This is a genomic window from Frankia sp. AgB1.9, from assembly GCF_016786355.1.
GTDB lineage: Bacteria > Actinomycetota > Actinomycetes > Frankiales > Frankiaceae > Pseudofrankia.
The window spans coordinates 1-48,407 of record NZ_JADWYX010000068.1; the positions used below are offsets into that span (position 1 = coordinate 1).

Genomic DNA, 48,407 nt, shown 5'->3' on the forward strand with positions numbered 1-48,407 from the left:
GCTGCCTCGCCTGCTCGCTCTGGACTCTCGCGGGCAACGCCGTACCGCGCTGGCCGCTGCCGCGCTGGGCCGCGGCCCGCCCCGCCCGCCCGTGGGGGCCCCCCCCCGGAGCCGCCTGCCTTCGCCCACCGGATTCGGCGGACGTTTCACCCATCACCGAGCTACTGGGTGAGCGACACCGTCTTGCCCTCCAGCAGTTCCCCACACAGCGGTGAGGCGCCCTTGACCGGCACGAACTTGCCGCTCTCGAACTGGGTGAACCACATGCAGTTCGCCGGGCCGTTCACGACGTGGGTCCGGTCGTTGACGTCGAAGCTGTGGTCCCCGGTCAGCCCATAGGCGGTGAAGTTGTGGACGGTGCTCAACGTGCTGATAATCTTGGCCGCGCTCGGCGTCGGGCCTGACCCCTTCAGCCCCGCCTCCAGCAGGTCCACGCCCGCGTAGCCGAAGTACTCGGCGTAGCTGGGGAGGCCGGCCAGCCCGACCGCCTTGCGCGCCGCCTGGAACCTCTGCGTCGCCGGGGTGTTCAGCTCGATCGGCTCGTAGGAGATCGGGAAGTACACGCCCTGGGCGTCTCGCTGAGCCGTCGCGCCGGCATTGATCAGCTCGGCGCCGTACCCCGTGAAGAGCACGACCGTCTTCGGCAGGCCGTTGATGTCCCGCATCGCCCTGAGCAGGGTGAAGTTGGCCGAGATGGCCGTCGTGGTCTGGAAGCCGTCGACGTGGGCGTCCTTCACCGCCAGCGCGACCGGACCGACGTCCGTGCCACCGAACGCGAAGTTCGGGTTCATGTAGCCGATCTTCAGGCCCTCGGCGGGACCGGAGACGCCCAGGGCCTTCGCGGACAGTGCCGAGTTGGGCGCGATGCCGTAGCCGAGGGAGCCGAGGATCGTGGCGCCCTGCTGCTTGAAGAACTTCGCGAAGGTGGTCGACACCAGCTCCTGGTGAGCCGGGCCGAACACCGAGAACATGTTGTGGTCCGAGATCCACTCGGGGCCGTCCTGCGCGACGCCGACGACCGGGACGTTGTGCGCCGTCAGGTAGGGCGCGGCGGCGAACAGCACGGAGGAGTACGCCATGACCACCGTGACGCGATCCTGCTGAACGAGGCGCGTCGCGGCGGTGAGGGCCGTCGCCGGGTTCGTACCCGTGTCGGCCACGACGTACTGGATGTCGATGCCGTCTTTCTTGGCGTTGTAGATACCCGCCTTGATCCCGTCGACGGCCGCCGCGGTGGCGTTACCCGGACCGGTCGCGTCCGTCAGGATTCCCACCTTGATCGAGACCCTGGCGCCTGCTGTCGGCGACGATAAAGCTCCTCCGCCGCCGCCACTTCCACTACTGCCACAGGCGGCCGCGACGAGTGTGGTGGCCGCGATCGCCGCCACTACACCAGATACTCGACGAAACACTGGTTCCTCCTTGGTCGGGTGAGCTATCGGTCGACAGCGGAACGAGCGTCGCGGCGTCGCATGGCGACGACAGAGGCGTTCATGAAGACTCAGCTAAGGAGCTTAATTTACGGAGGTTGAAACGTCCATGGCTTCGAGGTGCCGAAGAGGGGTGTCTGCCCTGCTCGCGGCGCAGGTCAGGCCGCGCGGGGTGCGCCACCGACCGCCCGCGCGCGTACGGCGATCCGTGGGCAGACCTGGCGCGCCGACGGCCGGGGCGCGAGACGAAACCTTGGTCAACGGCCAGGCCTCGTGAACAGTGCGGGAAGCAGCCCCGCGGTGCGGACCGTGCGGCCCGGGGCGGTCAGCCCGCCTCGACGCCCGCTTCGATCCCCGCGGGAGGCGCTTCGAGCGCCGCCGCGAAGAGAACCACGAGATCGGCGACCAGACGAGGGAGCGGCGCCGGCAGGCCACCCGCCCGCAAGGACGTCTGATAGCGGGCGAGCGTGTGGACCGCGCTGGTCATCATGACCATCCAGCGCTCTTCGAGGATGGTCCCCGGATGGGTCGGCAGGAGCCGGCGCAGCATCGAGGTGAACGTGTAGATCGTGTTGCTGATCTCCATGCCTTCGAGGCCCACGTAGCCGCCGCGTTCAATGACGTAGCGCGACAGGAACGCCAGGTAGAAGTTGTCCGCTTCCAGATGGCACGACAGTGCCCTGATCCAGGCCCGAACCAGATCGGTGACCCGTGGTGAACTTCCCGTGGCGAACAGGTCCGCGAGCAGCTCCACCCGCACCTGCTCGCTCAGCCGGCCCCGGTACGAGGCTATCTCCCGGATCAGGCTCTCACGATCACCGAAATGGTACTGGACCACGACGTTGTTCTTCTGACCCGCAGCCGTACCGATGTCGCGCAATGGCACCGCCGAGATTCCTCGATGCGCAAAGAGCTCCTCCGCCTTCTCCAGCAACAGGAGGCGGGTCGCCTCACCCCGGGAGTTCGACCGGTCTCGACCGCCCGCCTTCGGCGTCGGTTCCGGCGCTTGGCCGCGCGTCGAGGAAGACACCGCTTTAGTATGCCCTAGGTGCAGTGCGTGGCCGGATGAACGGCGCCGGATTCGCCGGGTGGCCCCCATCCACCCGGCGAACAGATTCCTACAGACGGTACCTGTCCGGGGTGTTTTTCAAAATGACCGTCTTCGTCTCGAGGAACGGGAGAAGACCTTCGGTGCCGCCTTCCCGGCCGATGCCGGACTGCTTGAAGCCACCGAACGCGATGCCGAAGTCGGTCGCCATCGTGTTGTGCCCGACCGTGCCCGACCTCAGCTGTCCGGCAACGGCCTGAGCCCGCTCGAGGTCGTTGGTGAAGACCGAAGCGTTCAGGCCGAAATTCGACTCGTTCGCGATCCGTACCGCGTCTTCCTCGTTTTCGGCTCGGATGACGCTGAGGACGGGTCCGAAAATCTCCTCCTGGGCGATCGTCGAACCGTTGTCGACGTCCCCGAAAACCGTCGGCTCGACGTACCAGCCACGGTCGAGGTCCCGCGGGCGGCCACCACCCGCGGCGAGCTTCGCGCCGTCCGAGATGCCCTTGGCGATGTAGCCCTCGACCCGGTCGCGCTGCCGCCGCGACACGAGCGGGCCCATCCCGGTGTCCGCCTCGAACGGATCTCCGACCTTCACCCGCGAGAACAGGTCCGCGAGCGCCTCGACCATCGCGTCGTGCCGGTCCTTGGTGACCACGATCCTGGTGAGCGACGAGCAGACCTGCCCCGTGTTGATGCACTCGAAGAAGGTCAGCGTCGCGGCTGCCTCGGCGATGTCGAAGTCGTCGAGGATGACGGCCGCCGACTTGCCGCCGAGCTCCAGCGTGCAGCGGGCGATCCGCTCGCCACAGATCGAGGCGATGCGCCGACCGGCAGCCGTGGAGCCAGTGAACGTGATCTTGTCGACCCGGGGGTCCCTGACCAGGGCCTCCGACGCTTGCCGGTCCGCGGTCACGAAGTTGATGACGCCGGGCGGCAGCCCGACCGACTCCATGATCTCGGCGAGCAGGAGCCCCTCGACCGGGGACTCGGGCGCGGACTTCACGATCACCGTGCAACCGGCCAGCAGCGCCGGCGCGGTCTTCTGGACGATGGTCGACAGCGGCCCGTTCCAGGGCACGATCGCGCCCACGACGCCGACGGGCTCCCGCACGATCAGACCGAAGCCGCCGTAGCTGGCCTTCGCCGGCTCCTCGAACGGGAAGGTGTCGGCCATCCCGGCGAAGAGCTCGTAGAAGCCCGCCTCCATGTGCGGAGCACCCCGCGCGATGGCGTGAATCATTCCGCTCTCGCGGGGAAGGGCGAGGCCGAAGTCCTCGGCCCGGTCCCTGATCCCCTTCGCGACCGCTCGCAGGTACTCGGCCCGCTCGGCGTGCGAGAGCCTGGGCCACGGACCGTGGTTGAACGCCTCGTACGCGGCGTCGACCGCACGCCTGACGTCCGCTTCCTGCGCCTCGGCCACCGTGAGGAAGACTTCCTCGGTATGCGAGTCGACGACCCCGAAGCGCGCCTCGCTGGAAGGCTCGACCCACGCCCCGCCGATGAAGAACTTGTCCGGGTGCCGCAGTGTCAACACGGTGTCTCGGGGCTGCGTCATTGCTTCACTCCCTCCTAAGAGCGGAACAGGGGTATGACCTCTTCGGCGAATCGGCGCAGGGGGTCGAGGTCGAACGGGGCACGAATGTTGAGGATGATCCACTGCACGCCGGCGTCGACGTATTCCTTGACCCGGTCGGCCACGCGGGACATGTCGTCGGCGACGAGCATGTTGTCCGTCAGCTGCGACTGGGTCGGGTCGTAAAGCCGCTTGCGCAGTTCCGCCTCGAGGCCGTTCTCCCCGACGCCGACGTAGACGAGGTTCACGCCCGTCGCGAGCCGGTCGGGGTCGGGCGCGTTCTGGCGCACGATCTCGTACTTCTGCTCGAACTCCTTCGGCGACACCGCCGCGACGTTCCAGGCGTCGCCGAGCCGGCCGGCCAGGGCAAGCGCCCTGGGCTGGGTACCGCCCACCCAGATCCGCGCCGACGGCTGGACCGGCTTGGGAACGCAGCGAGCACCGCGCAGTGTGTAGAACTCGCCGTCGTAGTCGACCACGTCGGTCGTCCAGAGCGCCCTGATGATCTCGATGGACTCGGCGAGCCGACGCAGCCGCACGCCGGGCGTCTCGAACGGAATGCCGTAGCCCTCGTATTCGGGTTTGTGCCAGCCGGCCCCGACGCCGAGTTCGAGGCGGCCGTTCGAGATGTGGTCGATCGTCACGGCCGCGTTCGCCAGGACGGCCGGATGCCGGTACCCCGCCGAGTAGACCAGCGAGCCGACCCGGACCCGCGAGGTCGTCGCCGCGAGCGCGGCCTGGCTGGCCACCGCCTCGAAGCAGGACTCGTCGAAAGCCCGTGGGTTGGCGTAGAAGTGGTCCCAGATGCTGACCCAGTCGAAGCCCAGGTCCTCGGACGCCCGCCACACCTGGTGCAGCTCGTCCATGGTGCACATCTGCGGACCGGCGTGCACACCGAAGAAAGTCACTGCTGCCCCTTGATGGTCGTCACCGGCCGACCGAGATCTTCAGATAGTCGAGCCCCCGGGTGAGGAACACGCCCCGGTACTGCCAGTCCCCCAGCTCGTAGGTGGGGTAGCGGTTCAGGAAGGCCGACAGCGCCAGCCGAGCTTCCATCCGGGCGAGCTGGTTGCCCAGGCAGAGGTGGATACCGTGCCCGAACGCCACATGCCTGTTCGAGGTGTGCCGGGAGATGTCGAACCTGTTCGGGTCCTCGAAGGCCTCGGGGTCGCGGTTGGCCGCGCCGAGCAGCGCCATCACGATCGATCCCGCGGGCAGATCCACGCCTGCCAGGGTCGTGTCCTGGGTGAGGTTGCGGGGAACGATGGTGGTGACGCCCTCGTACCGCAGGATCTCCTCGACGGCATTCGCGGTGAGGCTCGGGTCCTCGACGAGGGAGCGCCGGACATCGGGATTGCTGCCCAGCAGCCGCAGCGACGTTCCGATGAGCTTGGTGGTGGTCTCGTTTCCCGCGATCATCAGCAGGACGCAGGTGGCGAGCAGCTCCTTGTCGTCCAGGATGCCGTTCTCGTTGGCGACCAGCAGGTCGTTGATGAGGTCGTCGTGCTCCTCGCGGCGGTGCCGGTTGATCTGGTCGGTCAGGTAGGCCTTCATCTCCACGCCGGAGTCGGCGCCGCGCTGCCAGCGCACCTCGAACTCGGGTGTCCCCCGCTGCCCCGAGTCCATGAGCGCGGAGAGGTCGTCCGACCAGCGGACGAAGTCCGGCAGGTCGCTCAGCGGCACGCCGAGCAGGCGCGCGATGACCTGGGCGGGCAGCGGCCGGCAGTAGGCGTTCACCAGCTCGGCCTCACCGCCGCCCGCCAGCTGGTCGGCCAGCGCGGGGTCGTCCAGCAGATCCGTGACGACCTGCTGGATCGTGTCCTCCATCTTGCGGAGGCTGCGCCGGACGAACGCGTTCAGCGCCACCTTGCGCAGCGGCTGGTGCTTCGGCGGATCCGCGTTGATCATGATCTCGGCGCCGTCAAGAATCGGCGGCAGCTCGCCCATGCCGTACGCGGCGTTCGAGAAGATCGCCGGGGTGTGCAGCACGGTGAGCACGTCCTCGTACCCGGGCACCATCCACACGCCTAACCGCTTGTTGAGCACGACGCGGCCGGCGGAACGAATCAGGTCGTAGGTGGGGACCGGATCGGTGACGATCTCTGGGAGATCGAAATTGATGTCGACTTCCTGTGTGATCACGTTCAGCTTCCTTGTCTGCTTCGGTCCGGTACCCGGGTTGGGCATTCCGGCGGCGGCGTTCACCGGATTGCCGGCGCCCACCTCAGACGATCAGTAACCGCCGCTGTGCACCGGCGTCTTGAGCAGCGACCCGGCGTCCACGCAGATGTTCTGGCCGGTGATGTACCGGGCCTCGTCGGACGCGAGGAAGAGCGCCAGGTTGGCCACGTCCAGCGGCTGGATGTACGGAATGGGCATGCCCTGCGTCGCCTGGAAGACCGGCTCGACGTCCTCGCGGGTGGGGTTCTCGAGGTCCGGCCGGTGCAGCTTGTAGATGAGCTCGTTGTGGAGCAGGCTCGTGTTGACGTTCGTCGGGTGAATGCAGTTGACCCGGACCGGCTGCGCCATGAGGTGCGTGGCCATCTGGCGGGTGTACTCCATCAGCATCGTCTTGGCGTAGCCGTAGCCGGAGCCGCCCGGGTCGCCCTGCACCGTGTGCTCCATCTGGGCCGCGGTCGAGCCGGTGATGATGATCGAGGACCAGTCGCCCAGGTGCGGCAGGCTCACCGCGACGGCGTTCATCACCCCGAGGAGGTCGACGTCGACGGCGTCGACGAAGTCCATCGGGTTCGGCTTCTCGGGGTGCATCGGCAGGATGCCGGCCTGGGCCACCAGGATGTCCAGCCTGCCGAACTCGCGCAGACCGTCGTCCAGCGCGGACCGCAGCTCGGGCCGCTCGCGCACGTCGCCCTGGCGGGCCACGATCCGCCGGCCCGTCTCCTTCACGAGGCGCTCGGTCTCCGCGAGGTCCTCGGGCCGGGACATCGGGTACGGGTTCGACGCGATGTCGCGACAGATGTCGACCGCGATGATGTCGGCGCCCTCCTGCGCCATCCGGAGGGCGTGCGCGCGTCCCTGGCCCCGCGCGGCGCCCGTGATGAATGCGACCTTGCCTTCAAGCCGGCCTGTCACGATGCTCTCCTTGAGTTCTGATCCGCCCGCCGGTGACACGCACCGCCGGGCACTGTACGGGTCCGCTGACCAGGGCGGACGCGTCGCGGTGCCGGCCAGGCCGGGAAGCCGGGCCGACCCCGACAGCCACGGCCGCCGGGTGCGCGACGACCGGTCAACTGGCCTAGGCGAACGGCCCGAACTCCCGGAAGGCCAGCCCCAGATGAGCGGGATGCTCGTCGGGCGGCAGCGGTCGGTCGAGTTCGGCCGCGGTCGGTCCGATGCGGTCCGCGACCGGCCGCAGGACGCTTTCATCGAGCCCGTACACCCGCAGGGCGTTGTCCCCGAGGATGGCCCGGACGTCGGCTCGGGGCAGCCCCGCGAACGTCTTGCGAAGAGCCTGCGGAGTGCGCCGCCAGGTGCCTTCGACGTGCGGATAGTCCGAGCCCCACAGCAGGGTGTTCAGCCCGATGTCGTGGCGGAGCTCGGCCTCGTAGCGGGCCATGAAGCTGCACCCGACGAAGCAGTTCTCACGCCAGTACTCGCCCGGCGACCTGTCCGGCTTGTCGCTGTAGTCACGGCGCGGGTCCACGTAACAGGAGTCGAGCTCCTTGATGTGCTCGGCGACCCAGCCCGCGCGCTGCTCCACGAACCCGAGCCGCAGCCGGGGGTGCCGGTCGAAGACGCCTCCGAAGGCCATCTGCCCGAACGCCCGCCGGCTGTAGAACTGCAGCTCGGTCGCGAAGATCATCAAGGCGCCGCGGCCGGAGATCGTCGGGCGCAGGCCGCTCGCGACGTGGCAGACCAGCGGGAGGTCGATCTCCTCGACCGCCGACCAGAACGGCTCGTAGACCGGGTCGTTGTACGCGGGGTAGTCCGGCCTGGGCGCAGGGAAGTTGATCGCCCGCAGCCCGTGCTCCTTGCCCCAGACGATCTCGTCGATGGCAGCTGGAATGTCCCAGATCGGGATCTGCATGACGCCCAGGAGGCGCTCCGGGCCCACGGACGCGAAGTCCGCCAGCCACTGGTTCCAGATGTGGCCGCCCGCGGCGCGCAGCGCCGGGTCGGTGCTCGGGTCGCCCGCGTTGAAGCCGTCCGACCAGGGCAGCGGTTCCTTGTTCCCACCCCCGGCGAAGATCACCTGCGTGGCGATTCCCTCGGCGTCCATGTCACGAAGGAACGCATGCGGATCGTGGAGGCCGTCGCAGGCCAGCAGCGCCGCGTAGGCGTCGAGGGCCGGCTGGGTCGCGTCCTCGATCATCGGGTCCGGCATCGTCGACAATGCCTGGCGATAACGGTCGGCGTAGCTGTCGAAGTCGGCGAGATACCTCGGTGGGCAATACGGCCGGAGGTCCCTTTCCAGCGCCGGGCCGGCATGCGAGTCGCTGGAGACGATCAGATAGCGGTCCGTATCACTGATGACGGCGCCGGCCGCGGGCGTGCTTACGGTCAGACTCACGATAACTCCCCCAGCATGGTGCGCCGCGACGCGACGGTGCGGGTTCTGAACGAGCGAGGATCTCGACGCGGTCCCACAGTTCGCCCCATGAGCGCCTCCTCGCCTCGATGCCCGCCCGCCGACCGGCGGGCCCGGCCGTCGAACCATTGATCGACTACTAGACCCTGATGTTTAAGTTATCTGGATTACATATGAGGTGCAAGGGTGAGCCGGCAGGAACCTCTCGCCGCCGGCGCCCGGCTGGAGGCCGCGCCGCGGCCGACCTCCCGACGGGCCGATCAGTACGGCCGGTTGAGAGTGAAGGGGACCTCCGCCAGGCGCGGCGCCGCCGTCTGCAGCGCCTCCACCGTCCACCGACCCTCGGTCTCGATCCCGTCGACGATGGCGAAGGGCTGGAACAGGAGCACCTTCCCGCCCGACACGAAGAAGATCCGCCCCTCGATCGGGCAGGTCTCCGTGGCCAGGTAGGCGACGAAGGGCGACACGTTCGCCGGGTCCAGCCGCGCCACGACCTCGTCCGCCAGCGTCGCGTCGCCCGCGGGCGCGGTCATCCGGGTCAGCGCGGACGGCGCGATGGCGTTCACCCGCACGCCGTAGCGCCCGAGCTCCGAATGGCTGATCATCGTCAGGCAGGCGATCGCCGTCTTCGCGGCCCCGTAGTTTCCCTGGCCGGCGTGATTGAACAGCCCCGACGTGGAGGTCGTGTTGACCACGGCTGGATTGAGGACCTGTCCTGCCTTGTGCTGCTCGCGCCAATACTGCGCGGCGGCGCGAGTCGGCAGGAAGTGACCGCGAAGATGTACGCGGATCACGTCATCCCATTCGTCGTCGCCCATGTTGACGATCATGCGGTCCCGCAGGATTCCGGCGTTGTTGACCAGGATGTGCAGGGCGCCGAACTCGTCGATTGCCTGGCGGACCAGTCGCTGCGCGCCGGCCGCGTCGCTGACGTCGTCACCGTTCACGACGGCCCGGCCGCCGAGCGCCTCGATCTCCCGTACGACCTCGGCCGCGGGCGTGTCGTCCGCACCCGAACCGTCGCGCGCGCCGCCGACGTCGTTCACGACGACTGAGGCCCCCTCGCGGGCGAACAGCAGCGCATGCTCCCGGCCCAGCCCACGGCCGGCTCCGGTGATCACGGCGACCCGGCCCTCAAGCGCTCCCACAGGAACTCCTCACCCGTTTTCTCGTCATCGACTTCTCGGCCACTTCACTGCCCGGATCACCGACTGCCCGCGGCCACGGCCGGTACACAAGCGCCCCGGCGCTACCGGGGGACGACGAACGTCGCGGTGCCGGTCAGGTGCTCCTCACCGTTCTGGCGCGCACAGCGCAGCGCGACGTCGACGAGGCGCTGACCGTCCACCTCGCGGCGCGCGACCACCTCGGCCGAGTACGTCAGCACGTCGCCCGGCCAGGCCTGGCGGGCGAAACGCACGCCGAAGGCGCGGACGTTGCGTGGCCCGAGCCAGTCCGTCACGTACGTGGCGAGCACACCGGCCTGGCGCATGCCGACGGCGAAGGGGCCCGGATAACCCGCCGCGGTGGCGAACGCCGTGTCGTGGTGGATCGGGTTCAGGTCGCCCGAAGCGCCCTGGTAACGAACGAAGTCAGTCACGGTGAGGGGCCGTTCGACCCGTGGCGGCTGCTGGGTACCGACCTGCAGGTCGTCCCAGGTCACCACGCCGGCTGAGTCGGGCGCGCTCATGCGCCGGCCGGGCGCGAGGTCGCGATTGAGGTACCTGTGACCTCGGCGACGAGTCGGCCGGTCTCGTCCCGGTACTCGGTCACCACCTCGGTGAAGGTCATCTCGCCGCCGCGCCGGCCCTGCTTGGCGTAGGTCCGGCCAAACCTTGACCGGCCGACGAGCCGGGTGCCCGCCACGGGTGGGCCGTCCGGGAAGGAGAAGTCCTGCGCACCGTGCAGCATCCGGCTCATATCCAGCGGCTCGACCTCGTCGTACGGGCTCGACCCCGGCACCTGCGCCTGCCAGAAGGCCGCCGACATCAGGAAGGTCACCGGCGACACCACGTCCGGCTCGGTCCGCAGGTACTCCTCGTGCGACGACCCGGTCGCGCGCGCGAACTCACGGATCTTGCCCAGCTCCACGAGCATCGGGAAGGGCTCTGCCACGCTGACCTCCGGGCTGCGGGAAGGGTGCGAGACCGGCCCCTGGATCGATGGGCTCAGCCGGAGTTCCCTGATTCGGGAGACTCCGCGCAGGGATCGGGCAGGGCCGCCGCTGGCCAAAGTCTAAGTACATTGACTCAATTTGGTCAACCGCCACAGCTGGGCGCCGCGCCTGCGGTCGCCGCGGTCAGGGGCGGGAGTAGCGAGTTCCCAGGCCGCCCGCCGGCTGGCCCGCGCTCAGCGGGCGGTCAGCCCGCCGTCGACGACGATGGCCTGGCCGGTGATGAACGAGGCGTCGTCGGAGGCGAGGAAGGCCGCCACCCTGCCGATCTCGTCCGGCTCGCCCCACCGGCCCATCGGGACCCGCAGCTGCTCGAGGAGCCCGGCGCCACCGTCGTGCGCGCCGTGCATCGGCTCGGTCACCCTGGTTCGGACGTAGCCCGGGCAGATCGCGTTCACCCGGATGCCCTGCTTCGCGTGGGCGAGCGCGAGCGTCTTGGTCATCCCGATGACGCCGTGTTTCGCGCTGGGGTAGCCGGTCTGCTCGATCCCGCCGATGAGCGAGCCCGTGATGCCCGCGACGGACGAGATGTTGATGATCACGCCGCGGCCGGCCCGTTCCAGCTCAGGAATCGCGTACTTGCAGGCGTAGTAGGTGCCGGTCAGGTAAAGCTCGACGGACTTCTTCCAGTCGCTCACCCGGCCCCCGGCGCTGGTGATGAGTGTGTCCAGGCCCCCGAACTCCTCGACCGTCGCCGCGACCGCGCGGGCGACGGACTGCTCGTCGGTCACGTCGGTGACGACCGACGAGGCGGTACCGCCCGTCCCTTGGAACTCCGCCACGGCGTCACGGGCGGCGGTCTCCTCCAGGTCGGCGACCATCACCGACGCGCCTTCCGTCGCGCACGCTCGCGCGCAGGCCCGGCCGATGCCGGATCCGCCACCGATGACCAGAACCGGTCGTCCCTTGAGTCTCACTGCTTATTTCCTCCTCGGGTGGCCGCCGGCGGGACCAACCGAAACGCGGGTCACCGGCCGCCGACAGGCCGCGGTCCCTGCTGGAACGGGTGTGGGCCGGGCCCGGTCAGCCGCAGCTGTTCCCGGCCGGTGCGCAGGTCGTGAATCACGACCTCGAATCCCCCGGTGCCGATGTCGAGGATTCCGACCGTGCCGACCAGGCCGAGGTAGCCGTACGGCATGGTCGGGCTGCCCGGGTTGACCAGCGCGGTCCCGTCGTCCAGGCCCCACACCGCCGGGACGTGCGAGTGCCCCGACACCGCGAAATCGACTGGGCCGTCGAAGGTCCGCACCAGGATCTCCCGGACCGCGTCGTCGGGACGGCCCTCGGTGTGGCCCAGGTCGTGGGTCATGCCGATCCGGAGGCCACCCGCGTCGAGGACGACGACGTCGCGGACACGCGGGTCCGGGGCGACGCCGGGGCGGCGGCGCCGCGGCCGGTACGGGTCGCCGTTGCCACGGCTGGCCAGCGTCGGAGCCAGCCGCTCCAGCCGGTCGACGATCTCGATCGTGTGCAGGTCGCCGCAGTGCAGGATCTGGTCGCAGCCGGCCAGCGCCGCGTAGGCCGCGGCCGGCAGGTCGTCGCCCGCCTCGGGAATGTGGGTGTCCGCGAGCAGGCCGATCCGGTACCCGGTCATCGGGGTACCGGCCCGGCCCATCGCGCGGGACCGGCCACGGGCGAGGCGTACGTCCGTGTGTCAAGCATCCGCTGGCCGGACCTACTGCGCGGCGTCGCCCGCGGGGTACTCGATCCCGAAGTGGTCGTCGCGCCAGTCCACCGCGGACCGAAGCCCGCCTTCCGCGGAACGCTTCCAGAACTCGTCGGCGTTCGAGCCGTAGCTGCCGCGCACACCCGCCGAGTGGACGTCCATGCTCCAGCGCATGCCGGTCCGGAAGCCCTGCAGCTCCAGCTGGCGGTTGACGGCGGCCTTGGTCGACATGAGCAGGACGGGATCGGTCTTCGCGATGCTCCGCGCCAGCTTGTCCGTCTCCTCGTCCAGCCGGTCCGCCGGGTGCACGTCCGAGGCCCAGCCCCAGTCGTAGGCCTTCCTGCCGTCCATCGGGTCGCCGGTGAAGAGGAAGTGCTTGGCTCGGCTCGCGCCCATCAGCCAGACCTCGTACTGGTAGCCCTCGATCGTGAGCTGCCGGATCGTGGGGAAGCCGATCTGGGCGTCCTCGGCGACGATCCGCAGGTCGCAGAAGCCAGCCAGGTGGGTGCCGCCGGCCAGGCAGTAGCCGTGGACCTGCGCGATGACCGGCTTGTGCAGGTCGAAGATCCGGAAGTAGAGCTCCCTGGCGAAGAACTCGTACTTCGCGAAGGTCGGGTGGTCCTTCTTCGGGTCGTAGTAGACGCCGCCGGGCGGGTCGCCGACGTCCGCCCACGCGATCGACCGCCGGTAGTCGTCGGGGTTGGGGTTGTTGGCCTCCGCCTTGCCCGGCGTGAGGTCGTACCCGGAGCAGAAGGCCGAGCCCGCGCCCTTGATGATGACCACCCGGATGTCCGGGTCCATGTCCATTTCGTGCAGGCCCATGGCCAGCTCGCAGATCCTGGCGTAGCTGAGTGGGTTCCGCTTCTCGGGACCATTCAGGATAAGGCGGCCGATCGGCCCGTCCTTTTCATAAATGATCTCCTCGAAGTCGTCGGTCGGAATGCGCTCCTCATATTTCCAGGGCGGCAACCCTATCTTCTTCTTCGTCACTACGCCTCCTCAGGCCGCGTCTAAGCCGGGCAGGTGAGCCACGGCTGGGCCCGGAACGCGCAGCCCAGCCGGGCCGACGCCCGCGCGGCGTCCCGCCCTCGTCCTCACTACCACCGGCCGGCACGCGCGGGCCGCCGAGCACCCCTTGTCTCGCGGCGGCGGACGCCGGCGAATGATCCCGCTCCAAGGGCGCGCCCCCATCGCTCGGCGACGCTATCTTAAGGACAGAGACTTATCAATAGGTCGGTGGCGTGGCCTCGACGCCCGCCACACAAGGAACTGTCATCCGTGCGTCAAGCACGGGTCGAGACTCCGCGCACGGTCCTAGCGAAGGAAGTGTGTCGTGCCGATCGCCATCTCCGAAGACCACCGGGCCCTGGCGGATGCCGCGTCAGACCTGCTGACCAAGCGCGACGCGCGCGCGGCGGCCCGGGCCCTGCTGGAGGCGCCGGACGAGTCGTTACCGGCCTGCTGGCGCGAGACCGCCGACCTGGGCTGGCTCGGCCTGCACCTGCCCGAGCAGTACGGCGGATCGGGCTTCGGGATCGAGGAGCTCGTGATCGTGGTCGAGCAGCTGGGCCGAGCCGTGGCACCCGGCCCGTTCGTCCCGACGATGATCGTCAGCGCGGTCGTCGCCGCCGGAGCCGACGAGGCGACCCGGGCCCGTCTGCTGCCCGGCCTGGCGAGCGGCGAGCGCACCGGCGGCGTGGCGTTGACCAGCGAAGTCACCGTGGCCGACGGCAGGGTCTCCGGCGAGGCCGGTCCCGTTCTCGGAGCGGCGCTGGCGACGGTCCTCGTCCTGCCCGTCGGCGAGGACGTCGCCGTCCTCGAGATGGGCGACGGCGTCACGGTGGAAGCGCCACCGAACCTGGACCCGACCCGTCGTTCCGGCCGGGTCACGCTCGACGGCGCGGCCGCCACCGTCATCCCCGGTGGCCGCCGCCTGCTGGTCGACCTGGCCCGGACGATCCTGGCCGCGGAGGCGGTCGGCGTCGCGGGAGCCTGCACGGACGCCGCCGCCGAGTACGCCAGGGTCCGAGTCCAGTTCGGCCGCCAGATCGGCATGTTCCAGGCCGTCAAGCATCACTGCGCCAACATGTGCGTCGCGAGCGAGAAGGCGACGGCGGCGGCGTGGGACGCGGCCAGGGCCGCCGCCAGCGGTGGTGACCAGCTGACCTACGCCGCCGCGGCGGCGGCCGCGCTCGCCGGCCCTGCCGCGTACCTGTGCGCGAACCTCAGCACCCAGGTGCACGGCGGCATCGGCTTCACCTGGGAGCACGACGCCCACCTGTACCTGCGGCGAGCCACCGTCCTGCAGGCACTGCTCGCGCCAGAGACGGCGGCGGCGGACCTGGTGGAGCTCTCCCGCCGGGGGGTCAGCCGGGACAAGACCATCGAGCTGCCACCCGAGGCCGAGGCGTTCCGCGCCGAGATCCGCGCCCTCGCCGGCGAGCTGGCCGGGCTGGAGAGGACGGCGCGGCGACGACGACTGATCGACACGGGCTACCTCATGCCGCACTGGCCCAGGCCGTGGGGACGGGAGGCGGGGGCGGTCGAGCAGGTCGTCATCGAGCAGGAGCTGATGGCCGCCGGCATCGACCGCAAGATGGACCCGATCACCGGCTACCAGATGGTCACCCTCATCCAGCACGCCACCGCCGAGCAGGTCGCCCGCTGGGTGCCGCCGGCGCTCGCGCAGGAGACCATCTGGTGCCAGCTGTTCAGCGAGCCCGAGGCCGGTTCCGACGCGGCAGGCATCAGGACCCGCGCCACCCGCGCCGAGGGAGGCTGGCTGCTCAACGGCCAGAAGGTCTGGACCAGCGGAGCGCAGTTCGCCGCGAAGGGGCTCGTCACGGCGCGGACGAACCCCGACGCGCCGAAGCACAGGGGCATCACGACGATGGTCGTCGACATGTCGGCGCCCGGCATCGAGATCAGGCCGCTGCGCCAGCCCGACGGCAGTGCCCACTTCAACGAGGTGTTCCTGACCGACGTGTTCGTGCCCGACGCCGACGTCGTCGGAGCCGTCGACGACGGGTGGAACGTGGCCCGCGCGAACCTCGGCAACGAGAGCATCAGCGTCGGGCGCGACGACTCGAACATGTCCACGCCGGCGACGACGCTCCTCGACGCCTACGACGCGCACCCCGACCGAATGCCAGGCGGGGCCGTCCGGATCGGCTACTACATCGCGGGGCTGCAGGTGCTGCGGCTGCTGAACCTGCGGCGGGCCAGCCGGGCGCTGGCCGGCGCCGGGCCCGGGCCGGAGGGCGCGATCACGAAGCTCGTCATGTCAGAGCTCGCGCACGAGGTCGCGGCGATCCTGGCGGTCGCCGGAGCGCCGGACCTCGTCTTCGTCGACGGCGACGGGCTGCGGCCCGCGATGCTGAACCTGACGCACCGGATCTGGTCGATCGGGGGCGGCACCTCCGAGATCAAGCGCAACCAGATCGGCGAGCGGATCCTGGGCCTGCCCCGCGACCCGCTGTTGAAGTAGGACAGCGTGTGCGCCGCGCCGTGGCGGCACGGCGCTGCGCACGTTCGTCCTGTCCCGGCAGGTGCGCCCGGTCAGCGGACGTCCGTCAGCGGCCGGTCCAGACCGGGCGGCGCTTCTCCAGGAACGCCTGGATTCCTTCCTGCCCGTCCGCCGAGTCGGCGAGGTGCGCCATCGCCCTGGTGGTGGCCGCCCAGCCCTCGTCGTCGGCGGCCCGCGCCGCCTCGTTCACCGCGGCCAGGGACGCCTGGACCGAGACGGGGGCGTTCGCGCAGATGCGCTCCGCCAGTGTGACCGCCCCCTCGAGCGCCTGGCCCGGTTCCGTGAGCACGTTGACGAATCCGGCCGAGTAGGCGCGCTCGGCGTGCAGCGGGGCGCCGGTCAGGATGAGTTCCCGGGCCAGGTTCAGCGGAAGGCTTTGCGGCGCCCGGAACAGCCCGGCACAGGTGGGAACGACGCCGATGGCGACTTCCGGCAGGCCGAAACGCGCGGTCGTCGACGCCACGACGAGGTCGCAGGCCAGCACGATCTCCATGCCGCCGCCGAGCGCCGGGCCCTCGACGGCGGCGATGAGTGGCTTGCGGCGGTCGCGGCGGATGATGCCGTACTCACCGCCTCGCTCGGTGACGTAGTCCCCCCTCGAGCGCAGGTCGCTGCCGGCGCTGAACACCGAGGTCGTTCCGGTGAGCACGCCGGCCCAGAGGTCGGTCTCGTCGTCGAGCCGGTTCAGCGCGCCATCGATCGCGTCGGCCAGCGCGCGGTCCACCGCGTTGCGTTTCTCCTCCCGGCACATCGAGATGACGAGCACCCGCCCACGCCGCTCGGTCTGGACAAGCTCGCGCATCGCGGTCCCCATCTGTCGGTCAGAGCTCGTAGGCGATCCGGACGCTCTTGAGATAGCTCATCTCGTGGAAGCCGGCAAGACCGCACTCCCGGCCGTAGCCGCTCTCCTTGACGCCGCCGAACGGGAACGACGGGTCGCCCACCCGGTAGGTGTTGACCCAGACCGTCCCGGCGTAGAGCTCGCGGGTCATCCGCTGCGCCCGGTGGATGTCCTTCGTCCACACGCTGGCGCCGAGGCCGTAGTCGGTGTCGTTGGCCAGCGCGAGCGCCTCCTTCTCGTCCGCGAACGGCACCACGCACGTCACCGGCCCGAACACCTCCTCGCGGAAGATCCGCATGGACGGGTCGACGTTCGTGAAGACGGTCGGCTCGAAGAAGTACGGGTGGTCGGCCAGCTCCGGGCTGGTCGGCCGGCCGCCACCGCACGCCGCGGTCGCGCCCTCGTCGAGGCCCATCTGGACCATCCGGCCGACCCGCTCGACCTGCTGCCGGGAGGTCAGCGGACCGATCGCGGTCTGCGGGTCGGACGGGTCGCCCAGCGGGAAGGCTTTCACCGCCGCGACCAGGCGCTCGACGAACTCGTCGTAGATGGAGGCCTGCACCAGCACCCGGGACGCGGCCGTGCAGGACTGCCCGGTGCTGCCGGTGAACCCGCCGGAGATCGACCGCACGGCGTTGTCGAGGTTGGCGTCCTCGAAGATGACGCTCGGCGACTTCCCGCCGAGCTCCAGCACCATCGGCACGAAACGCTTCGCCGCCGCCTCGGCGATGAGCTGGGCCGCCGCGCCGCCGCCGGTGAAAATGATCTTACGTACGAGCGGGTGGTCGCAGAGCGCGGCACCGGTGACCGGGCCGAGCCCGGAGACGATGTTGATGATGCCGGGCGGGATGTCGGCCTGGCGGGCGACCTCACCCAGCGCCAGGATCGAGCACGGGGCGAACTCCGACGGCTTCACCACGATGGCGTTGCCCGCCGCGAGGGCCAGCGCCGCCTCCTGGACCATGACGCCGAGCGGGTTGTTCCACGGCACCTGCACCGCGATGACGCCGTACGGCTGGCGAACGGTGTGGCACATCAGCGCCGGCGAGGGGCCCTGCTGGATCTCGCCGACCGTCGCGGACATGCACAGGCCGGCGCCGTAGCGGAAGAAGTTCGCGATCTGCCCGGTGACCCCGAGCGCCTCCCGGATCGGCTTGCCGCAGTCGCGCATCTCCAGCCGGGCCAACGCCGGTCCGGCGGCCTCCAGGGCGTCGGCGAACCGGTCCATCGCCTGCGCGCGGCGGCGCGCGTCGTGGCGCCACCAGCCCTCGGTGAACGCCTTGTGCGCCGAGCGGACGGCCCGGTCGACGTCCGCGGCCGTGGCGGCCGGGATCTCCGCCCAGTCCTGCTGCTCGTAGGGAGCGAGGCAGCGCAGCGTCTCCCCCGACTCCGACTCGCAGTCCTCGTTGTCGATCGTCATGTAGAAACTCTCGAGCGCGGTCACCGCGTCTCCTCAACTCTCGTCGCTGTGAACCGAACTGGCTGTGCACCGGGCCGACGGCGGCCGCAGCCTTCCGGTCGCGCCGGCCGTCCGTCCGGTGAAGGCAGGGCTAGTCGCGAGTTACCGCCGAGACGGCCCATTCGATCTGGCTCTTGGTGGCCGACGAGGGCGGGCTCTGGCAGTCGGGCGTCGGCACGGCACGGCCGCGCTCGACGTCGGCCGACCACGTGACGGTCGCGCCGCCGTCGGCCACGCAGGTCAGGTCGGCGCGCGAGCCGTCGAACGAGCCGGAGCGCGGGGAGTCCAGCAGGCTCCAGCCGACCCGGCGCAGGACCTCCAGTTCGAGCGCCTGCACCTGCGGGCCGCCCAGGCCGCAGCAACCGCGGTAGTGGCCGGCGACGTCGGCGAAGTCGCCCTCGCGGCGCAGCACCGTGGCGACCAGGTCCTCGTCGCCGTAGGCCCAGGCCGTGCCCTCCGGCAGGACCAGGAAGGTTGCGGCGAAGCGGTGGCCGCCCAGGTGGCTGGTTCGCCGGTACGTGACGCCGTCGGGCGCCCCGGCCGCCGCCAGCCGGGTGGCGAGTCCCGCGCCCAGCCGCCCGCAGCAGCTGTCCCGCTGGCCGTGGCCGCACACCAGGACGTCGACCCCGCCGGTCTCCAGGTCGCATGGCCCCGGGTTCGCGGCGCCCGCCAGCAGGTCGACGACGGCGGCGGTCAGCGAAGCGCCTACCGCGCGCTCGAACCGCCGGTAGCCGGTGAACGGGCCGCCACCCGGCGGCCGTGCGTACAGGATGACCCGTCGTTCCTCCGGACGGGCGTCCGGGTCAGCGGGGACCACGGCCTGTACCCGATAGCCGACCGGGCTCAGAAGAGGCGCGACCGCCGCCGCTTCGGGGGCCTCGCCGACGTCGCCCGGCCACGGCAACGGGAGCTCCAGGAGGAGGAAGCCGGGGTACGTGCCGCTGGTCGCGATGGGGGAAAGAGCCGCCACCCGCGACCAGTCGCTACATCTGATCTTCGCTTCCGGGTCCAGGTCCGGTGGGCTGGCCCAGGTCAGGTTCGCCATGAGGTCGGCCGGTCCCTCAGGCCGCGAACTTCATGACGGCGGCGAGGTTGCCGCCCATGATCCGCGCGATGTCGGCCGGCGGCAGCCCGTCGAGGCGCTTGAAGTAGTCGGCCGGAGCCGCCAGGCCCTCGGGATGCGGGTAGTCCGAACCGAACAGGACCCGGTCGGCGCCGAGGAGCCGGACGACGTCAAGCGGGTCGTCCTCGTGGAACGGATGCACCCACACGTTGCGCCGGAAGGCCGCGACCGGGTCCTCGTCGAACAGGTGCGGGTTGCGGCCGTAGGTGTGCTCCAGCACGTCGAGCAGCGGGCCCACCCACACCGAGCCGTTCTCGACCGGCATGACCCGCAGCGACGGGAACCGGGTGAACAGGCCGTGGCAGACCGCCGAGAGCATCGCGTCGAGGATGCCCCGGTGCTGGTGGCGGAAGACCTCCTCGAACGCGCTCTGCGACTTGAACGGCAGGAACTCCCCACCGCCGCCGCCCTCCCACACGTTGAGGTAACGGGTCGACCCGTCGTCGGAGGCGTGCATCCCGACGGCGATGTCCGCCTCCACGACCTTGCGCCAGAACGGGTCGAACTCGGGCAGCGCGAAGGAGCGGGTGCCCTCCAGGCCCGGCACGGGCGCGGGCCGGATGAGCACGATCCGCGCCCCCCGGCTGACCACGAGCTCAAGCTCCTCGATCGCCTTCTCGACGATCGGCAGAGTGATGACCGGGGTCGGGAAGATGCGGTCCCGGTAGTTGAAGGTCCACTGCTCGTACATCCACTCGTTGAACGCGTGGACGACGGCGTGCATCGCCCGCGGGTCGTCGGAGAGCCGCTCCTCCAGCAGGCTGGCCAGGGTCGGCCACATGATTGCCCGGTTGATGCCCAGCTCGTCCATCAGCCTCAGGCGCGGCTCGGGGGCGAAGTAGGCGTCCACCGCGCGCATCGGCTCGCCGAGGATCTCCCGGCGGGACCGGCCCTCGGGGTTGCCGTTCTTGAAATAGTCCTGCTGGGCGCCGGGCCGGGCGACCACCTCGAACGTCGGGTTCGGGATGTAGTCGGAGATCGCGTTCTTCACCGCGATCTTCGTCCGGCCGTTCACCTGCACGTACTTGATCAGGCCCGAGTACCGCGCCGGCAGGTGCCTGGTGAACGCGTCCTGCGTCTCGTACATGTGGTTGTCGGCGTCGTTGATCGGGCAGTCAACTGAACCATCCGTCACGGCTTCCCCTTATTTAAGTTCCTGAGCTTATACAGTCCACCACGTCGGCCCGGCGCGACGCAACCGCCCCTGGCCACCTGACCGAGGTGTCGGCTACGCTCGCTCGTCGAGCGGCCTCGCGCCGCCCACCGCCTGGCCGACGAGCGCCGTTCGATGCCTTTGGCTCATGCCTCTGCGCTGGTCCGGACGCTCGACAGGGGAACGACGGGGGCGCATGGCGCAGCCGGCGGCGACCGCCACTACGGTGGACCGCTCGCCCGCCGGACTCGACCCCGGACCACGACGTCACTTGCGCCACCGAAGGCCGTTGTTCCATCGTTAAGCTAGGCGTATTATCTCCGGCGCGTGGCGTTCGCAGGATCCGACGTCGCCGTCACTTCACCCATTGGAGTCCCAGATGCAGAGCCACTCCACTGGCCGTCGCTACGTGCTCATCTCGACGGACTGCCATGCTGGCGCGGATCTCCGCGACTACAAGCAGTACCTGGAGCCGCGGTGGCACGAGGAGTTCGACCACTGGGCCGACAACTACTTCGATCTCTGGGGTGACATCGACACCGAGTCGGAGTGGAAGGCCGGCGTGTCGTCGTACATGTCGCCGCTGAACTGGGATTCGGGCAAGCGCCTGGAGGCGCTGGAGACCGAGGGGATCGCCGCCGAGGTGATCTTCCCGAACACGGTGCCGCCGTTCTTCCCCAACGGTGCGCTGGCCGCGCCCGGCCCGCGCAACCAGGCGGAGTACGAGCGCCGGTGGGCCGGGATCAGGGCCCACAACCGGTGGCTCAAGGACTTCTGCGACCAGGCCCCCGGCCGCCGGTTCGGGCTCGCCCAGCTGCTCATCGACGACATCGACGACGCGCTCGCGGAGATCCGGTGGGCGAGGGAGGCGGGGATGCGCGGCGTGCTGCTCCCCTCCGACCACCACCTGAAGCTGCACAACCTGTACTACGCCAAGTACGACCCGATCTGGGCGCTCTGCCAGGAGCTGGGCATGCCGGTCGGCCGGCACGGCTCGATCGTCGGCTCCGACGAGGAGCGCGACTCGGTCGACGTGGCGCACGCCTGCGGGGTCTACGAGACCCTCTACTTCGGGCAGCGCACGCTGTTCCAGCTCGTCTTCTCGGGTGTCTTCGACCGGTTCCCGGACCTGAGGTTCACCTTCACCGAGCTCGGCACCGGCAGCTGGGTCCTCGACCAGATGCCAGTGCTCGACGGCTTCGCCCGCGGCGCGCAGGTGCCCGGCACGATCCCCGAGATGTTCGCCGGCGAGGCAATCTCCAAGCTGAAGCTGCTGCCGAGCGAGTACTGCCGCCGCAACGTCTGGGTCAGCTCGCTGTTGATCGGCGGCGACGTCCAGCGCCGCGACGACATCGGCATGGACCGGCTGATGTGGGGCGCCGACTTCCCACACCACGAGGGCACGGCCCCGCACACCCGCAAGGTGCTGCGCGGGCTGCTGCAGGGCGTGCCCGAGGACGAGATCCGCACGCTGCTCGCGGGGAATGCCGCCGAGCTGTACGGCGCCGACCTCGACTTCCTGCAGGGCGTGGCCGACCGGGTCGGCCCGACCGTGGACGAGGTCGCGACGCCGCTGCGGCCGGACGAGGTCCCCGACGACCCCGCCTTCGCGTATCTCGGCGACAAGCGCGAGGGCCGCCGCATCTCGATCGCCGGGACCTGATCCCCCGGCGCGCGCGCCCCGACCGACGAGGACGGAGATCATGGCAACAGGCGAGGACAGCTTAGGACCCGCGTTCCTCACGCCGCTGGGCACGGACGAGTACGTCCCTCCCCCGCGGACCGCGACCCAGCTGCACGCGAGCGCGACGGCCGCCGAGACGGGTTCCGAGGCCGCCGAACGCACGCAGGCACCGATCCAGCGCTACTGGGCCGGTCGCCGGGGAACGGCCGCCGGACTGCTGGCACTGAACGAGGCCGCGGGCGACGCCTTCTACGACGTCCCGGCGGAGGCCGCGCTGGACGACGCGGCGGCCGAGGAGGCCTTCGCCTCCGACGGCCCGGTCATCGACGTGCAGACGCACTGGGTCGCGAGCCGCCCGAGCCTGCGCACCTTCCAGGACCACGTCCTCGGGAGCTACCGGCACCTGGGTCCGGACTGGTGGACCGGGCTCGAGGGAGTCACCGCGTTCACGATGGCGGAGTACCTGCGCTGCGTGTTCGTGGAGAGCGAGACCGCGCTCGCGGTCATCAGCTCGACCCCCGGCACCACCGAGGGCGAGATGCTGCTGACCAACCGCGAGATGGCCGGCATGCGCGAGCTGTTCGACCGGATGGCCGGCTCCGGCCGCCTGCTCAACCACACCGTCGTGCGGCCCAACATGGGCGAGATCGACCGGATGCACGACTGGACCGCCGCGTACCAGCCGTCGGGCTGGAAGGTCTACACACTCGGTCAGATGAGCGACCAGTACGTCGGATACGACCAGGACTTCGCCTGGCGCCTCGACGATGACACGACCGGCCGGCCCTTCCTGGAGCAGGTCCGGGCGACCGGCGTCAACCTGGTCTGCGCGCACAAGGGCGTGAGCGGGCTGGTGGCGTCGGGCTCGCCGAGCGACGTCGGCCCGGCCGCGCGGGACTTCCCGGACATCAACTTCGTCGTCTACCACTCGGGCTACGAGCCCGGCCTCGGCGAGGTCCCGTTCACCGCGGAGGCGGCCGACATCGGCGTCAACCGGCTGATCGAGTCCGTCCGCGGCGCCGGTCTCGGCCCGGGCGACAACGTGTACGCAGAGCTCGGGACCACCTGGTTCTGCCTCGTCAGCCGCCCGGTCGAGGCCGCCCACGTCCTCGGCAAGCTCCTGCTGCACCTCGGCGAGGACAACATCGTCTGGGGCACCGACGCGATCTGGTACGGGCCGACCCAGCCGGTGCTGGACGCCTTCCGGAAGTTCCAGATCCCGGACGCGATGTGCGAGCGGTACGGCTACCCCAAGCTCACCGCGACGGCCAAGCGCAAGATCGTGGCCGAGAACGCCGCCCGGCTCTACAAGGTCGACCTGGCCGGCCTGGCCGACAAGGTCAAGAACGAGAACGTCCTCGGCTGGACGAAGGGCGTTCTGGAAACCTTCGACCGCCACGGCCTCGCCACCGGCGGGTAGCAGCCCATGCCGCCCACACACCCCGATCCGGACGGCGGTTCCATGGACGACGCGACCCAGCAGCGGCTCCTGCGCCTGGCCGACCGGGCGGACATCATCGACTGCCTGGCCCGGTACGCCCGCGGGATGGACCGGCTGGACCGTGAGCTGGCCCGCTCCGCGTACCACGACGACGCGATCGACGACCATGCCGGCTTCGTCGGGCCCGTGGACGCGTTCCTCGACTGGTCCTTCGCCTACCACCGCCAGCAGTTCCGCCACCAGCACTACGTCACGAACCACCACATCGAGCTGGCCGGCGACGAGGCGCACGTCGAGACGTACTACCTGTTCGTCGCCACCGAACGCGACCCGAACGAGCCGCTGAAGGTCTACGGCGGCCGTTACGTCGACCGCTTCGAGCGCCGCGCCGGGCGCTGGGCGATCGCGGCCCGCGTCTGCCTGCCGGAGTGGCGCGCCGAGACGACCGTCTTCCACCCGGACCTCGGCGGGGCGGTGCCGCTGGTCAACGTCATCGCCGAGGACCGCACCGACACGTCCTACCTGCGGCCCCTGGTAGTCCAGAGCCCGGCGGCGGCAGACGCCGGCACGAAGTAGACCGAGACACCCTGCGACGACCGTTGGGCGCTGGCCGTCCACCTGGGTCAGCTCGGTCGGCACGGGCCCTTGAGGATGTCCAGTCTGAGGAGACGCGACCGACGTACGGGCGGGCTGGGCAAGCCCCTAACGTCTACGCGGCACGAGTCCGGTTTCGAAGGCGATGATCGCCAGGTGGACGCGGTCCCGAGCCTCGAGCTTGGCGAACAGACGCGCGACATGGGTCTTCGCGGTCGCCGCGCTGATCACCAGCCGCTCGGCTATCTCAGTGTTCGACAGCCCCTGTCCGACCAGTGCCAGCACCTCGCGCTCCCGGTCGGTGATCCCCGCGATGGGACTCGAGTCCGCGGCGGGCCCGGCGTCCGGTTCGGGGGCCGCGGGGCCGGACGTTCCGGCGAAGTCCGCGATCAGCCGTCGGGTCACGCTCGGCGCGATGAGCGCGTCGCCCGCGGCCACCACGCGGATCGCTTCCAGGATCGCGTCCAGGGCCATGCTCTTGAGCAGGAAGCCGCTGGCCCCGGCGCGCAGTGCGCCGTAGACGTACTCGTCGTGGTCGAAGGTCGTCAGCAGCAGCACCTTGGGCGGGTCCGGCTCGGCGGTCGCCTGTCGGGTCGCCTCGATCCCGTCCACGCCCGGCATCCGGATGTCCATCACCACGACGTCCGGCCGCAGCTCACGCACCAGGCGCACCGCCTCGCGGCCGTCGCCGGCCTGGCCGACCACCTCCAGGTCGTCGGTGTCGCCGATCAGCATCGCGAGCCCGACCAGCATCAGCGGCTGGTCGTCGACCAGCAGCACCCGCACGCTCATGCCGGGAGCCTCGCCGTCACCCGGAATCCGCCCTCCGGACGCTGGCCGGCGCTGAACTGGCCGGACAGCAACGTCACCCGCTCGCGCATGCCGAGCAGGCCGAAGCCGCTCCCGCCGGCCGCCGAGTGCCTCGGACGGCCCGGCCCGCCCAGACCGTCGTCCCCGTCGTCCACCACCTCGATCCTCACTCCTTCCGGCTCGTAACCGACCGCGACCCGGCACGTCCGCGCCCTGGAGTGCCGCACCACGTTCGTCACCGACTCCTGGATGATCCGGAACGCCGACAGTTCGATCTCCGGCGGCAGTGGACGCTGCTCGCCCCGCCAGGTCACATGAACCCGCACCCCGGCGCCGGCCGTACGTTCGGCGAGCTGCGGGACGTCGGCCAGGCTGCCGGCCGGCGCCAGCGGAGCGGCCTGCGGCATGGCGTCGTCCGGCTCAGCGCGGCGTAGCGCCCCGAGCATGCGCTGCAACTCCAGCAGCGTCTCCCGGCTGGTGGTCTCGATGCCGGTCAGCGCCTGCCGCGTCTGCTCGGGCTTGGTCTCCACGACCCGCGCCGCCGCTCCCGACAGCACCGTGATGATCCCGATGCTGTGCGCGACGCTGTCGTGCAGCTCGCGGGCGATCCGCAGCCGCTCGGCCATGACGACGCGGGCCGCGGTCTGCTCGTCCAGAGCTTCGAGGTATTCACGGCGTTTGCGATACACCCCCCCGAAGACCCACGCGACCGCGAACCACACCGCGAGCCACCCGGCCCACTGGACCGCGTCACCGACGTTCTCTCCGCGGACGCCGATGTCGTTGACGAACGCGGCCGCGACGCCCGCGACGGAGCCGACGGCGGCAGCCTTCGGCCGCCGGGCGGCGATGTACCCGCTCAAGGCGACGAGCAGGATGAACACGACCAAGGGCCGCGCGCCGAAAATGTCGCCGAGGGCTGATTCGCCCAGGACCGCCGCGAAGACGGCCGCCGGCAGACGGCGCACCAGCAGGATCGGAAGGGCGAGCACGACGCAGAGACCCATCGTCTGGTAGCGCCCGAGGTCGGGGAACCGGAACAGGCCGTCGTCAGGGCTCGGCGTCGTCAAGACGAGCATCAGCGCATAGAAGCCGGTGATGGCCAGCACCACGGCCTGTGACATCAGCCAGGTCACGCGCTTCGATGTCGAGAGACGCTGGAGAAGCCGTTCCATACAGAGATCGTATTCACTGGCGTCGGCTCGGCGCGTCGCCCCGGGGATGTACGCCGGATACGCCCCCAGGCCGATGGCCTGGGAAGAGGTGACATCCGCCGGCCGACGCGGTGGATCATGGTCCGTTCCTAGGTTCATGGCCATGACGAATCCGCCGATGATCGCTCTCCAAGACGCGACAAAGAAGTACGACGACGGCCCGCCCGCACTGGCCGGCGTCACCTTGTCCGTGGCGGCTGGTGAGTGCGTGGCGATCCTCGGCCATTCCGGCAGTGGCAAGTCCACGCTGCTGAACCTGATCGCGGGTCTGGACAAGCCTTCCAGTGGCACCGTGACCGTCGACGGCACCCGCGTCGACCAGCTCGGCGAGGCCGGTTCGGCGAAGTACCGCCGGGCCTCCATCGGCATGATCTTCCAGTTCTTCAACCTGCTCGACGACCTGACCGTGTTGGACAACGTCATGGTTCCGGCGCAGCTGGCCGGGATGGCCAAGGGCGAAGCGAAGCGGCGGGCCATCGGGCTGCTCGGCTCGCTGGGCATCGACCGGCATGTCAAGGCCTATCCGCAGCGGCTGTCCGGCGGGCAACGGCAGCGGGTGGCGGTGGCCAGGGCCCTGATGAACAAGCCGGCGCTGCTGCTGGCCGATGAGCCGACCGGCGCTCTGGACTCGAGCTCGGCCGAGGACGTGCGCCAGCTGCTGCTGGACCTGAACAGCGAGGGCCAGACCATCCTGCTGGTCACCCACGACGTGCAGCTGGCCGCGAGCACCGCGCGCCGCACGATCGAGTTGGTGGACGGCGCGGTCAAGCGGGACGTCATCAACGACGGCAGCGGTGCCGGCCTGGCCGCCCGCACACCGCTGCCCCGTCCGGCGGGAGAGGTCCGATGACCCTGCGCAAGCCGCCGATGCCCCGGCGCGTCTTCGAGGTCGGTTTCCGGGCCGTGGGCCGCCTGCCGCTGGCGGTGAGCCGGTGAGCGCCTTGGGCAAGGTCGTACGTTCCGGCGTGGGCCGGCGTCGGGTCCAGTCCTTCGTCATGGCCTTGACAACGTTCGCCGCGGTGACGTCCTCAGTGCTCTCCCTCGGCCTGCTGGCCGTCGCGCAGGCCCCGTTCGAGAACGCTTTCAGTGCTCGGAACGGGGCGCACCTGGCGGTCCAGTTCGACAGCTCGAAGGTCACGGCCGCGCAGGCCGCCGCCACCGCCCACGCCGCCGGCGTCACCGAGGCGGCCGGGCCCTACCCGATCGCCGCCGCCCTGGACACGACGATCGGCACGGACTGCCCCAAGAAGGATTTCGCCGGTCACGACAACGGTCCGATCACCGTCACCACCCGGCCCGACCTGGGCAGCACCTCCGGGATGGACCAACTCGTGCTGACCCAGGGGCGCTGGCCGACGAGCCCGGGCGAGATCGCCCTGCCGTGGCAGCACTATGCCGCCGACTGCTTCGGCGATTCGGTGGTGTTCTCCTCCCTGCCGGGCAAGCCGTCGTTCAAGGTCGTCGGCTTCGCCGACTCGGTGACCGACAGCGCGACCGCCTTCGCTACCGCCGACGGTTTCGCGCGGCTCACCGCTGCCGGCGCCAAGTCCGACGAGCAGATGCTCTACCGGTTCGCCAAAGCTGGGACCGACGCCGACATCGCCACCGACAAGCAGGCGGTGGCCGCCGCCGCGCCGGCCGGCGCGGGCGAGGGGGGCCACTCGTAACGGACCCCGGCGCAGCCGGCGACCCGCCACGCCAAGCCCTACGTGCCGTTCCTGATCGGCTTCGGGATCCTCGGGCTGTTCATGTCGGTGCTGATCATCTCGATCGTGGTCAGCGGGGCTGTGGCCTCGGGAATCCGGCGCATCGGGATTCTGAAGTCGTTGGGCTTCACCCCTTCGCAGGTGGCCCGCGCCTACACCGCGCAGGCCATGATCCCGGCGACACTCGGCCTGGTGCTCGGCACGGTTTTCGGCAACCTCCTGGCCGTGCCGATCCTGGGCGGGGCCACCAAGCAGCTCGGCGCGGCCAGTGCCACGATTCCGTTGTGGGTCAGCGCCGTGGTGGCGCTGGGCACCCTGCTGATCGTCGGCGTCACGGTTTTGATCCCGGCACTGCGGGCCGGCCGGATGCCGACGGTGCGGGCCCTGGTGGTCGGCCGCGTCCCCAAAGCCGGGGGCGGTCAGACGGCGCAGCGTCTTGCCTCGCGGCTGCCGCTGCCCCGGGCCATGTCGCTGGGGCTGGCCCAGCCGTTCGCCCGGCCGTCCCGGGCCGTACTGGTCGGTGCGGCGGTGCTGTTCGGCGTGGTGACCGCCACGTTCGCGGTGGGGCTGGAGACCGGGTTCAACAAGTACCTGGACGCCAGCACCTCAGGCTTCAACGTCGCGTCGGAGTTCGTGGAGCCCACAGCCGACGTAGGCGTGCCCTGGGGTCGCTACGGCCCCAACGACCCGCGCAACCCGCACCTGGATGCCGCCAAGGTGGCCGCCGCGCTCGCCGAGATCCCGGGCACGAAGGCCGCGTTCGGCTGGGGCGACAGCGGTGCGACCATGGTCGGCGCCCCGCCCGGCGGCGAACCGGCGAAGGTGTTCACGGTCACCGGCGACTTCTCCTGGACGAACCTGGAGCTGCTGTCCGGCCGCTGGTACTCGGCGCCCGGCGAGGCCGTTGTCGGCGACAAGCTGGCCTCGGCGGTGGGAATCCACGTCGGTGACGACGTCACCGTGGTGCAGCGGAACAAGCAACTGTCGCTGAAGGTCGTCGGCATCAACTTCGACACCAACGTGGGCGACTACACGGTCATGACGGATGCGGCCACTTTCACCGCCGCCGGTCTGAACCCGCACATCGACCAGTACAACGTCGAGCTGGCCTCGAACGTCAACGGACCGGACTGGTCCACCTCGGCCGCCGCCGCGCTAACCCCGCTGAACGCCTCGGTCCAGCCGAACACCGATGGGGGCAAGAACATCGTGGTGATCACCATGGGCGCCCTGGTGGCCACGCTCACGCTGATGATGATCGCGGTCGCCGCGCTCGGGGTGCTGAGCATGGTGGTGCAGGACACCCGGGAGCGGGTCCATGACCTGGGGATCCTCAAGGCCCTCGGGATGACACCCAAACAGACCATCGCGATGGTCCTGACCTCGGTGACACTCAGCGGCCTGATCGCCGGGCTGATCGGGGTCCCGCTCGGGGTCGCGGTGGAGAAGGCGACGCTGACCCCGATGGGGAACGCGATCGGCCGGCACCTGCCGCCGAGCGTGACCCACTCCTACACCGCCGGGCTGCTCATCCCCCTGCTGGCCGGCGGGATCGTGATCGCCCTGCTCGGCGCACTGCTGCCAGCCAGCTGGGCGGCACGGACCCGGACCGCCACCACGCTGCGGACCGAATAGGACCGAGCAGGACCGAGCAGGACCGAGCAGAGCCGCTGGTCGCCACGGCGAAAGCGGTGCTGGGCACTGCACGGCGCGGCAAGAACGCCAATGCCGACCAGACCCTGCTGGCCAATTCGACGGATGGTCACGGAAGTGTTCCGATCGCAACCACCCGAGGGCCAAAACGGCGATCTTGGTCAGCCGGCGGCCGCCGTCAGGAGTGGCGGACCTGGGACCAGGGGAGGTCTCGGTCGACGTCCGGCTCCTTGGGCAGGCCCAGGACGCGTTCGCCGATGATGTTGCGCTGGATCTCGGACGTGCCGCCCGCGATGGTCTTGGACTGCACCCGCAGGAACGACCAGGCCGTGTTCTGGCGCCACCGGTCGCCCTCGACCCAGGCCTGGCCGCCGGCACCCTCCAGGTCGCAGGCGAGCTCCTGCAGGCGCCGGGCGTGCTCGCCGTAGAGGAGCTTGAGGACCGATCCCTCCGGCCCGACGCCACCCCCGGCGCGGCGCCGGGCGGCGGCGCGGCGGCCGGTCAGCGAGAGCAGCTTGTCCTCGATGAAGGCCTGCACGAGACGCTCCCGCAGGCCGACGTCGCCGACGGGCGCGTGCCGGCGGATCAACGCCTCGACGGACCGCCCGGTCACGGTCCCGGGCAGCGCTCCCCCGGACCCCGAGGTCGCCTGCCGCTCGTTGAGCAGGACCGAGACGGCGACCTGCCAGCCCTGGCCCACCTCACCCAGCCGCAACGAGTCCTCGACCGGCACGTCGTCGAGGAAGACCTCGTTGAACTCGATGTCACCGGCCATGTGGCGCAGCGGGCGGACGGTCACGCCCGGCTGGTCCATCGGCAGCAGGAACGCGGTGATCCCCTTGTGCTTCGGCACGTCGGGATCCGTCCTGGCCAGCAGCAGCCCATGGGACGCCAGGTGGGCGAGGCTGGTCCACACCTTCTGCCCGCTGACCAGCCACCGGTCGCCGTCCCGGACCGCCTTCGTCGACAGGCCCGCCAGGTCCGAGCCCGCGCCGGGCTCGGAGAACAGCTGGCACCAGATCTCCTGGTGCCGCGCGATGGGGCGCAGGAACCGCCGCTTCTGCTCGTCCGTGCCCCACCGCAGCAGGGCCGGCCCGACCAGGTCGACGCCGACCGGGTTGGTGAAGCGCGGCACCCGGTAGGTGCTGAGCGTGCGGCCGATCGCGCCGCCCGCCGCCCGGCTCGCGCCGAGGCCGCCGTACTCGGCCGGCCAGGTCGGCGTCACGTAGCCCGCGTCGGCGAGGCTCACCCACCAGGCCGAGAGGTCAAGCTGCTCTCTGAACGCGCCTACTGCCCCGGTGTCGCCGCGGCCGACCGCCGCGACCCACTCCGCGGGCAGGTGCGTCCGGAGAAACTCCCGCACCCCTCGCTCGACGTCCTCGGAGCCGGTGCTCCCGTTCACTGCCATCTCGCCTCCCTGCGCTCGACGAAGGCCAGCGGGCCCTCGTTGCAGTCCGGGTGGGCCCGATGTTCGATCAGCAGGTCCCACCCGTACTGCATGGCCTGCGCCATTGGCCGCTCCACGGCGGAGCGGATGGCGCGCTTCGACGCCTCGATCGCGGCCGGGGATCCCGACGCCGCGATGTCGGCCAGTTCGAGGGCCCGTTCCAGGAGCCGGTCGGGCTCGACGACCTCGTCGACGAGCGAGATCCGCAGCGCCTCGGCCGCGTCGATGCGGCCCTTGCGGCCGAGGACGGCGAGACGCAGCGCGTTGCCCAGCCCGATCCGCGGCAGCAACGTGATCGGTTCGATCGCGGCGACCTGACCGACGCTGACGTGGGTGTCTACGAACCAGGCATCCGTCGAGGCGACCACCACGTCGGCGTCGGCGACGAAGTGGAAGCCCGCCCCCGTGCACACGCCGTTCACGGCGACGATCGTCGGGAGCCACACGTCGCACTCCAGCGGCGTCTGGCGCAGCTCCGCGTGGACGTCCGGGTTGATCTCGCGCGGGCCGCCGCGCTCGGCGAAGTCCTGGAGGTCCATGCCGGTGCAGAACGCCCGGCGGCCGGCGGCGGTGATGACGATGGCGCGGATGGTCCGGTCGGTCCGCAGCGACGTCCAGGTCTCGCGCAGCGTCGTCTGGATCCGCTGGCTCAGCGCGTTCATCCGCTGCTGGCGGTCCAGCGTGACCACGAGCACCCGGCCGCGGCGCTCCACGTTGAGCTCGTCGGTCATCGGGCCGCGCCCCCGTCCGCCGCCACCTGGTCGAAGGCTGCGCGGGCCAGCTCCCTGGCCCGGCGGCGGTCGACCTTGTCCCGTGGCGTCAGCGGCACGGCGTCGAGCGCGAAGGTCCCGCGCGGGACCTTGTAGTGGGCCAGGCCGGTCCGCAGCTCCCGCAGCAGGGCCTCCTCGTCGGGCGCCCCCGCCCACACGATGCCGGCGACCGGCCGCTCGCCCAGCCGGTCGTCGGGCAGGCCGACGACGACGAGGTCGGTGACGAGGGGCGACCGGCGCGCGGCGTCCTCCACCTCGGCGGGGTAGACGTTGAACCCGCCCACGATGATCTTCTCCTGGGCCCGGCCGGTGACGTAGAGCAGACCGTCCTCCAGGCGCCCGACGTCGCCGGTCGCGAACCATCCCTCCGCGTCGACGGGGACCTTCGCGCCGCCGACGAACTCGGCCGGCATGTCCTTGGTGCGCACCAGGATCTCGCCCTCTCCCTCGGGCCTGTCCTCGTCGTCGAGCGGCCGGATGCGGATGTCCACGCCCGTCGCCGGGCGCCCGACCGACCCCGGCCGCCGCCGGCCCGCGCGGACGTCCTCCAGCCGCTCCTGGCTCACCACGCCCACCTCGGTCATGCCGTAGGCGTCGAGCACGGGGACGCCGAACCGCTGCTCGAAGCGGTCGCGGGTCGCGACGGAGAGCGGGGCGGTGCCCGAGGTGACGTACTGGACCCCGCGCAGCTCGATCGGCTCGCCGCTCGTCGCCAACATGTGGATCATGGTCGGCGTCAGCTGGAGCGAGTCGGCGCTGAAGCGGGAGAAGTACGCCTGGACCGCCGGCACGGTGAACCTCGGGATCAGCAGCGCGGGGCGCCCGATCCACATCCGGAACGCCAGCCGCAGGAACCCGGCCGTATGCCCGAACGGGTTGAACACGACCCCGGGAGCCAGGTGCGCGGGCGCCGGGTCCGGACGGTAGGCGGCCTTGCGGGCGTAGCCGCCGGCGACTCGCTTAGCCCCCGTCACGAAGTCGCCATGGGTGTAGGTGATGCCCTTGGGCTGGCCCGTCGTCCCCGAGGTGAAGAAGATCGCCCCGAGCTCGTCCGGGTCGGGCAGGCGGAAGTCGAGAGGTCCGGCACCGGTGGCGGGACGGGCGGTGGCACCCACGCCGTCGCCCTCCTCGTCGATCGTGACAACCCTGAACGTCGCCGGCAGCGCGGGTGCCCCGGCGGCCGCGACGACGGTCGAGACGCCCGCGAGCTCGAACAGCCGGGCCGCCTCGGGTCCCGGCACGAGGGTGCCGACGGCAGCGACCACCCCGCCGGCCCACCAGGTTCCCAGCGCCCCCACGACCCAGCAGGGCGCATTAGACAGGTAGCAGCCGACCCGCTCGCCCGGCGCGACTCCCGCCGCCGCGAGTGCACCGGCAAGCGCGGCCGCCCGCTCGGCGGCCTCGCCGTACGAACGGGCGCGCACCTCGTGGGGCTGGCGTTCGTCGATCGTCATGAGGAACGGAGCCGAGTCGCTGCGCCGCACCCGCAGCAGCGCGATCTCGGCCAGGCTGGACGGCTCGGGCGTCGCTTCGGTCACCGGACCACTATAGAAGAAATTGAGCGTGATGACTTAACTATGTGAGAGACTCCAGCGAACCCGAGCGAGGGAGGGAACCGCGACGTGGACCTCGACCTGACCGACGACCAGAGGCTCTTCCAGGCCACGACCCGGAAGTTCCTAGGGGCACGCGCGCCGATGTCCGTCGTCCGGGAGCGGATCGGCCGCGGCGTCGACGGCGACCTGCTGACCGGCGGCGCCGAGCTCGGCTGGACGTCGATGCTGGTTCCCGAGGACCTGGGTGGCGGCACACTGTCGGGCGAGGGCGTCCGCGATCTCGGCATCGTGGCCGAGGAGCTGGGCGGCGCGCTCCTGTCCGGGCCGGTGCTGCCCACGAACGTCGTCGCCTACGCGCTGGCCCGCGCCGGGTCCGAGCACCTCGCCAAGGAGCTGCTACCCCGGCTCGCGGCCGGGCAGGTGACGGCTACCTGGGCGATATCCGAACCTGCCGAACGCTGGTGCGCCGAGGACGGCGGGGTGAGCGCGCGGCGGACTGATACGGGCTTCCGGCTCGACGGCGTGAAGACGCCGGTACAGGACGCCGACGCCGTCGATCACCTGCTGGTGACCGTCCGGACCGCCGGCGCGGGCACGACCCAGCTGCTTGTAGACGCGCACGCGCCCGGTGTCACGGTCACTCGGCTGGAAGGGCTCGACCTGACCCGGCGCTACAGCCGGGTCCGCTTCGACGGCGTCGAGGTCCCGTCGTCCCACGTGGTCGGTGAACCAGGCGCGGCCGACGCCCAGGTCGACCTGCAGTTCGCGCTGGCCCTCGCGCTGCAGTGCGCCGAGACGGTCGGTGCGTCCGATCGCCTCTACGGGATGACGCTGCGGTACGTGAAGGACCGCAAGGCCTTCGGCCGCCCGATCGGGTCCTACCAGGCGCTCAAGCACCGGTTGGCGGAGATGCTGCTGTGGCTGGAGTCGGCCAAGGCCGCGACGAGCGCTGCGCTCGCCGCGGTGCAGTCCGAGCAGGGCGCGCCGGAGGCGGCGTCGCTCGCCAAGGCCTACGTCGCCGACCGGTGCCCCGCGGTCGTGCGTGACTGCCTGCAGATGCACGGCGGGATCGGCTTCACCTGGGAGCACGACCTGCATCTGTTCCTGCGCCGGGTCGAGACCAACGCCGTGATCTTCGGGGGCGTGGACTACCACCTCGACCGGCTGGCCGCCGCGGTCGGGTTCTGAGGAGGCGCGCCGATGAGCACAGCCAGGACGACCGAGCCGGCGGAACTGGACGACTACCGCGTGCGAGCCCGAGAGTGGCTGGCCGCGAACCTGAACCGCGTCGAAGGGGCCGATCCCGACCTCGTCGGCGACCCGTCCCCCGAGCGTGTCGCGGAGGCGAAGCGGATTCAGGCCCTGCTCCACGCGGCCGGCTACGCGGGCTTCACCTTCCCCGTCGAGCACGGCGGCCAGGGCCTGACGTTGGACCACGAGCGCGTCTTCCTCCAGGAGGCGGCCGGCTACGACGTCCCCACCCGGTTCTTCGGGGTCTCGATCAACATCCTGGGCGCGACGCTGGCCGCCTACGGGACCCACGAGCAGAAGGAACGCCACCTGCGCCCAATCCTGTCCGGCGAGGAGATCTGGCTGCAGCTGCTGTCCGAGCCCGGCGGCGGCTCGGACCTCGCCGGCCTGCTCATGCGGGCCGACCGGCGCGACGACACGTTCCTCGTCAACGGGCAGAAGACCTGGAGCACCGGCGCGCACTTCGCCGACTTCGCGCTGTGCCCGGTCCGCACCAACTGGGACGTGCCCAAGCACCGCGGGATCTCCCTGCTGATCGTCGATCTGCGGGCACCCGGCCTGGAGATCCGACCGATCCGCCAGATCAACGGCGAGGAGCACTTCTGCGAGGAGTTCTTCACCGACGTCGAGGTGCCGGCCGCGAACCTCGTCGGCGAGCAGGACCAGGGCTGGCGGGTGATCCGGGGCCTGCTGGAGATCGAGCACGCCTGGGTCGGGCGGGGCGGGGCCAAGCGGGTCGACTTCCGCGCGGACGTCTCCGACCTGGTGGCCCTGGTGAGAAGCCGGGGCCTCACGGGTGACGACGGCGCACGGCGCACGGTCACCGGGCTGCACGTCATGCTCCAGGTCCAGAAGCTCGTCGCGGCCCGGGTGTCGCACGGTATCGAGACCGGCCGCCTCGACCACGGCTACGGCAGCCTGCTCAAGATGGGCAACGACACCCTGGCGCAGCGCGGCGCCGAGGCCGCGCTGGCCATCGGGGGCGCAGCGGCGGCGACCTGGGAACCGGGCGACGCCGGTGCCGGCGGATGGGTCGAGGGCTACCTGACCAGCCGCAGCGCGCCCATCGCCGGCGGCTCGGCCGAGATCCTGCGCAACAACGTCAGTGAGAAGGTCCTCGGCCTTCCCCGCGAGCCGAGCCTCGACCGGAACCTCCCGTTCAACCAGGTCCCGCACAACTGAGCCGGCGGTCGATCAGCCGTGGACCAGCCAGCCTCGCCGGACTTCGAGCCCACCGTGCCCGAGCTCCTGCGCACCGCCGCCGAGCGGTGGGGGCCGCGCGACTGCGTGGTCACACCGACCGAGCGGATGACGTTCGCCCAACTTGACGACCGCTCGGCCCGGCTCGCCGCCGAACTGGCCACCCAGGGCATCGGCAAGGGCACCCGGGTCGGCCTGCTGTTCCCGAACGGCGTCAGCTGGGTCATCGCCTGGGCCGCCGCGGCGCGGCTCGGTGCCATCACCGTGCCCGTGAACACCTTCTACCAGGCCACCGAGCTGACCCGGTTCCTGCGACACAGCGATCTTCAGGTACTACTCGGCGTCCCGTCGTTCCTGCACCACGACTACGTCGCCCGGCTGGAGGCGGTGGCGCCGCAGCTGATTGCCCATCGGTACGGCGGCCCGCTCCTGCTCGCCTCGCTGCCCCAGCTGCGCCGGATCTCGCTGGCCGGCCCGGCGCTGCCGCCGTGGGCGGGCCGGCTGTCGGTCATGCCCGCTCCCCCACGGGTCGACGGCGGCGTCGACGCGGTCGTGGCGGCGATGGGCGAGGACGTGACACCGGCCGACCCGTTGCTCGTCACCTACACCTCCGGCTCGACCGGGGAACCGAAGGGCGTCGTGCACGGTCACGGCCCGGTCCTCACCCACGCCTTCAACCTGGGCGCGATGGGGGGCATCGACGAGACCTGCCGGATCTGGACTCCGATGCCGCTGTGCTGGGTCGGCGGCTTCGTCTTCGGCCTGCTGCGCGCCCTGACCAGAGGCGCCTGCTTCGTGACCCAGGAGACGTTCGACGCCGGCACCGCGCTGCGGCTGCTGGCCGACGAGCGGGTCACCGACGTGGCAGCCTGGCCCGGCGTCGCGAAGGCCCTGCTGGAGCATGCCGACTTTCCCAGTACCGACCTGCGGTCGCTGCGCGCCGGCCTGTACGAGGCAGTCGCGCCGGACCGGCGGCCGCCTGACCTCGGCCTGGCGATCGGATCGCTCGGCATGTCGGAGACCTGCGGGCCGCACACTTTCAAGACCGCCGACGAGGAGGCCGCCGGCGCTCCCGAGGCGTACCGGGGCACGTTCGGACGGCCCGTCCCAGGCATCGAGCACCGCATCGTCGATCCGGAGACAGCGCACGACCTTCCCGAGGGCACGGAGGGCGAGGTCCTCGTCCGCGGCTACAGCCTCCTGCTGGGCCTGCACAAGCGCGACCGCGCCACCGTCTTCGACGCCGACGGCTGGTACCACACCGGCGACCGGGGCTATTTCCGCGACGGCTGGTTCTTCTTCACCGGCCGGCAGAACGACCTGATCAAGACCGGCGGCTCCAACGTCGCGCCGGCCGAGGTCGAAGGCCTGCTGATGGCGGACGACGAGGTGAAGCTCGCGTTCGTCGTCGGCATCCCGGACGAGATTCGAGGCGAACGGGTGATCGCCCTCGTCGTGCCTTCCAGCGCCGTCGATCCCGCGCACGGCCTCGCTTCCGCCGAGCCGTCCGCATGGGCGACGGACGGAGCGCCACTCGGCGAAGCGCTGCGCGGGCGGCTGCGCGGACGCCTGTCGAGCTACAAGATCCCCCAGCACATCCTGCCGATCACCGACGGGCAGGTTCCGTGGCTGGTCAGCCAGAAGGTAGATCGCCGAGCGCTGGTCGCGCTGGCGCGGACGCTTCTGTCCGACCAGGTCACGGCCTGATCCGACCCGTTTTCGTCACGCCACCGATCAAGAGAGCCAGGGACCATGGATCTTCAGTATCTCGACGTCGAGATCGACGGCCCGGTCGCGACCGTGTGGCTGAACCGGCCGCCGGTCAACGCGGTCAACATCGCGCTCTACGACGAGATCCAGCGGGTCTTCGCCGACCCGGACGTGTTCGCCGAGGACATCCGGGTGATGGTGCTCGCGGGGCGGGGCGCGCATTTCTGCGGCGGCAACGACCTCGGCGAGTTCGCCACGATGACGCCCGAGAACACGAACGAGCGGATGTGGCACGTCCGGGAGGCGTTCTTCGCCATCCAGGACTGCCCGGTCCCGGTCATCGGGGCGATCCACGGCACGGCGGTCGGCACGGGACTGGCCCTCGCCGCCTCCTGCGACTACGTCATCGCCGCGGCGGACGCGGTCATCGGGCTTCCCGAGATCACCGTCGGCGTGATGGGCGGAGCCCGCCACCTGGGACGCTGGGTCGCGCAGCCGGCGGTGCGCCGGGCCTTCTTCACCGGCCAGCGGCTGACCGCGGCAGAGATGTACCGGCTCGGCGCGATCCAGGCCGTCGTTCCCCGCGACGAGCTCTTCGGGGCCGTCGACGCCGAGGCCCGCCTGATCGCCGCGCACAGCCCGACCGCGATGCGGGTCGCGAAGCGCGGCCTGAACGCCATCGAGCACGCGGACCTCAAGAGCGGCTACACCTACGAGCAGCGCCTGACCGCCCTGATGAGCGGCCATCCGGACTCCAAGGAGGCGCTGCACGCGCGCAAGGAGCGCCGCGCACCCGAGTACGCCCCCCGTCAGGACCTGCTCCCGCCGCCCGGCGTCCCGGCGCAGGGCTGACGGCCACCGCTGCTCGGCGGGTCACTCCTGCGACGTCGGACGCGGACCCGACAGATTCGGTGACTTTTCCACTCGATTGCGGCCATGGTTTTTCGCGCTGTACAGCGCCGCGTCAGCGAGCTCGATCAAGATGGTCGGGTGCTTGTCCGGGGTCGGCGTGACCGATGCGACTCCGATGCTGACGGTCACAATGCGGGGCTCGGTCAGCGGGTTTGGTTCGGCGAGTCGCATGATGCTTGAACCAAGGCGTGTGGTCAGCCGGGTCGCCGTGTCGGTGTCCGTGTCGGGCATGACGAGGGCGAACTCCTCGCCGCCGTAGCGGGCGGCGAGATCCGTGGCACGGGTGTTGGTGGCCAGGCAGGTGGCGACCTTCTGCAGGCAGCGGTCACCGGCGGTGTGCCCGAAGTGGTCGTTGTAGAGCTTGAAGTGGTCAATGTCGATCATCGCCATGGTGAGGGGTGCCTTCGGGCCTATCGCCCGGTGCCATTCGGCCTCCAGGGCTTCGTCGAGGCGTCGCCGGTTGGGTAGGCCGGTCAGCTCGTCGGTGACGGAAAGCTGTTCGAGCCGCCGGTTGGCGATGGCCAGCTGCTGCGTGCGGTCAGCGACCCTGCGCTCCAACGAGGCGTAGACCGTCGCGTTGTCGAGGGAGACGGCCAGCTGCCCGGCGACGAGCATGACTCCTTCGAGGCGGGCGGTGGTGAACGCACCTCGGATCATCCGGTTCTCGAGGAGGAGGATCGCGCGGAGTTCGCCGCGGATCATGATGGGTATGGCGAGCAGGGAGCATCGGTCCAGGTCGAGGAAGTAGGGGTCGCGGTTGAACCGGTCGTCCTGGCTGGCGTCGGCGACGACGAGCGGCTCCTGGGTGCGTTCGGCGTACCAGACGACGGAGGGCGGCAACAGACGCAGACGGCCTGCCTCGGTGAGCGAGACGGTGTCGGTGTCACCGGCCGGCACCAACCAGGCCTGCTGGTCGTCCGCGCGCAGGAGCAGGTGGACGCCGGTGGCGCCGGTCATCGACGACAGGACGCCCACGACCTTGGCACGCAGGCCCTCGACGGTGGTCTCGGAGCTCAGTGCCTGGGACGCGGCGACGATGCCGAGCAGGTCGAGGGTGCCGGTGGTGACGGTGGATTCGGCGGAGGGCTGGCCAGGTGGCCGCGCGGCGGCGGACTGGGCTCGCAGCGCGGGGTTGGCCCAGTCGAGCTGCGTGACCTTGGCGGTCGCGCCCCAGTCGGCGTAGCGGCGGCGGGCCGTGTCGAGCAGCAGATCGCCGACCTGCTGCATTCCGCGAGCCCGGTAGAACTGCGCTGACCGTTCGAGGATCAGTGCCTGGTGCCAGGGCCGGGCCCGCCCGCAGGCCTCGTGCTGTGCCATGTCGAAGGCATAGGCCGCCGCGCGGAACTCGCTGGCCGCCCAGGCCCGTTCCGCGTCCACCAGGCGTAGCAGGTGCAGGAAGTTGTCCGGGGCGTCGGCCGCGCGCGCGGCCAGCCAGGCAACCGACTCGTCCAGCTCGGCCATCAGGGCGCCACGCTGGCCGCTCTGAGCCGAGCGGGCCTGCCGGGCCAGGGACAGTGCTCGCAGCGTGCGGGCGAGAGCCTCCGGATACTGCATGTGGATGAACGGCAGCAAGGGCACCAATGCCGCCGTGTGCCGGGCCAGCTCGGCCGGGTGATCGAGGATGGCGGCGGCGACCGCTCGGGTGGTATGCAGGTGGGCGGCAGCCATCGGCTGGGTGGCGACCGTGCTCTGCGCGGCCAGTTCGCCAGCCGCCGACACGTCGGCCGTGCCGCCCATCGCCTCCGCGAACTGGCGGTACGCGCGGAATATCTCTTCGGCGCTGCTGTTGGCGGTGCGCCGGGTGAAGGCCAGCGCCTCGTCGGCCGTGGCAGCGAAGACCTCGAGCGAGGGCGCGCAGTCCAGCAGTTCCCACACCAACGCGAAATACGTCCCGGATGCTTCGTGCAGGTCACCGGCGCGCACGAGGCCCTCCAGCGCGTGGCGTGCCAGGGACACGTTGTCCTCAAGAGGTTCGCACCAGTGTCCGGCGCCGATCGCGTAGAGATATTCCGCTTCCCACATCTCGGGCTCATAACCACGGGTCGTGGCGATCGCGAGAATGCGCCGCATGATGCGGTGCCCGGTCCGGTAGTCCTGTCTGCGGGTGACGGTCACGAACATCGCGTGACAGGCCGGGCCGACGAGCGCGCGATCGGGGCCATCTCGCGCCCACATCCGCAGTACTGCCACGACCAGCCAGGACATCATCGAACGGTCGCAGAAGTACCCCGGTGCCAGGAGCCGGTTGATCACGGTGACCGCGTCGAGCCGAGAACGATCGGCGATGGGCGGTTGGCGCAGGTCGTCGATCTCGCTGGTCTGGTCGATCCACCGGTACACCGCGTCGAGCCCACGCTCGATCTCGGCGTCCAGCTGGTCTGGGTCGGGAATGGCAAGCCCGAGCTGCCGCAGCTGGCCCAGGCCGAGGCTCATCGCCTCGGCAGGGCGGCTGCGGTAGGTGAGGCTGCTGACCTGTACGACCGTGGCGGCCGTGCGCTGGGCCGGCTGGGTGCACAGCCGGCGGATGATCTCGTATTCGTCGTCCGCCTCCTCCAACCGGCCGAGCATGTACAGGGCGGCGTGCAGCTCGGTGTGAGCCGCGATCAGCTGGTCGGCGTCGTCGGGGTCGATGAGCGGCACCGCCGCGGTGAGGAACCGCTCCGCCAGAATGTGGTTGCCCACCCCCCGGGCCTGGTCGGCGGCACGGCGGAACAGGCTCAGGATCAGCCGACGCTCGGCGGCGGAGCGCACGGCGTCGGCGACGGGCAGGTACTGCTCGGCCGCGATCGCGAAGAACTCGTCTCGTCTGGCCAGGCGGCGCGCCATGCGCAACCGCTCGGCGCGCTGCGCGGCCGGGGCGACGAACCCCAGGAGGGCCTCCTGGGTCCGGTCATGGTGGAACCGCGCACTGGGGCGGGCATCGGGGTCCAGGACCAGCAGGCCGGCCGCGGACGCCGGGGCGAGCCGTCGTGGGACCTCGTCCGCCGCGAGCCCGGTCGCGGCCTCGAGCAGGTTCAGCTCCACCCGGCCGGCCAGGCATGCCATGACCGTCAGCAGGCGTCTCGTGGCCGGTGGCAACGCCGCGACGCGGGCGGACAGCAGCTCGGTCAGGTCCACCCGGGCCACCCGGTCACGCAGCGTCGCCTCGTCCCAGCGCCAGCCGGCGTCGCCGTAGGTGAGAGTCCCGCCCTGGCGCAATGAGTTGAGGAGCTCGACCGTGTCGTACGGGTTGCCTCGGGTCGAGGGCGCGATCAGCCGCGCCAGCTCGTCCGCGGGCCGGGCAGGCAGGCGCAGCAGGTCGGACACCATGGCCGCCTGGTCTGCCAGCCGCAGGTTGGCCAACCGCACGTGGCCAGGCCCGTCTGCCTGCCGATCCCAGCGGGCGAGCACAGGTGTCAGCGGATGTGTCGCATCAAGCTCGCTGTCCCGGTAGGCGGCGACCAGCAGCAGCCCGTCAACCTGGTCTTCGCCGCTGAGGATCCGATCGACGAAGGCCAGCGATGTCCGCCCGGCCCACTGCAGGTCGTCGATGAACAGCGCCACCGGGCGCTTCCGCGAGGCGACCGCCCGCAGGATCTCCACCCCGGCGCGCTGCCCCCGTTCCTGCGCGGTCATGGGATCGCCAGGTTCCGGTGGGACCTTCAGCACCGCCGCGAGCTCCGGCACCGAGGACGCCACCAGCCCGGCGCCAGGTCCCAGCGCCCCCAGCAGACGGTCCCGCACCTCAGCCAGACTGCCTTCCGGCTCGGCCAGCAACAGCCGGCCGAGTGCCCGGAACGCCTGCCGGAACCCGTTGGACTCCTGGTCAGCGCGGTACTGGTCGAACTTGCCGGCCACGAACCAACCGTCGGCGCCGGCCACGATCGGCCGCAACTCGTTGACCAACGAGGTCTTGCCAACGCCCGGCACGCCGCTGACGAGGACCCCGGAACAACGGCCCGCCATGGCCGCGGCGAACGCCGCGCCCAGCTCGCCGATCTCCACCTCGCGCCCGGACAGCCGCGACGGCGACAGAGTCCGCGCCGGAAGGTCGTGTTCACCCGGACGCACAGGGGCCCCGCGGCTTACCAGAGCGAGGTCGTGTGCCAGTCCGTCGGCGCTCTGGTACCGGTCGTCCGGCTCCTTCTCCAACAGCTTCATGATGATCGCGGACAGGTCGGACGGTATGGCGGCGTTCACCGACGACGGTGGCGTCGGTACCCGCGCGAGGTGGTCGTGAATGACGCGCAGGGGGTCGCCTGTGCCAAACGGCGGCCGGCCGGTCGCGAGCTCGTAAAGCGTTGCCCCCAGCGCATACAGGTCGGCCCGCTGGTCGACCTGACGGCCGGTCCGGCCGGTCTGCTCGGGCGCGAGATAGGGCAGGGTGCCGACGATCTCGCTGTGGGGCACGAACGCCAGCTGGACGGTCGCGAAGGTCGTGGCCAGCGCGAAGTCGACGAGAAGCGCGGCGTCGTGGTCCCCACTGACCACGATGTTCGCCGGGTTGATGTCCCGGTGCACGACACCCCGCCGGTGCATCCCGGCCACGGCGCGCGCGAGCGAGAGGGCAAGACCGACCAGCCCGACTGGATCAAGCGGCATCGTCCGTTCAGCGAGCGCCGCGCCGCCGATGTCCACCAGCAGCACCGAGCCCGGGGATGGCGACATCCCGGCCGCCAGCTGCACCACCCCTTCTACTCCGGCAAGCTTCTCGAGGATCTCAAGCTCGTGCCGCAGCCGCTGCCCGCCGTCGAGTCCCAGCGGCTCCTTCCGGATCACGGACCCAGCCGGGAACGTCAGCCGGACAACTCGGGTCCGCTCCGACTCCTGCAGCAGCTCCGCCTGCGTCGACGGTGGCTCGCGGCTCGCCACCGCTCGCTGGAGCCCCATCAGCCAACTCCACTCCGTGTGACCTCTCGCTCACCTCCTTAGCCTTCCCGCGACCATGGCGGCTTAAGAGGGCGAGCCGGGCCGCTGCCGTGCGGACGCCGACGGCGGTCAGATGACGATCGAGCCGTCGCGGGGAATGAGGATGCCCTTCGGCTGCAGGAAGTCGCGGAAGGCCTCCACCCCACGCTCGACGCCGATTCCCGAGTCGCGGAAGCCGCCGAGCGGGCTGGCGGGGTCAAGGGTGAATCCGTTGATCCCGAGCGCGCCGGAACGGACCTCCTTGGCGATCTCGAAGGCGTGTTGCTGGTCGGCCGACCAGACGCTGCCGCCGAGGCCGTACATCGAGTCGTTCGCCAGGCGGATCGCGTCCTCGTCGCCGTCGTGGGGGATGATCACGCAAACCGGGCCAAAGACCTCGTTCTGCGCGATGCTCATCGAGTTGTCGACGTCCCGGAACAGGGTCTTGTCGACGTAGAAGCCTCGGTCGAGGCCGGCCGGGCGCCCACCGCCCTTCACGACCTTGGCGCCCTCGGCCTTGGCCGCCTCGATCATTCCCAGCACCCGGTCACGCGAGTGGGCCGAGATGACGGGCCCGACCCGGGTGTTCGGGTCCATCGGGTCGCCGATCGGGAACTTGTCGAAAACATCCGCGAAGGCGTCGACGACCTCGTCGTAGCGGGCCCGCGGCGCGAGAACCCGAGCGTTGGCGATGCACTGCTGCCCCGCGCCGGGAAGGAAGGTGTAGGCGCAGTTCAACGCCGCGGCCTCGATGTCAGCGTCGTCCAGGAGAATCGCCGGCGACTTGCCGCCGAGCTCCAGCGTGACGCCCTTCAGCTGCTTGGCCGCGGCGACGGCGACGCTGCGGCCGTTCGACGGGCTGCCGGTGAACGACACCCGGTCGACACCGGGGTGCTCGGCGAGCAGCGCACCGGTGGCCGCGCCGCCGGTCAGGATGTTCAGGACGCCGGCGGGCAGGCCGGCCGCCTCCCACACGTCGCCGTAGAACGCCATGTTGAGGCTGGCCTCGGGCGCCGTCTTCAGGACGGCCGTGCAGCCGGCCAGCAGCGCGGGCGCCAGCTTCATCATCGTGATGAGCTGCGGACCGTTCCACGGCACGATCGCCCCGACCACGCCGACCGGGTACTGCTGGACGATGACGTCGAGGTGTCCCTGCTCGACGTCATGGCACGGACGACGCTCCATCCACGGGTACACCGCGGCCTGCTCGACGTAGAAACTGACCAGCTGGCTGACGATGCCCTCGATCTTGTGCGACGTGGTGATCGTGAAGCCCGCCTCGCCCGTGTAGATCGGGGCGAGGTCGTCCCACCGCTTGCGCAGCTCGTCCAGGAAACGCAGCAGCATCGCCCCGCGCTCGGTCGGGTCGAGCCTGCGCCACGGCCCCTCGAACGCCTGGCGCGCCGCCGCGACCGCGCGGTCTACGTCCGCCGCGCCCGCCGCCGGGATCGACCCGAAGATCTCCTCCGTAGCCGGGTTGATGACGTTCAGCGTCTCGCTCGTCGCCGGTGCGACCCACCGGCCATCGATGAAGAGCTTGTCCCTCGTAAGCATCCGGACTCCCTGGTACGACCGCAGCTGGCTGCGGGATAGACCCATGTGCCCAGCTCGGGGTTCCCGAGCCGCGGGCACCGGTAAATAGTCAGTCGTCGCCGAGGGCGACCCATTCGAAGGTGACGCCCGCGCCAGGCACGAAACTCACGACGACGACGCCCGCCTGCCCCTGCAGGGAGTAGGCGGTCGCGCCGGGGTAGAGCGCGGGGCGCGGCGGGTCGCGGAACACCAGGTGGGCATGGTGATGGCCGAGCGCGACGTAGTCCCAGTCGATCGCGTTGATCTCGGACGGCAGGATGGGCGAGGAGTGATGGCTGCGTCGGTCTCGGCGCAGCACCAGCCCGTGACCGGCCACGACCCCCCACCGGCCGTCCGGCTTGTCCGGAACGCCGGCCAGCGGGCGGTAGCGCGGCTCGTGCTCGACGAGCGCCCGGCCCCAGACGACGACGTCGGTTCCCGGTACCTCGACGACCGATCCCCGCGGGTCGTCGAGCAGGACCGCGTTCGGGCACCGCTCGGCGACACGGAAGCGGTGGTGGATGGACGCGTCGTTCAGGTTGTCGTGGTTGCCGGTGAGCAGGACGACCGGGCGCTCGGCGCGGTTGAGCTCCTTCGCGGTCCAGGCCAGCAGCTCCTCGGGGAGCCGGCCGTGGTCGAACAGGTCTCCCACGATCAACAGTCCGTCGACGTCACGATCGATCGCGAGGTCGACCGCGCGGGAGAACGCGCGGGCCTCCCGGCCTTCCGGGCCGCCGTCGCCGTTGCCCAGGTGCACGTCCGCCGTGTGCAGGAGGGTCGCGGGGCGCGGCAGCGTCATCGGCGTGCTCGCAGTCGTCGGCATGCTCGGTGCGTGACTCAAAGCAGCTGGAAGTACGGGAGGGTCACCCCGTCGGCGACGTCCCGGAAGACGATCTCGACCGGCGCGAGGAGCTCCAGCTTCTCGGTGTCCCCGATGAGGGTCGCCGGGAATAGCAGATCCTCCTGCTCGTCCAGCCGGACCAGCACATGGACCAACGGCTCGCTCCCCTGGAAGCCGGCGACCATGTGGTCGTGAATCACCGTCCAGTTGACGACGTGACCGCGGCCGCCGACCCGCTCGAACGCGAAGGACGGGTTGTCGAGGTTGTGGCAGCCGCGGCAGAAGGCCACCGGGAGATGTGCGAACCGCCCGCAGTGCTGGCAACGTTGGAACGCCAGCTCGTGCCGGCGGACGGCCTCCCAGAAGCCGGCGGACGACTCGTCCGGAACGGGGATCGGGCGGCCGTATTCGCTGGTGGTCGTCATCCGTGCTCGACTCCCTCTCGTGCGGGACGTAGGCGATCCGGCCGGTCATGCCGGACACGATCCGGCTACGGGCGATCACCCAGCCGACCCGGTCACACTCGATGATGAATGGCGATCGGCGTCAATATCACCACTCACTTCGACTGTCAATATCCCGTCCACGCGCTCTATCGTCTTTGAGTACGTTACCTTAGTTTCGTGAGGCCTTCCGGGCAAGCAGAGCAAGAGGGGAAGCCTGCGTGACCGAGACACCCGCCCACACACCGGCCACTCCCGAGACCATCCCGTTGCGCGAGCGGCCCGGGGTGCGGATCGTCGACTGGAACAAGGACAGGCACCCGCAGGGACAGCCCGGCGAGGTGATCGCAACCCTGTTCTCGCTCGTCCTGGGCGACCGCGCCGATCCCGACGCCGTGCGCTTCACCCACGCCCGGATGGCACCGGGCAGCGGACCACGGCTGTGGCACGCGCATGCCGACTGGACGGCGTCGATCGTCCTCGAAGGATCGCTCACCGTCGAGGGCGTCACACTGACGGCGGGCCAGCTGGTCGCCGTGGCACCGGACGTCGCCTACGGCCCGCTGACCCCAGGGCCGGCGGGCGCGACCGTCCTGGAGATCTTCGCCAGCGCGCGGGCGACCCAGACCCAGTGGGACGACGACGACCCGCGCGTCGGCGACTACCGCCGGCGCGGCTGGATCCTCGATCCGCCAACAGAACCATAGTCTTGAGTCCTCAGACTTAAAATATTTATAGTCACTCTCGTGGTGTCTTCAGCCGAAAGTCTTGTCGTCCGGGCGCACGAGTCCTGCGGGCTCACGGATCTCGGACCCGGTGGATGGCGAAACGGGCTCGACAATCTGGTCACCGCGACCGAGCGCGACGCGAGCGGGGATCCCGAGGCCGTCGAGAGGATCGAGGCGCTCCTGGTCCAACGGCTGGTGACCCGGATGCGCATCGAGGAGTGGTACTCCGAACACGCGCGGGAGGCGGCCGATCCGATCGACGGTCCCCTGATGATCGTCGGGCTGCCGCGCACGGCCACGACCGCGATGCATTTCCTGCTGGCCAATGATCCGAGGTTTCGCTATCTGCGCCCCTGGGAGGTCAACAATCCGGTGCCCCCGCCCGTCCTCGGCCGGGAGCGCGACGACCCACGCCGGCCTCGGGTGCCACCCGCGGCCAACCCGCGTCACATCGTGGCGGTCGACGGCCCGGCCGAGGACTGGCCGATCCACGCACTCGCCTTCGACCACGCCGAGCTGACCCTGCCCGTGCCCTCGCACGCGACGTGGTGGCGCGGCACGTCGCACACGGATCTCTTCCCGTACCAGGAGCGGGTACTGCGCCTCCTGCACGCGCACCGGCCGCCGCACCGCTGGCTGCTCAAGACCCCGGCCTATGTCTTCCTGCTGCCGGAAGCGGCCGCGCATTACCCGGACGCGCGGTTCGTCTTCACGCATCGCGATCCGGTGGCCGCCCTCGCGTCGACCTGCAGCACAGTGGCCGACGCCCGCCGTCAGCGGACTCCCAGCTGGTCGCCCGACGACGCCTTCGGCCCCTCGCTGCTCGAACACTGGTCGGTGGGTGTCCAGCAGGCGATGGCCGCGCGGGAAACCATCGGGCAGGACCGGTTCCTCGACGTCGGGCAGTACGAGATCGAATCCGATCCTGTTGGGACGGCCGAGCGGATCTACGAGTTCACCCGGCTGACGCTCGATGACGAGGTGCGCCTCAGCATGCGCCGGTGGGCCGAGGCCAACAGTCAGGGCGCCCGTCCGGCGCACCGCTATTCGCTGGAGGAATACGGCCTGACCGCCGCGGGCATCACCGACGCGTTCGCGCCGTACCTGGAACGGTTCGCCTCGCACTGCTTCCGCTAGCGGGCAGCCCGACCGCGCCGACGACGGGCTGCCAGTGGACCGCGAGGGCGACGTGTACGGCCCAGTCCTCGCGGGGCGGCGTCGAGGGAGTGGCCGTCGAGCGCGGTCATTCACCTTCCAGCGAAGTGAGCCGGCCGGCGTGGCGCACGTAGGCGACGACCTTTTCGGCGCTCTGTTCGGCGGGGATGGTGCCGGAGGCATCAAGGTGGATTTCGGCATGGTCGGGTGGTTGGTAGGGGGAGTCGATGCCGGTGAAGTTGGTGAGTTCGCCGCGGCGGGCTTTGGCGTAGAGGCCTTTGCGGTCGCG

40 protein-coding genes and 1 pseudogene are annotated in these 48,407 nt (G+C 70.6%); 13 read left to right on the forward strand and 28 right to left on the reverse strand.

Going from position 1 to position 48,407, the window contains the following annotated elements:
• Positions 1-161: 161 nt before the first annotated feature.
• The 13 genes from I6A60_RS24880 to I6A60_RS24940 form a co-directional block, all read right to left on the reverse strand.
• Positions 162-1,274, reverse strand: coding sequence for an ABC transporter substrate-binding protein (locus I6A60_RS24880; RefSeq protein WP_307873853.1), 1,113 nt, complete (start codon positions 1,272-1,274; stop codon positions 162-164).
• A 481-nt stretch (positions 1,275-1,755) separates the two neighbouring features.
• Entirely contained in the window at positions 1,756-2,364 is a 609-nt protein-coding gene (locus I6A60_RS24885; protein WP_238436176.1) for a TetR/AcrR family transcriptional regulator, read from the reverse strand.
• A 184-nt stretch (positions 2,365-2,548) separates the two neighbouring features.
• Positions 2,549-4,036, reverse strand: coding sequence for an aldehyde dehydrogenase (locus tag I6A60_RS24890; protein WP_203020927.1), 1,488 nt, complete (start codon positions 4,034-4,036; stop codon positions 2,549-2,551).
• A 14-nt stretch (positions 4,037-4,050) separates the two neighbouring features.
• On the reverse strand, positions 4,051-4,962 hold the full coding sequence (locus I6A60_RS24895; protein ID WP_203020925.1) for an LLM class flavin-dependent oxidoreductase: 912 nt from the start codon (positions 4,960-4,962) through the stop codon (positions 4,051-4,053).
• 19 nt (positions 4,963-4,981) lie between these two features.
• Positions 4,982-6,196 (reverse strand): cytochrome P450, encoded by a 1,215-nt coding sequence (locus I6A60_RS24900; RefSeq protein ID WP_203020923.1) that lies wholly within the window; start codon positions 6,194-6,196, stop codon positions 4,982-4,984.
• Positions 6,197-6,286: 90 nt separating this feature from the next.
• Positions 6,287-7,147, reverse strand: a complete 861-nt coding sequence (locus I6A60_RS24905; RefSeq protein ID WP_203020921.1) for a mycofactocin-coupled SDR family oxidoreductase — start codon at positions 7,145-7,147, stop codon at positions 6,287-6,289.
• Positions 7,148-7,310: 163 nt separating this feature from the next.
• Positions 7,311-8,585 (reverse strand): amidohydrolase family protein, encoded by a 1,275-nt coding sequence (locus I6A60_RS24910; protein ID WP_203020919.1) that lies wholly within the window; start codon positions 8,583-8,585, stop codon positions 7,311-7,313.
• A 278-nt stretch (positions 8,586-8,863) separates the two neighbouring features.
• A complete protein-coding gene (locus I6A60_RS24915; RefSeq protein WP_203020917.1) occupies positions 8,864-9,751 on the reverse strand; it encodes an SDR family oxidoreductase in 888 nt (295 codons plus the stop codon).
• A gap of 101 nt (positions 9,752-9,852) precedes the next feature.
• Positions 9,853-10,293 (reverse strand): MaoC/PaaZ C-terminal domain-containing protein, encoded by a 441-nt coding sequence (locus I6A60_RS24920; RefSeq protein ID WP_203020915.1) that lies wholly within the window; start codon positions 10,291-10,293, stop codon positions 9,853-9,855.
• Positions 10,290-10,718, reverse strand: a complete 429-nt coding sequence (locus I6A60_RS24925) for a MaoC family dehydratase N-terminal domain-containing protein (RefSeq protein WP_203020913.1) — start codon at positions 10,716-10,718, stop codon at positions 10,290-10,292. The genes I6A60_RS24920 and I6A60_RS24925 overlap by 4 nt, the downstream gene beginning before the upstream one ends.
• Before the next feature lie 234 nt (positions 10,719-10,952).
• Positions 10,953-11,693 carry an SDR family NAD(P)-dependent oxidoreductase gene (locus tag I6A60_RS24930; protein WP_203020912.1) on the reverse strand — a complete coding sequence of 247 codons (741 nt, stop codon included), beginning with the start codon at positions 11,691-11,693 and terminating at the stop codon, positions 10,953-10,955.
• Between the two features lie 50 nt (positions 11,694-11,743).
• The gene (locus tag I6A60_RS24935; RefSeq protein WP_203020910.1) at positions 11,744-12,370 is read right to left on the reverse strand and encodes a metallophosphoesterase; all 627 of its coding nucleotides are present in this window, start codon (positions 12,368-12,370) and stop codon (positions 11,744-11,746) included.
• 81 nt (positions 12,371-12,451) lie between these two features.
• Positions 12,452-13,432: an enoyl-CoA hydratase-related protein gene (locus tag I6A60_RS24940; protein ID WP_203020908.1), complete on the reverse strand. Its 981-nt coding sequence runs from the start codon at positions 13,430-13,432 to the stop codon at positions 12,452-12,454.
• A gap of 343 nt (positions 13,433-13,775) precedes the next feature.
• Between I6A60_RS24940 and I6A60_RS24945 the strand changes: the two genes are divergently transcribed.
• Positions 13,776-15,929 (forward strand): acyl-CoA dehydrogenase, encoded by a 2,154-nt coding sequence (locus I6A60_RS24945; RefSeq protein WP_203020906.1) that lies wholly within the window; start codon positions 13,776-13,778, stop codon positions 15,927-15,929.
• Between the two features lie 85 nt (positions 15,930-16,014).
• On the opposite strand, the gene I6A60_RS24950 is transcribed toward I6A60_RS24945, so the two are convergent.
• The 4 genes from I6A60_RS24950 to I6A60_RS24965 form a co-directional block, all read right to left on the reverse strand.
• Complete coding sequence (locus tag I6A60_RS24950) at positions 16,015-16,770, reverse strand: enoyl-CoA hydratase-related protein (RefSeq protein WP_203024868.1); 756 nt, start codon at positions 16,768-16,770, stop codon at positions 16,015-16,017.
• Positions 16,771-16,789: 19 nt separating this feature from the next.
• A complete protein-coding gene (locus I6A60_RS24955) occupies positions 16,790-18,253 on the reverse strand; it encodes an aldehyde dehydrogenase family protein (protein WP_203024867.1) in 1,464 nt (487 codons plus the stop codon).
• 106 nt (positions 18,254-18,359) lie between these two features.
• Positions 18,360-19,313, reverse strand: coding sequence for a sucrase ferredoxin (locus I6A60_RS24960; protein ID WP_203024866.1), 954 nt, complete (start codon positions 19,311-19,313; stop codon positions 18,360-18,362).
• Between the two features lie 16 nt (positions 19,314-19,329).
• Positions 19,330-20,526, reverse strand: coding sequence for an amidohydrolase family protein (locus I6A60_RS24965; protein WP_307873854.1), 1,197 nt, complete (start codon positions 20,524-20,526; stop codon positions 19,330-19,332).
• 397 nt (positions 20,527-20,923) lie between these two features.
• On the opposite strand from I6A60_RS24965, the gene I6A60_RS24970 reads away from it, so the two are divergent.
• The 3 genes from I6A60_RS24970 to I6A60_RS24980 are packed head-to-tail and all read left to right on the forward strand — an operon-like array spanning position 20,924 to position 24,245.
• On the forward strand, positions 20,924-22,207 hold the full coding sequence (locus tag I6A60_RS24970; RefSeq protein WP_203024865.1) for an amidohydrolase family protein: 1,284 nt from the start codon (positions 20,924-20,926) through the stop codon (positions 22,205-22,207).
• A gap of 40 nt (positions 22,208-22,247) precedes the next feature.
• A complete protein-coding gene (locus I6A60_RS24975) occupies positions 22,248-23,648 on the forward strand; it encodes an amidohydrolase family protein (protein WP_203024864.1) in 1,401 nt (466 codons plus the stop codon).
• A 42-nt stretch (positions 23,649-23,690) separates the two neighbouring features.
• Complete coding sequence (locus I6A60_RS24980; RefSeq protein ID WP_203024863.1) at positions 23,691-24,245, forward strand: nuclear transport factor 2 family protein; 555 nt, start codon at positions 23,691-23,693, stop codon at positions 24,243-24,245.
• 126 nt (positions 24,246-24,371) lie between these two features.
• Here the strand turns inward: I6A60_RS24980 and I6A60_RS24985 are convergent, their stop codons facing one another.
• Both I6A60_RS24985 and I6A60_RS24990 read right to left on the reverse strand, forming a co-directional pair.
• Positions 24,372-25,055 (reverse strand): response regulator transcription factor, encoded by a 684-nt coding sequence (locus I6A60_RS24985; protein WP_203024862.1) that lies wholly within the window; start codon positions 25,053-25,055, stop codon positions 24,372-24,374.
• Positions 25,052-26,248 carry a sensor histidine kinase gene (locus I6A60_RS24990; protein ID WP_203024861.1) on the reverse strand — a complete coding sequence of 399 codons (1,197 nt, stop codon included), beginning with the start codon at positions 26,246-26,248 and terminating at the stop codon, positions 25,052-25,054. The genes I6A60_RS24985 and I6A60_RS24990 overlap by 4 nt, the downstream gene beginning before the upstream one ends.
• Before the next feature lie 142 nt (positions 26,249-26,390).
• On the opposite strand from I6A60_RS24990, the gene I6A60_RS24995 reads away from it, so the two are divergent.
• The 3 genes from I6A60_RS24995 to I6A60_RS25005 all read left to right on the forward strand — a co-directional run bounded on the left by I6A60_RS24995 (position 26,391) and on the right by I6A60_RS25005 (position 29,628).
• The gene (locus I6A60_RS24995) at positions 26,391-27,137 is read left to right on the forward strand and encodes an ABC transporter ATP-binding protein (RefSeq protein WP_203024860.1); all 747 of its coding nucleotides are present in this window, start codon (positions 26,391-26,393) and stop codon (positions 27,135-27,137) included.
• A gap of 145 nt (positions 27,138-27,282) precedes the next feature.
• On the forward strand, positions 27,283-27,954 hold the full coding sequence (locus I6A60_RS25000) for a hypothetical protein (protein WP_203055704.1): 672 nt from the start codon (positions 27,283-27,285) through the stop codon (positions 27,952-27,954).
• A 42-nt stretch (positions 27,955-27,996) separates the two neighbouring features.
• Complete coding sequence (locus I6A60_RS25005) at positions 27,997-29,628, forward strand: ABC transporter permease (RefSeq protein ID WP_203055705.1); 1,632 nt, start codon at positions 27,997-27,999, stop codon at positions 29,626-29,628.
• Positions 29,629-29,824: 196 nt separating this feature from the next.
• Here I6A60_RS25005 and I6A60_RS25010 read toward each other — a convergent pair whose 3' ends face one another.
• Genes I6A60_RS25010 through I6A60_RS25020 form a run of 3 tightly spaced genes read right to left on the reverse strand, consistent with a single transcriptional unit; the run spans position 29,825 to position 33,401 of the window.
• Positions 29,825-31,054, reverse strand: coding sequence for an acyl-CoA dehydrogenase family protein (locus tag I6A60_RS25010; RefSeq protein ID WP_203024858.1), 1,230 nt, complete (start codon positions 31,052-31,054; stop codon positions 29,825-29,827).
• Positions 31,045-31,824 carry an enoyl-CoA hydratase/isomerase family protein gene (locus I6A60_RS25015; protein ID WP_203024857.1) on the reverse strand — a complete coding sequence of 260 codons (780 nt, stop codon included), beginning with the start codon at positions 31,822-31,824 and terminating at the stop codon, positions 31,045-31,047. Before I6A60_RS25015 ends, I6A60_RS25010 begins: the two co-directional genes overlap by 10 nt.
• Positions 31,821-33,401 carry a class I adenylate-forming enzyme family protein gene (locus I6A60_RS25020; protein WP_203024856.1) on the reverse strand — a complete coding sequence of 527 codons (1,581 nt, stop codon included), beginning with the start codon at positions 33,399-33,401 and terminating at the stop codon, positions 31,821-31,823. The genes I6A60_RS25015 and I6A60_RS25020 overlap by 4 nt, the downstream gene beginning before the upstream one ends.
• Before the next feature lie 84 nt (positions 33,402-33,485).
• On the opposite strand from I6A60_RS25020, the gene I6A60_RS25025 reads away from it, so the two are divergent.
• Genes I6A60_RS25025 through I6A60_RS25040 form a run of 4 tightly spaced genes read left to right on the forward strand, consistent with a single transcriptional unit; the run spans position 33,486 to position 38,432 of the window.
• Complete coding sequence (locus tag I6A60_RS25025) at positions 33,486-34,607, forward strand: acyl-CoA dehydrogenase family protein (protein WP_203024855.1); 1,122 nt, start codon at positions 33,486-33,488, stop codon at positions 34,605-34,607.
• 12 nt (positions 34,608-34,619) lie between these two features.
• Positions 34,620-35,852: an acyl-CoA dehydrogenase family protein gene (locus tag I6A60_RS25030; protein ID WP_203024854.1), complete on the forward strand. Its 1,233-nt coding sequence runs from the start codon at positions 34,620-34,622 to the stop codon at positions 35,850-35,852.
• Between the two features lie 18 nt (positions 35,853-35,870).
• Positions 35,871-37,577: a class I adenylate-forming enzyme family protein gene (locus tag I6A60_RS25035; protein WP_203024853.1), complete on the forward strand. Its 1,707-nt coding sequence runs from the start codon at positions 35,871-35,873 to the stop codon at positions 37,575-37,577.
• Between the two features lie 45 nt (positions 37,578-37,622).
• The gene (locus tag I6A60_RS25040; RefSeq protein WP_203024852.1) at positions 37,623-38,432 is read left to right on the forward strand and encodes an enoyl-CoA hydratase-related protein; all 810 of its coding nucleotides are present in this window, start codon (positions 37,623-37,625) and stop codon (positions 38,430-38,432) included.
• Positions 38,433-38,453: 21 nt separating this feature from the next.
• On the opposite strand, the gene I6A60_RS25045 is transcribed toward I6A60_RS25040, so the two are convergent.
• The 4 genes from I6A60_RS25045 to I6A60_RS25060 form a co-directional block, all read right to left on the reverse strand.
• Positions 38,454-43,361: a diguanylate cyclase gene (locus I6A60_RS25045; RefSeq protein WP_203024851.1), complete on the reverse strand. Its 4,908-nt coding sequence runs from the start codon at positions 43,359-43,361 to the stop codon at positions 38,454-38,456.
• Positions 43,362-43,469: 108 nt separating this feature from the next.
• Positions 43,470-44,933, reverse strand: a complete 1,464-nt coding sequence (locus I6A60_RS25050; protein ID WP_203024850.1) for an aldehyde dehydrogenase family protein — start codon at positions 44,931-44,933, stop codon at positions 43,470-43,472.
• Between the two features lie 88 nt (positions 44,934-45,021).
• Positions 45,022-45,774: a metallophosphoesterase gene (locus I6A60_RS25055; RefSeq protein WP_203024849.1), complete on the reverse strand. Its 753-nt coding sequence runs from the start codon at positions 45,772-45,774 to the stop codon at positions 45,022-45,024.
• Positions 45,775-45,788: 14 nt separating this feature from the next.
• Positions 45,789-46,217: a Zn-ribbon domain-containing OB-fold protein gene (locus I6A60_RS25060; RefSeq protein ID WP_013423973.1), complete on the reverse strand. Its 429-nt coding sequence runs from the start codon at positions 46,215-46,217 to the stop codon at positions 45,789-45,791.
• A gap of 239 nt (positions 46,218-46,456) precedes the next feature.
• Here I6A60_RS25060 and I6A60_RS25065 point away from each other — a divergent pair, with 239 nt between their 5' ends.
• Entirely contained in the window at positions 46,457-46,942 is a 486-nt protein-coding gene (locus tag I6A60_RS25065; protein ID WP_203024848.1) for a hypothetical protein, read from the forward strand.
• 291 nt (positions 46,943-47,233) lie between these two features.
• A complete protein-coding gene (locus I6A60_RS25070) occupies positions 47,234-48,100 on the forward strand; it encodes a sulfotransferase (RefSeq protein WP_255545432.1) in 867 nt (288 codons plus the stop codon).
• Here the strand turns inward: I6A60_RS25070 and I6A60_RS41985 are convergent.
• Both I6A60_RS41985 and I6A60_RS25075 read right to left on the reverse strand, forming a co-directional pair.
• Positions 48,093-48,179: pseudogene (locus I6A60_RS41985) on the reverse strand (3'(2'),5'-bisphosphate nucleotidase CysQ); the annotation flags it as partial. The gene I6A60_RS25070 and the pseudogene I6A60_RS41985 sit on opposite strands and share 8 nt — an antisense overlap.
• Before the next feature lie 27 nt (positions 48,180-48,206).
• The coding region (locus I6A60_RS25075; RefSeq protein WP_203024846.1) for an adenylyl-sulfate kinase at positions 48,207-48,407 on the reverse strand (201 nt) is incomplete at its 5' end.

Bases quoted from the DNA above. Each gene is read 5' to 3' on its own strand.
- I6A60_RS24890 (WP_203020927.1), bottom strand. From the start codon at position 4,036: ATGACGCAGCCCCGAGACACCGTGTTGACACTGCGGCACCCGGACAAG.
- I6A60_RS24960 (WP_203024866.1), bottom strand. From the start codon at position 19,313: ATGGCGAACCTGACCTGGGCCAGCCCACCGGACCTGGACCCGGAAGCG.
- I6A60_RS25000 (WP_203055704.1), top strand. From the start codon at position 27,283: ATGGCCTTGACAACGTTCGCCGCGGTGACGTCCTCAGTGCTCTCCCTC.
- I6A60_RS25015 (WP_203024857.1), bottom strand. From the start codon at position 31,824: ATGACCGACGAGCTCAACGTGGAGCGCCGCGGCCGGGTGCTCGTGGTC.
- I6A60_RS24980 (WP_203024863.1), top strand. From the start codon at position 23,691: ATGGACGACGCGACCCAGCAGCGGCTCCTGCGCCTGGCCGACCGGGCG.
- I6A60_RS25045 (WP_203024851.1), bottom strand. From the start codon at position 43,361: ATGGGGCTCCAGCGAGCGGTGGCGAGCCGCGAGCCACCGTCGACGCAG.
- I6A60_RS25040 (WP_203024852.1), top strand. From the start codon at position 37,623: ATGGATCTTCAGTATCTCGACGTCGAGATCGACGGCCCGGTCGCGACC.
- I6A60_RS25050 (WP_203024850.1), bottom strand. From the start codon at position 44,933: ATGCTTACGAGGGACAAGCTCTTCATCGATGGCCGGTGGGTCGCACCG.
- I6A60_RS24985 (WP_203024862.1), bottom strand. From the start codon at position 25,055: ATGAGCGTGCGGGTGCTGCTGGTCGACGACCAGCCGCTGATGCTGGTC.
- I6A60_RS24970 (WP_203024865.1), top strand. From the start codon at position 20,924: ATGCAGAGCCACTCCACTGGCCGTCGCTACGTGCTCATCTCGACGGAC.
- I6A60_RS25055 (WP_203024849.1), bottom strand. From the start codon at position 45,774: ATGCCGACGACTGCGAGCACGCCGATGACGCTGCCGCGCCCCGCGACC.
- I6A60_RS24920 (WP_203020915.1), bottom strand. From the start codon at position 10,293: ATGAGCGCGCCCGACTCAGCCGGCGTGGTGACCTGGGACGACCTGCAG.
- I6A60_RS24990 (WP_203024861.1), bottom strand. From the start codon at position 26,248: ATGGAACGGCTTCTCCAGCGTCTCTCGACATCGAAGCGCGTGACCTGG.
- I6A60_RS24995 (WP_203024860.1), top strand. From the start codon at position 26,391: ATGACGAATCCGCCGATGATCGCTCTCCAAGACGCGACAAAGAAGTAC.
- I6A60_RS25030 (WP_203024854.1), top strand. From the start codon at position 34,620: ATGAGCACAGCCAGGACGACCGAGCCGGCGGAACTGGACGACTACCGC.
- I6A60_RS24950 (WP_203024868.1), bottom strand. From the start codon at position 16,770: ATGCGCGAGCTTGTCCAGACCGAGCGGCGTGGGCGGGTGCTCGTCATC.
- I6A60_RS25010 (WP_203024858.1), bottom strand. From the start codon at position 31,054: ATGGCAGTGAACGGGAGCACCGGCTCCGAGGACGTCGAGCGAGGGGTG.
- I6A60_RS24935 (WP_203020910.1), bottom strand. From the start codon at position 12,370: ATGACCGGGTACCGGATCGGCCTGCTCGCGGACACCCACATTCCCGAG.
- I6A60_RS25060 (WP_013423973.1), bottom strand. From the start codon at position 46,217: ATGACGACCACCAGCGAATACGGCCGCCCGATCCCCGTTCCGGACGAG.
- I6A60_RS25070 (WP_255545432.1), top strand. From the start codon at position 47,234: ATGATCGTCGGGCTGCCGCGCACGGCCACGACCGCGATGCATTTCCTG.
- I6A60_RS24975 (WP_203024864.1), top strand. From the start codon at position 22,248: ATGGCAACAGGCGAGGACAGCTTAGGACCCGCGTTCCTCACGCCGCTG.